Below are 46,732 nucleotides of genomic sequence, written 5' to 3' on the forward strand. Positions count from 1 at the left end.
GAACTAGATAGTGGGCTTGAATTCATGAATATTAATAAGCAACTTGCAGATGATTTACATGTATCGAAAGTTGATTTTGTTTCTCTTGCATTTATGAATCACATTATAAAGCACTATGCAAAAAAAGACTTTATATATGTATAGTGAGAAAAATTTAATTTATATTTTCACTATGCTTGAATGTATTGAAAAAACTTGGATTTATACCAAAGGCTTTAGTAATCCTAGTGACTTAATATGGTCAAATGAACAAATAGAATTCAATGCTACTATTTCACTTTTTATAGCTATTGGAGAAGAGTCAAAAAAAATTGAACAATTACTAAAAGACTCAATTGTATGTGATTTTTCATGGAATGATATAGCCGGAATACGAGATAAAATCTCACATGATTATAGAGGTGTTGACGCAGATATTTTATGGATAGTGATACATAAAGATTTAAAAAAGCTAAAACTGCTTTAGTAGAAATGGTAGATAAAATAAATCCATCGAAGGAACTTTTAAAAGAGTTCTTGTCAACTAAATATTATCAACACATACAGTACTTAAGTTAAGCGGACTTTTAGCGGACTTGGTGCTTTTTCAATGAAGATAAAAAACACTCAAAACAATGTAGTACACGACAGGAGAGCAAGTTCATGTTACCAATATACTCAAAATTTGTCATTCAGTAAATGATTGGAATAGACCTCATTAAAACTTCTCGAATGGATCACTTAATAGAGCGATTTGGAGAGAAGGCACTTCTGAAATTTTTATCTGAAAATGAAATTAAACTTGTTAAAAACAATAAAACTGCTGCTGGTTTTTGGGCTGTAAAAGAAGCTGTTTCTAAGGCTTTAGGTGTTGGGATAGGAAGTCAATGTAGTTTTCATGATATTCTTATATCTAAGACAGCTAAGGGTGCACCAAAAATTAAACTCTCTGAAAAAATCACTCAAGAGTTTAATGTAAAAAATGCAAGTATCTCTATTACCCATGATGGAGAATATGCTATCGCGGTTGCTGCGATAGAAGTAACTTAGCCACCACCTACAAAGTCTAACAACTCTAATTTATCACCATCGTTAAGAATATGTTTCTCCCAAGCATCCTGCTTTACTATCTCCATGTTTATAGCCGCCGCCATTACTTTACCTTCTAAGGAAAGTATCTTTAAAATATTCATTAAGCTTATATTATCATCAAAGTTTTTTTCTTTACCATTAATTATTATCTGCATATTTTCTCTTTTTTATAATTTATAGTGACATTGTATCTATTTTAATTTAAGTGTCACTAATATCTTGCTATACTGAGTAGATAAAATTTATTATAAAGTTAATACATGGCAGATGCAAACAATATAAAAAGCTATACAAGTAAATTATCGGTACTCTTTGCAGAAGACCATGAAGAACTACGTATCAATACTACAAATATTTTAAAAACTCTCTTTAAAAGTGTAGATAGTTATACAAATGGTGAAGATGCTTTAAAGCAATATATAAAGTACAAAAATGACAATGATTCTTACTATGATCTCGTACTTTCAGATATCCAAATGCCTAAAATGGATGGTATCGAATTAACAAAGAATATTTATGAAAGAAACCCTTCTCAATCAATTATAATTTTATCAGCTTATGATGAAACAGAGTATCTACTAAAATTAGTCAACCTTGGAATTGAACAGTTTATTAAAAAACCTGTTGATTACCAAGAACTCTTAAATGTATTTTTAAATGTAGCTAAAAAAATTGCTAAAACAGAGCATGTAGCTAATCTCAAAGAGACGATTTCTTTAAGTAATAATGTAATCTATGATTTAAATTCTAAAGCGATTCATGGTAATGGGAAAAATATTTATCTCACAAAATTTGAAATATTTTTTATGGAATTACTTTCATCTAAAATAGGAAAAATTTATTCCAATGATGAAATCACTTTACATTTTGCCGCCTTAGATGAAAATATAGATAGCTCAAATATTAGAAAACTGGTCTCAAAATTGAGGAAGAAACTGCCTGATAACTCTTTAGAAAGTATTTATGGCATCGGCTATAAACTTATAAAATATTACGAAGAGTAACCTTTAGGATATAGAAAGCTCAAGTACTATTTCTCGAACTTCATTCGCATCAAAAAATATATTACGAGAAAGTTCATCGCTATATTCTTTGATTAAGGCTGTCTTTTTAGAAATACGCAAAGCTTTATCATTTCCAAGACTTTCTAATGCACTTACTAACTTTCCTTTATATTCAGCGATAATTTCCACTTTTTTCTGTTTTTTTGTTTTTGCTTTAACTTTTGTATTACTCGAACGGAGAGTCAAAACTATAACAGCAACAAAACCAACAATTCCAACTATTGAATATAATATCTCTGCATCCATTTATTAAACCTTTGTATTTTTATAAGTCATTGTACTAATCTAAATATTTATTTGAACTTAATTTTAAGGAATTTTAGAAGAAGTCTATTAGCTTTTATAAGCCTTGTTTGATTATAATACTTTTATAACAAATAATATGGATGCAAAATGAATAGATCACGTTTACAACATCAATTGTCAGTTTTATCTCTTTCTATGTTTAGAAAAGACTTTTTTGGAATTTATCATGGATCTATCTCAGCTAAAACCGAGTCAAATCGTTTTATTATTAACACCAAAGAGGCTGTATTTGACGCTATAGATGATGCAAGTCTTATAGAACTATATTTTAAAAAAGACTACAGATGGAACCAAGCAAGTATCGATGCTCGAATACATTTCAATATCTATTCTCAAGTTTCAGATGCAAAGTTCATTTCCTTTTCAATGCCTCCCTTTACAACGGCTTACTCGCTTGAGCATAACATTATTGCACCAAAAGATTATTTTGGATATAAAGAGATAGGTTCTCTAGAGATAGTTGATCCAAAACAATTCGATGATTGGTATGATAGAGCTGAGAGTGAAATTACTTATTATTTTCAAACAAAAAAAACGAATATCATGGTCATTCGAGGCTATGGGGTTTACGCATTTAACAGAGATCTTCACGAGATGGCAAAACAACTTGCTATTTTAGAAAAAAGTTGTCGTATCTTAATGCTTGACAGTAGCAAAAGTGATTTTAATTTTGATTAAAAAAGGAAACATATGGCTTTTATAGAAGTAGACAAAGAAGATTTTCAAGAAGTATTGGATAAAGAATTTGCTAAAAATAACATTGTAATTTTGAAATTTACTTCAGAGTTTTGTGATGCATGTATGGCGCTCGGGTTTGAGCTAGAAGAGCTTGATGATAATAATAACAATATCTCTATCATAGAAATTGATTGTGCCCAATCAGAAGACTTGGCATATGCTTATGGAATAAACCAAGTTCCTACAATGCTCATCTATGAAAACAAAGACTCGAAACTGTGGCATAAAGAAGGTGTTATGTTAGCGCAAGATATGCAAGAAATTATAGCCCAAGTATAGCTTCATAAGCTGTATCCATCATAGTAGATAACTCTTCATCATTCATAATATACGGTGGCATAAAATAAATCACATGTCCAAGAGGACGAAGTAAAACTCCTTTAGAAAGCCCGTATTGATACACTTTTAAACCGATTCTATCTTCTGATTTATAGCCTTTAAGTTCTACTACCGCAACCATCCCTCTTTGCCTGATAGAGGCTACATTCCCTAAGTCTTTAAATTTTTGCAATCTATCATTCATTTTAGCAGCTAAGATTTTATTTTTTTCTACAATTTTATCATTTTCAAAAATATCTAAAGTAGCATTTGCAGCCGCACAAGCAAGAGCATTTCCGGTATAGGAGTGAGAATGTAAAAATGCTTTATGCTCATTGTAGTCACAATAAAATTTTGCATAAATCTCATTTGATGTTAAAACAACAGAAAGTGGAAGGTATCCACCAGTCAATCCTTTTGAAAGCACGATAAAGTCAGGAGTGATGTTTGCAATTTCACACGCGAAGAGTTCACCTGTTCGACCAAAACCCGTCATAACTTCATCTGCAATAAGATGTACATTGTACTTTGTACAAATATCACGAACTAAAACTAAGAACTCTTCATGATACATGTGCATATAACCAGCAGCTTGAATTAAAGGTTCTAAAATAATTGCACTTATATCATCTGCTCTTTGCTTACAAAGAGTTTCAAAGTCAGCTGCTGCAATTTGTGCTGCTTCAAGACTCATATCTTTTGGTACTGTCGTTTGTAAAGTTTCTAGTAAAAGTGGTTTATATGTATCTTTATAAAGTTCTACATCACCAACACTCAAAGCCCCTATCGTTTCACCATGATAAGAGTTTTTTAAAGAGACAAAGATCGTCTTATTTTTTTCTCCATCATTAAGGTGCGCATGATAACTCATCTTTAATGCCACTTCAACAGCACTTGAACCATTATCAGAATAAAAACATTTGTCTAAACCCCTTGGTGTTAACTTTACTAATCTCTCAGAGAGTCGAACAACTGGCTCATGAGTAAAACCTGCTAAAATAACATGTTCTAAAGTATCCAGCTGCTCTTTAATCTTTTCATTTATATATTTATTTGTATGACCAAACATATTTACCCACCAAGAACTGATACCGTCTATATAACTATTACCTTCAAAATCTTCTAAGTAAACACCATGTGCTTTCTTTATTGGGATAAGGGGTAAAGTTTCATGATCTTTCATTTGTGTACAAGGGTGCCAAAGTACGTCTAAATCTCTATTTTTTAATTCTAAATTATTCATTGATTATCCATATTTAATATATAATCAATTATACACTATAAAGGTAATACAATATGAAACTACGCTTAAGCATTCTCAGTATATTTTTTCTTTTAAGTTCTCTAAGTCAAGCAAGTACAATGTATACACTTTCAGATATAAAAAAAGTCTATCCAATTGTAAAAATTATGACTAAAGTAATTCCTCCAACTTATAAAAAAATGATTCATGAAGAAATAACTGAAACATTTAAAGAACTAAATATAGATTACACAGGATATGATCGAAGATCTTTTATGATTCTAGTCAAGGCTATGTCTGTAAAAAAAGATTTCGTAATTACAATTGAGTTACTTATTCGTGAAGAGGTTAGAAGAGTTAACCCTAATACAAGAACGGTTGGAGTTACATACATAAATAGATCTTCATTTATCCTCACACCCGAAGATGATTTAGAAGATATGTTTGACGACTCACTAAGTATTCTATTAAATGAATTTTCACATCAATACAAAGAAGAAAATAAGGCTATTGTAAAAGTAAATATTCACGGAGATAATTTTGCACAAGAAATGGGATATGAAACTTCTTATAAAGTAGCTGTAAAAAAAGCTAAAAAATCAAAAAAAGATATTCTACTTTTTGTAGTTACAAACCATTGTCCTTGGTGCCGAAAGTTCGAACAAAGAGTCTTAGTTAAGAAAACAGTAAATGATTTAGTCCAAAAAAATTATATTCCACTCATCCTAAATAAAGATAAAGATAGCTTTCCAAAAGAATTTCACAATCCTTTTTCACCTGTCATACATTTTGTTGATTTTAAAAGTTTAAAAAGCTATGAAACCGTTGTTGGCTACAACAATAGACAGGAATTTTTGCATCTTATCAAAAAAGGGAAATAAACACCCCTATTTTATGCATATTTAATAAGAATTTACCTAGAATAACAAAAATAATACAAACAAGGTTTTTTATATATGATTACATGGATGCAAAGACATAAAAAGTACCTCATTATCACAATCTGGATATCAACAATCGCTTTTGTTGGTGCTGGATTTGTTGGTTGGGGACAGTATAGTTATGGAGATAAAGCTGGAGCAGTTGCAAAGGTTGGGAATATTGAAATAACTATGGGCGAACTTCAAAAATCATACTCAAGACTATACTCACAATACAACAAAGTTTTTCAAGGTAACTTTGATGAAGAAAAAGCAAAAAGTTTTGGTCTACAAGATCAAGCTCTCAATCAACTTACAAATCAAGCACTTATTCTAAATCTTGCTGAATCTTATGACTTAACAGTATCTGATACAGAACTTTTAAAAGACCTAATGACTCAAGAAGCTTTCTTCAAAGATGGGAAGTTTAACAAAAGTATTTATAAAGAAACACTCTCAAGAAGTAATCTAAACACGAAAGAATACGAAGATGATGTTAAAAAACAACTTTTAATTCAAAAAGTTCTTGCACTTCTTCCAGTAAAACAAAGTGATGGCGAAGCTGCTATTATAAATACAGTAATGAATATTGCTGATAAAATTGAGTATAAAGTACTTGATGATTCAAACCTTAGTGTTGATACATCAGATTCTGCATTAAAACCTTTCTGGGAAATGAAACAGCAAGATTTTATGACTGAAGTATCGTATGAACTAAAATACATCAAACAAGAAAGAATAACAAAAGAACATACACAAGAAAAAATAGACTCACATTACGCTGAAAATAGAAATCATTTCAAAGATGTAGATGGTAAAATTCTAAGTAAAGATGTGGCACATTCAAAAATTCTTGATGAACTTAATGCTAAAGCAACAAAAGATATGGCTTTAAGAGGCTATATAGCATACAAAAAAAGAAAACTTTCAGATGGTGTGGAAGTAAAAACTGCTCTTATTTCAAAAAGCAACAATCCATTCAACCAGGAAACAATTGAGAAAATTGAAGGGTTATCTATTGTTTCACCATTTTTGAAACCTCTCAATGTTGATGGTGAATACTTCACATTTGAATTGATTAAAATAAACCAATCAGTAACAAAAAGTTTTGAAGAAGCAAAGGCATCTGTATTACCATTGTTTATAACAACTCAAAAAAGAGAAAAACTTTTTAAGCTAGCCAAAGATATGCAAGATTCTTTTACAGGTATAAAGACTGATTTTATTACAAATCAAGATACATCTAAAATCACTGCCCTTTCTCTTCAAGAAGGGAATGAATTTTTAGTACAACTTTTTAATAGTTCTTCAAAAAAAGGCTCTATAACTTTGCAAAATGAAAAAGTTATTTTATACAACATTTTGGAACAAAAATTGCTTGATAATTCAAATATAAGTGATGATTCTATAGTTAAGATAAAAAGCTCTATATTTAATGCAGGATTAATTAAAAATCTTAATTCTACATATAAAACTGAGATTTTCATCCAAGGACAATAAGTTGAGTAAAACTATTTTAGCCATTGATATAGGATCAACAAAAATTTGTGCAATCATCGCACAAATAAATGAAGATGATTCAATTCAAGTTATTGGTGCAGGAACTACAAAAGCACAAGGTTTAAAAAAAGGTAGTATTACCAATATAGAACTCGCTTCTAAATCTATAAAAACTGCTGTTGCTGATGCAAAACGCGTAGCAGGTAGTGACATTAAAAAAGCAACTGTAAGTATTTCTGGTGCGTACACAAAAAGTTTAAACTCAAATGGAATTGTAAATATTCCAAACAAAGAAATTAGCTTTAAAGAGATTGAACGTGTTATGCAGACATCTCTTTACAATGCAAATATTCCTAATGAGTATGAAGTACTTCATGCCCTGCCTTTTAACTTTAAAGTTGATGATCAAGACTTTATAGAAGATCCACTTGGAATGAATGCTTCTAGACTTGAAGTTGAAACACATATCATCACAACACAAAAATCAAATCTCAACAACCTAAAAAAAGCTGTTCGAGGAGCTGGTGTAGAAGTTGAAAATGTAATTCTTAATGGATATGCTTCATCAATAGCTACAATTAACTCAGATGAAAAAGAACTCGGTGTAGCAGTAATAGATATGGGTGGAAACACGAGCAATATTACAATCCACATTGGAAACTCCATTAAGTATAATGATTTTTTAGGTGTAGGTTCTAACCATGTAACAAGTGACTTATCAATGGCACTACATACTCCTTTAAATGTAGCTGACACAGTGAAGTTAAACTATGGCTCATTACTAACACCAACAAACGATTTAATTGAACTTCCTATCATTGGGGATGAAACAAATACACATGAAGTATCTTTAGAAGTTGTTCATAATGTTATTTTTGCTAGAGTTGAAGAAACACTTATGATTCTCGCACAGTTTATTGAAAACAGTGGACTTAAAGAGCAAATGGGTGCAGGTGTTATATTAACTGGTGGTTTTTCTAAAATGGAAGGTATACGTGATTTAGCAGTTGCAACCTTTGGTTCTATGCCAGTACGTATAGCAAAACCCCTTGAACTTGATGGACTCTTTGATAACCTTCGCGGGGCAGAATATTCTAGTGCCATTGGACTTGTTCTGTATAGCGCATCATCATATACGCCCTATGAAATCGATGTAAACAAAAAAGTACGTCATTCTAATGAAATTCCTTCATCAGATATGGAAGTTAACCTAAAGAATGATCCGGAAATACCGATTGTACCACCAGTACAAGAAGATAAAGTAAAAGCAGATACAATGGTTACTCTACCATCACAAAAAGAGAAGAAAAGTGATGAAGCTGGAGCTTTCAGTAAATTTTGGAACTGGGCTACCCAGTTATTTTAAAGGAGAGTAAGATTATGGAACCATTTTTAGTAGAAGAGGCAAGTAATATTAGTGGCGCTAGAATCATCGCAGTTGGTGTTGGCGGTGGTGGTGGAAACATGATTAGTCACATGCTCAAAGAGGGCGTGACTGGCATTGAAATGTTACTTATAAACACAGATGCACAAGTTCTTTCAGAGAATAATGCAGCGTCTAAGATTCAGATAGGTTCAAAGCTTACGAAGGGTCTTGGCGCAGGTATGAAGCCAAACATTGGTAAAGAATCTGCATTAGAAAACTATGAAGACATAAGAACTGCACTTGACGGTGCTGATATAGTATTTATATCTGCTGGTCTTGGTGGTGGAACTGGCACTGGTGCTGCACCTGTTGTAGCTCAGATTGCTAAAGAAGTTGGTGCACTAACAATTTCTGTAGTTACTAAACCTTTCAAATTTGAAGGAAAGAAAAGACTTAAGCTTGCAGAAGATGGTCTCGAAGAACTTAAAAAAGAAAGTGACTCTATTGTTGTTATTCCAAATGACAAACTTCTTTCAGTGATTGATAAAAAGCTTGGTCTCAAATCAGCTTTTAAAATTGTTGATGGGGTACTTGCTCAAGCGGTAAGTGGTACATCTGGCGTTATCCTTTCAAGTGGAGAACAAGATATCAATCTTGACTTCGCCGATTTACAAACCGTAATGAGTCACAGAGGTATGGCACTTATGGGTGTTGGTGAATATGAAGGTGATAATGCAGCATATGAAGCTATCAAAGCAGCTATTGAGTCTCCATTACTTGACAACATGTCAATTAATGGTGCAATGGGTGTTCTTGTTCACTTTAGCGTTAATCCTAACTTTCCTATCTTTGAGATGAGTGAAGCAATGGAAGTTGTAAATGAAAGTGCACATGAAGATGCTTCTGTTATCTTTGGTACTTCTACTGATGAATCACTTTCAGAAGAATATGTAAAAATCACTATCGTTGCAACAGGTTTTGAAAAAGAACTAACAAACGATACCGAGTATGTTGGCGATGCTAAACCTGTACCAAGAGCAGTTGTGCGTCCAAGACTTGTTGTTGGTGGAGACTATGATAGCGACTACCTGGATATTCCAGCATATATGAGACAACAACAAGACTAAAAACCATTGTACTCCTTTGAACAGCTCATAAAGGCCAAAACTCTTCTTGGCCTTCGTGAAACATCTACCCGAAAAGAAATCAAACTCAAATATAAAAATCTTATGAAAAAATGGCATCCTGATATGCATACGGATAATCCAGATAAAGCAACTAACATGAGTATGAAAATTAATGAAGCCTATGAAATAGTATTAGATTATTGTAATAACTATGAATATAGTTTTGATGAAGACAAAATAAAAAGGGCTTATTTTACACCAGAACAATGGTGGCATGACAAATTTGGAAATAGATAAACAGAAGTTAACGAATTCTTAAAAGTAATAACCTTCTTACAAAAAGTACAATCAAAGCAACTGCTAAAATTTTAAAATCTATCTCACTTGCTATATGAATATTATGGAAAGTATCACTTTGTGTAGCTTCTTCACCAAGTGCTTGCAATTCTAAAATTTTTGGGGCATAAACTCCAGAGAACATTAATGAAGAAAAGACCACTATCGCCGCACTAGCAAAGGCGATAGCATCTCTATTACCCATTTTATACTGAGCTGCTTCAAAGATAGCCACAAAAGTAGCTAATCCATATACCCAATAAGAGAACCTATGAAATATTTCACCCATGATCATTCCAGCATTATAATTATTTATTATTACTTCTGTAAGAATTCTATCTGTGTGAAAAATCACAGGAGCAACAAAAGCACCGAGAACTATAACACCACCAAAACTCGCTGCTAAAATGATTAAGTAACTAAAATCTATATATATTCTTTTGCTCAAGTTTTATAACCTTAGTGTAAAGCCTCTATCAAAGTCCGCTAAGTCTTTGTAAAAGTCTAAATGTTCAATTTTTGTATCTTTTAAATATGATGTAATTTTACCATTTTGGTCATAACCCATCTCACAAGAAAAAAACTTAATATCTCTTTTTAAGGCTTCATCAAGAAGCGCCTTAATTATTTCATCGCCCACTTTACCACCAAAAAGTGCATTTTGTGGTTCATAGTCTAAATTAGACTCTAGTGATACTCCATCTTCTATATAAGGAGGGTTTGAAACTAGATAATCTATCTTCTCATCCACTACATCTAGTAATGAGCCTAATCGTAATTCAATTCTTTTTTCAAATCCAAATTTTTCAATATTTATTTTTGCTATATTAAGAGCATCTTGAGATATATCAACTGCAATAAACTTAGCATTTGGAAATTTCTTTGCAAGCATAATAGAAATTATGCCACTTCCCACTCCAACTTCTACAAACTGCAGCCCATCTTGAGGATTTTCAACATATTTTATAACTTCATCTATTAAAATTTCTGTTTCAGGACGAGGGATTAAAGCACCCTCTGCTATATAAAATTCTTGGGAGTAAAAACTCACTTCATTTACAATATATTCAAAAGGTTCATTTTTAGCACGTCTGTCTACCCATTTGAACAAACGCTCTGTATTTGTAACGTCAGTGTTTTGATTTGTAATTAGCCATAACTCATCTACATTTAAATGAGCCATAAGAAGAAGTTGCGCTTCTCTTGAAGCTCTGGGTATCTTGTGTATTAAAGACTCTGTTATAGCCTTTAATACATTCTTAACTATATATCTTGATTCCATGATCCCTCTAATGAACTTTCTACTTCACCAACATCCATGCCTAGAGCCTTCAGTCTCTCAATAACAGGAGGATGTGTGTAATGGAAAAATATATATAATGGATGTGATAATGGAAAACTTTTGTTTTCGGTTACAAGCTTTTGAAGTGCATTTGCAAGTTCAATTGCTCCACCTTGTCCACCTAACTCACTTCCCATTTTATCTGCTTCATATTCATTATGTCGACTTACTATCCCCATAATAGGCATCATTAAAAATCCTAAAACAGGCATAAAAAGAAGTAATAAAATCATCACTAAAGCTGGAGATTCATTCATACCAAGTTCCAAGTAAAGAGACTCTGGTAAATTTCCAAAAATTGCAAACATTACTAAAAGCATGGATCCAACTAAAGCGATATTTTTATAAATGTCACCATGTGCAAAATGTCCTAGTTCATGTCCAAGTACTGCAAGTAATTCTCTTGTTGTAAGTTTTTCTATGAGAGTGTCAAATAAAACTACACGTTTCGCTTTTCCAAATCCACCAAAATAAGCATTTAATCTTGCATCACGCTTAGAAGCATCACTTATAAAAACACCCGAACTTACAAAACCCGTTTTATCCATAAGTGATTTAATTTCACCATCAAGTTCTTCATTTTCAAGTGGAGTCAGTTTATCAAAAAACATCGCACGAAAAGCTGGATATAGCATATTTATAAGAATAACAACTGCAAATATAAATACAAAACTCCACAACCACCAAAGATCAAAGTTTAATATAATTGTATAAATTCCCCAAACAACCAAAGAACCAAAGAACAATGTCATCGCAAATGAGATTACAGTATCTTTAATCCAAAGTCCAAGTGACGATTTATTAAAACCGAACGCTTCATCTAAAACAAATTTCTCATAATATCCAAATGGTAAAGATATAACAGAGCCGATTACAAGAAAACTCATAACTATCGCAATATTCTGCAACGCATCATTTTCTAAAAATATATTTTGCTGTAGTAAAGAAATACCAAAACCCATCCAAGCTACAAACACTATATATTCAAAAAATGTACTAACCATAGTTAATTTTTCTTTTGCGACAGCATAATTTCCAGCAGTAACAAATTTTTCAGCATCAAGTAAAATTGCTTTTTTTCTTTTGGCTGTATTTATATATCCAATTTGCATTACACTTGTATAGATAGAGATTAAGACGTAAAGAGTGTATACAGATACTATTGTCATCAACATGGTATTACCTTAAATTAATTTTCGTATTTTATCATGATTTATACAGTTTATTATCGTATAGGCATAGTTTTCACTGTTTCTTCGACTGGAATCGCATCATCTACCGTACCGTATATATTTGCAATGATTGCATATATAACACCCATAATTATTATTGAAAAAATAATCGCTATTATTGTTCTCTTCTTTTCACTATCTAAATTATTATAATCACTAATTGTTTCTAAACTTGGCTCACTCATACATACTCCTATATTTCAATTATTTATATTAACAAATTCTTAATACTAATATAGTACACTTTGCCAATTAACATGATGTTTTAAGTCTTTTTTTTGGATTCTTAATACGTCACAAAAGGATATCAATGAACAAACTGTTACTGAGTACTCTACTTTTTTCTGTAACTCTCTTTGCAAACGAGGGTTACAATGTATATAAAAAAAACTGCAAAACATGTCATGTAGAGATAATGAGTGTCAAAGATGTTATGGCAAACCTTTCAAAAATGAAAGCTCCTCCTATGGTAGAAGTCTCAAGTAGACTCAAAGAAAACATCAAAACTAAAGATGAAGAAGATGATGTAGACCGTCATTTATTTATTCTTTTTGTTAAGGATTACATCATGCATCCAAATCTAGATTTCAGTATGTGCCATGCCGGTGCCCTAGAAAAATTCGGGACAATGCCTTCAATGAAAGGTCAGATTAGCCCAAAGGAAGCACATGCAGTAGCGGTTTGGTTATATGATAGGTATGAAGATATAGAGTTTAAATAACTCTATATCTAAGAACATCTTTATATACTGTAATCAACTACTTTAGATTCCATTGTCACACTTTTAATCAAGGCAACAACTTCAAGGTGTGTTGGGTGGACTGCGTATGTTTTTAAATCTTCTTTAGAATTAAACGTACTATAAAGAGATAAATCAAATGCTCTCTCAGACTGATTGAAATCTACCCCAACTTCGATGGACTTAAGCTCATCAATTTTTTGAACTAAATTATTAAGTGCTTTTTCAACTTTTAGTATATTGTTGTTTTTATCTTCTTCTTTAAATTTAAACATAACGATATGTACAATCATCTTAATACCTTTTTTAGTGGAAGTGTAGCATAATTGCTAGATGAAAAGAGTATTGAAAGAACTATATGGAAGTGGGATTTTATTTTTTTATTTTATAAAATGGCCTTACTTTGTAGGCTACATTTTCCTTTATAATTACGGACTTAACAACAACTTTATACTCGATATATTGTGGTTCTTTTGTGGATTCTTAATTGTAAAGGACTTCTATAGAAAGTATAAAGAACTACAATCTAAGAAAGAAGAACCTAAAGAATAGTCTTCCAAAAAAACTCAGCTATTAAGACTATGAAAAAGATTCCAGCAAGATTTAGAATAACCCCATAACGAATCATATTTGTAACATGTACAGCTCCACTACTCATTGCGATAGCATTTGGGGCTGTTGCTATTGGAAGCATAAATGCATAGCTCGCACATACTGTTGCTACCATCATAAAAAGTGTCGTATTTATCCCTGCTTGCTCTGATACTGCATAAATTACAGGGAGCATTATAGATATCAAAGCTGTATTTGATGTAATCTCAGTTGTAAACGTAATAAGTGAAGCTACTGCTAAAAGTAAAAGTATTGGCGGTAAATCTGTCATAACCAAAAGGTATGCAGCAACTGCATCAGCTAGTCCTGTTGCACCAAATGCTTTTGCAATCGAAAATCCAGCTCCAAATAAGAACATAATCTGATAAGGAACCTTATGTGCATCTTCCTTCCACTCTAATATATTAAACGGAGGAGCAAACATCATCAAACCTACTCCTAAAAGTATCCCAGCCTCACTCAACCCTAATCCTGCCCAAAAAGGCTTCATAGGTGCATTTATAAGAAGTAATGCTATCAAACCACCCATAACCATCAAAACTTTCTTCTGATTAGTATCTAAAAGAATTTTCTTCTTTTCTCTATGAATAGCTACATTTGGAACCCCATAACTAAGTACTAAACTTACCACTATAAACATTACAATAACTAAAGGAAACACCATCCAAATCCATTGAAAGAATGGAATCATTTCCATACCTTTATCACTCATTATTCCAAATAAAATCAAGTTTGGAGGTGTACCAATTGGTGTCATAATCCCACCAACATTTGCACCATATGCAATAGCAAGTGCAAAACGCATTTTTAGTTTAATATCATCTGTAATAAACAATGCAATTGAGATAAGTAAAAGTGTAGTAGTAGTATTTGAAAGTATTGAACTCAATAATCCAGCTGAAAGAGTTAAAGAAAATATCATTCCCCTTGGAGTATTTGGGAAAAGTCCTAAAATTTTATCTGCTATATACCTATGAAGATTTGTTTTTTCAACCGCAATAGCCAGTAAAAATCCACCTAAAAATAGATATATAATAGGATGTGAATAATTTACTGTCGTAGCCTTAGTTGTTAAAATATCAAAAGATGGAAATAGTAAAATAGGAAGCAGTGAAACAACACCTAAAGGAAGTACTTCATTTGTCCAAAGAGTTACTAAAAAGGCTATAAGACCCAAAAGTATAGATTGTGGTGAAGTAAATATACTTAAGGCAACTGCAAATACTATCAAACCTATCAGTATCGCTAATGCTATCTGTTTAAATTTATCTTTATACTTATGCAAACTATTCTCTCTTCATTTTAAACTTATCATTTAGTCTATAGAAATATTTTTCATCTTACAATATTCTTCAATTTCAGAATCATTTCTAAAATAATCATCACAAAAATTTTCTAATTCATTTTCTGCAGATGTATAATATCGTTCACTTGCAGATAATGTTTTTTCAGTAAGCTCTATAAAACTCTCATATTTTTTATTAACTCTACAAAGTTTGTCTATAGTTTTAAAATCTAATTCTTTAAATTTTGATTGAAATAATATTTTACTTTCATATGGGTTGGATTTAAGTTCTATAATACCAATACCAAAAGATTGATTTAATCTTTCCATTTCATCTTTTAAGCTGTTACTTATTTCATGTGCAGCTAAATAACCATAATTAGCCCAACTAGAATTTGATACAGCTTGAAAATAATATTTTTTCAATTCATAATCTGTATTTATCTCTCTTTTAATTTCATATGATGTTATTTTAAATGTATCAGCCTTATTTAAAATTTTCATAAAAGCATTATTAACCTTGGATGTTAAATGTAAAAACTCAATCCCTATCATATCTGGATGTATCCATTTCTGATGTTCATCCTTAGTATTTTTAGACTCTTCATGTAATATAGTTTTTGAATATACATTTTTATTCTTTAAATAGCTGCTTAATAATTTATGTAAATCTCTTTCATAATACGTCTTTTTAACTTTTTTTTCTTCTTTAACTACTTCACTCGAAGTGTCGATTAAGTTACTAATACTTTGTTCATATTTTGATAAATAATACAAATAATAATTTCCAGTACCCTTCACTCTCCTAATCCTTGAATCATCATTTCTAATGAAACTTCCAAGCTGTGCAGAAATCGTAGCTTCTGGTGTTTTTCCTTTATCGAAACTGTAATACCTATTTTCAACTATATGGTTATATACATCATTATGTGTCGCTAAATTTTGTATATCATCTAAACTTGTTAATATTGCTTCTTTAATTGTCATATAGTACCTTTAGTTCAAGAAAACTCATTCTACATAAACTTTACTTTATAAAAACTCATTTTCACAACCACTTGACAAAATAATTGAAATTGCACTACAATTGTATATACAATTAAAAAGGCTATATTATGAAACAAGCAATAAATATAAGACTTGAAAAAGACGTTGTCCAATCTTTAGATGAATATGCTCAAGAATTAGATAAAACGAGAACTAGTCTCGTTGAAAAAGCTATTGATATGTATTTTGATACACTAGATGAGATGGTAGCAGACAAAAGAATAGATAACCTCAAAAGTGGAAAGTCTACACTTGTATCTATGGAAGATGTTTTTAAAAAAGCTGGTATAGATGTATAAAGTAGCATTTGATAAAGATGCACAAAAAGAGTTCCTAAAATTAAATAAAGAAATACAAGAACTACTTTCAACTAAAATATTAGATTTGCAAAAGGGGAATTTTACAAACGATAAACAGCTTAATGGAAAACATAAAGGGAAATTTAGAAAAAGAGCTGGTAATTACAGAATCATTTACCTCATAGAAAATAACTTACTAGTTATAGCAGTTATTAGAATTGCTCATAGAAAAGAAGTTTACTAAAGTCACTGAGAGAGTAAATCTCTCAAAGATTCTAGAGGGTCTTTCCCTTCTAAAGTGGCATACACTTCTCTTGCAATTGGCAGATACAAATCTTTTTGTTTTGAAATCTCATGAAGTGCATAAGTAGTACCGATTCCCTCAGCTACTTCACCGAGTTCTTCAAGAATCTCCTCTTGAGATTTACCTTTGGCAAGACCTAAACCTACGCGAAAATTTCTTGACATACTTGATGATGCAGTTAAAAATAAGTCCCCTGCACCACTCAATCCTATAAAGCTTTCTTCTTTAGCTCCATACTCTTTTCCAAAACGTAACATCTCAACCAAACCACGAGAGATAAGTGCTGCTGCTGCATTTTTTCCAAGACCTAAACCCTCACAAATTCCTGCAGCAATAGCAATAACATTTTTATATGCCCCAGCAACTTCAGCACCCATTACATCAGTAGAAGTATATGCTTTAATGAAAGATGGGAAAAAAGATGCAAATTTTTCACTTACTTCTTCATTGTACCCATTAACTACTAAAGCAGTTGGTAAAGATTTAATTACTTCTGCCGCAAATGATGGACCTGAAAGAAAGGAGATATTTTCATTTGGAACGTGTTTCTCATAAATCTCATTTAAAAATTTTCCGCTTGATGCTTCTATACCTTTTGATGCAACTAAGATCTTTTGATTTGTAAAAGTAAAATTATCTTCTAGCCAAAATGCGATTTGCTGCGCAGGAACAGTTATAACAAGGTATTCACACTTTAAAGCTTCTTGCATTGGAACAAAATTATCAAGATCTCTTGGGCGTCGTGAACTGATTACTACATCATTCTTTTCACTTAGAGCATATGCTAATGCCATTCCCCATTTACCAGCCCCAATTACACCTATTTTAGTTTTCACATTTACTTCCTATTAGTCTTTGAAACTCTTTTATATCTGTATCATATCCAACTACTACAAATATATCCCCACTTTGTACAATATGATGCTGTGCTTTGGATGAGTATATAAACTCACGTGAATTATCTTCGTGAACAACAGAGATAACGATAATCCCATGATCCCTACTCCACTCTATATCCGTTGGATATTTCCCATCAAAGAAACTATCATCTTCTATCTTAATCTGTGCAATTTTTAAATCACTTTTTTCATAAAGAATATTATGTAAGACTTCTGTAACTATGGGTTTTTCAAGCATTTCAACAATGACATTAGCCGTAGTCTCAATGGAGGGAAGAACCCTTGTTGCTCCAGCAAGCATGAGCTTATCTGTACTTTCAATATCGTTAGATAAAGCGATAATAGTCAAATCCTTAAATGTATCTCTTAATGAAATTGTTAAAAAAATATTTTCTGCGATATTTTCTAAAATACAAAATGCTGTACAATCGTGTATATCTACTTTTTTACGTAAATCATCCCAATTATCACTTAAATCAAAACTATCATCACCATCTTCAGCCAAAGTAAATGTATATATACTTTTATACTCACTAGCGATATTTTTTTCTATTTCAAATGTATACTCATTCCGTCCAAATATTAAAGCTGTATTTTCTTTCATTTGGAAACCTTTCTATGAAGATAAATATCAAACTCTTGTAAAAATATAGAATTACCAATGAGAACAAGATAATCTCCTAACTCAAGTAAGGTATCATCAATAGGGTTAAAGAAAAAGCGTTTTTTTGAATTTTTGTAAATCCCTAGAAGTATTATTCTATATTTAGTATTTTTCAACTCATTTACTTTAGCAAATGATTCTAATATCCTATTATCAATACATAGTTCTTGTACATTTATTCCATGATAATTTGATCTAAGTGCGTGAATCGCTTCAAAGGCAACAGGTTGACCGACAAACTCTTTAGCAATAACTCCAACAAGTTCTTTTTCATAAAAAATTTCATTAACACCTGCAAAATTCAACTTTGATCTATTTATTTTATTTTTAAGTATGGAAAGTAAAAAAACTTCCTTATTAAAAGAGCGTACTGTTAATGCTGTATACACATTTTCAACGTCACTATGACTCAAACAAAGGATTGCTTTAACTTGTGTTTGTAAATTTATTCGGAGTTTTTTATAACTTTCTATAGACCCAGGAGCATAGTTAAGAGCAATAAAACCATCTTTTTTTGCTCTTGCAACTTTGGATGGATCTTGTTCTAAAATTATAATTTTATTTTTGTTACTTAACTTCTTAGCCACTTCTTTAGATATATTTTCATATCCACAAATGAGATAAAATTCTTTTATTTTTGATATATCATCAATGAGTTTAACATCTTTAATCTCATCTAGTTTTTCTGTAAACGAAGTTACGATAAGCGATGTGGTAAAAGAATACACACCTATTCCAGCTACAATGACAAACATCGCAACAACACGTCCTTCATCTGAAACTGGACTAATATCTCCATATCCGACAGTTGATATTGTCACAATAGACCAATACACTGCATCAAAGAGAGTAACAATAGACGCTTCTGGATTATTGCCTTCCATTATATATATAACAACAGACGAAACAAAAACAATAATAGAAGAAAAGATTAATAGCGTAAGAAATTCAAATTTTTTTGCAGTTAGTACAGAAGTAAAGGTTTGAATACTTTTCGCATATCTAAAAAGTTTAAATACACGAAAGAGTATGAATATACGTAGTAATCTTAATTGATGAAAAAATGGCAATATTGCGAATAAATCAATCAATGCTGTAAAAGATAGCATATACCTAATTTTTTCTAGAAATACTTTTTTAAGTGCTTTAAAAATTCTGAACTTATTTCCTATCATTATGTCGTGTTCATGTTGTTCAATAATAGTTTTTCTTACACTACTAACCATCCAAAGTCTTAGCATGTATTCAACAAAAAAGATAAAAGAGATAATGAAATTATTAAAAAATAAGAGGGAATCATTCACATGAGATTTAACTTCACGAATAAGGATGGCAACACTTACAAAAATAAGTATTATCATAAAAATATCAAAGTATTTTTTATATTTATAGTCAGTATTTTCTAAGAGGTTATAGAAAAAATGTTTTGTTTTTTTATAAGAGCTTGATGTATCTAAATAATATGCAAAATCTACTATCAAACTCTTAATCATACTTATCTATCCAAGTTTTGCTTTTAAAATTTCATTCACTGCTTGAGGATTTGCACTACCTTTAGAAGCTTTCATAACTTGACCAACAAAAAAGCCAAATAATTTATCTTTCCCACCTTTGAGTTGTTCTACTTTTTCAGGATTGTTCGCAATAATTTCATCACATATAGCTTCAATTGCTCCAGTATCTGTTACTTGTTTTAAACCAAGTGTATCAATAGCACTATCAATATCAGTATCATTCTCCATCAAGTAGTCAAGAACATCTTTAGCAGCTTTACCACTAATAGTTTGATCGCCTATTCTTTTGACTAAAAAGCCAAGTTTCTTTGCGTCTACTGGTGAATTAGTAATGTTTAGTTCACCTTTGAGGCGACTTGGAAGTTCAACAGTTAACCATGTTAATGCAGTTTTTGCAGCTACACCATCTTCACTCATCATAGTTTCAAAAAAGTGTGCCATCTCAACTGAAGCTGTAACAACACCAGCATTATATTCGTTCATAGAGTATTCTTTTATAAATCTAGCTTTCTTCTCTTCTGGTAATTCAGGAATTTTACTATATTTTTCCATCATCTCATCTGTCACAACACACTTAAGTAAGTCAGGTTCTGGAAAATAACGATAATCCGCAGCTTCTTCTTTACCACGCATAGAACGAGTTTCATTTTTTTCTTGGTCATAAAGCCTAGTTTCTTGCGCTATTTCTTGCTCATACACACCATCTTCCCAAGCTTCACTTTGACGTGCAACTTCAACTTCTATTGCTTTTTGAATGAACTTAAATGAATTGATATTTTTCACTTCAACCCGAGTGTAGAGTTTTTTATCGCCTTTTGGACGAATCGAAACATTTACATCAACACGAAATGACCCTTCTTGCATATTTGCATCACCAATATCTAAGTAACGGATGATCGAGTGAAGTTTTTTAAGATAAGCAACAACTTCATCCCCATTACTTAAATCTGGTTCAGAAACAATCTCTAAAAGTGGAGTTCCTGCACGATTTAAATCCACTTTAGAGATATCTCCATCGTGAATATTTTTACCTGCATCTGCTTCAATATGTGCACGATTTACACGAATAGTTTTTTTACTACCATCTTCTAAATCTATCTCTAACGTGCCATTTTCCACAATAGGTGTATAAAGCTGTGTAATTTGGTATGCCGATGGAGAATCTGGATAGAAGTAAGACTTTCTATCAAATATAGAAGTTCTATTTATAGTCGCGTCTATTGCCGTTCCAAGCATAATAGACTTATGTACTACTTCTTTATTAAGAACAGGAAGAGCGCCAGGGAGTGCTAAACAAGTTGGACAAGTATTTGTATTTTGTTTGTGATTAAAACTCGTTGGACACGAGCAAAAAAGTTTTGTTGTTGTGTTTAGTTGAACGTGAACTTCAAGACCGATAACTACTTCGAACATAGATTTCCTTGTGAAAAATGTATTATATTGCTCTTATTTTATCTAATTTTGCTTTAAATCATACAAGATGAATCTATAAAGTTAGTCTTCTACAATAGAAACAGATAAATATAAATCCGCTATTCTAAATATAAATAATATAACTCCTACCGAGCCTACAACAATTGCTATCTCACTCCATGGTGGCATAAAAAATATGATTTCTTTGGCTTCTTCGTATTCATAATATTTTTCAAAACCTATACCAAATCTATTGTTCATAGGATATGCATTCCCGCCATATATAAAAATAATTTTTCCTAAAAATGTCCCTAAAATGATAGATATAGCCGCAACTAGCTTCAAGCTTTTATTGAGATAATTTTTAAATAGTAATCCAAAAGGGATAATAACAGCAAGTATAATATAGAGATAAAAATAATATTTAAAAGCTCCAAAAAGAATAATTTCTGCCCACTTTTTATCTATAAAAAGATACGCAACTGCCTCATATACTCCAAGTGCCATCACAAAATATAATGCAGCTCTTTCTAAAACATACCCTAATGTCGAACTCTTACAAATCAGATGAGTATATATACCCATAATTGCTAGAGACGCCGCAAAAGATGAAACCATAAAATACAAAGGAAGTATGGGATATGTAGTCCATAAATGTCTTGCTGAATTCATCTCAAATAATTTTGCTTGTACATAAAACTCAACGAACTCAACTAATACACCCACCACTACAATCATAAATGCCACTTTTTTAATCCACTGGGCTTGATGATTTAGAATTAAATAAATCTCTAACATAACCAAGGGTATATACACCGTATACAGTGGCATCATTAACCACATACCAGAATGAAACTGTGGTGAAAGTAGCATCCAATACACATTGAGAATATTTAAGTCCATCATGATTGTAAAAAGCCCTGCGATAACCATAGCTAAACCAAGTGTTAAAAACCCAGCAGCAGGTTTTTTAATAATTTCTAGCTCAAAAAGTTCAGCCATTGCTACTAAAAATATAATCCCAGATCCAACATAAATCATATACATATAATTTACAATATATAAAGACCAAGGGGCTTCTCTCTTAACTTCACCTCCATGACCAAAAACAGCTTCCTTCATAGCAGCAGCAACTTCTCTACTTCCTGGATTTAAACCTGCATCAAAAGCATTCGCAGATAAAAGAAAGTAACGCTCGTAGACCATATCTACAATCCCGATACCAGCAAGAATTAAAAATGCATACGCAATCAACATCACTTTGTCACTTAAGAGTGTCCAAAGTTTCACTTTGTTTACATGGAGACCTAAGACTTTGGTTTTTGCCACTGTGGTTTCCTTTTTGCTTTTGCTGCTTCTATCTTGGGTTTAAATGTTTCCCAAGTATATATATTTGTATTTGGATCCACTGAATTCATTGCAAAGTAATCATCATGTTCAGGTAGGAGATAAAACAATTTAGGAACAGTATTATCTTCTTCTTTTAAAACATAAAACTTCCTCTCATTAAGCATCCGAACGAGTTCACCTTCTTCATCATCTAAATCTCCTAACAGTCTTACTTTTGTAGGGCATGTTGCTTGACATGCAGTAGTCATCTCACCATTGGAGAGTCTTGTGTCATAACAAAAATTACATTTATCTACCGCAACATGAGTATCATCCACAAAACGTGCGTCATAAGGACAGGCTTCCATACAACCTTTACAAAGAATACAAGAATCTTTATCTGTCATAACTATCCCACCATCAGCGAAATAGCTCGCCCCTGTAGGACAAACGTCAACACAAGGAGCATCTAAACAATGGTTACACTGTGCTGGATGTAGGGCTATATAAGGTTGTCCAAAAATACTTTTTTCAATCTGAGTAACCCAGATTCTTTGTTTATCTGCACCGAGTTGAACACCGTTTTCTTCTTTACATGCTACTTCACATGCTTTACAATCTATACAACTTTGATAATCTAATGCCATTGCATAATTCATAACTAAACCTTTCTCACTTCTACAATAGTTTCATGCATCGCTGCACTACCAAATACAGTTTCAACCGTATCTTCTATAATTAAGTTATCACTCGCACCATTACGATGACCAAAAGTTAAACCTGTTGACTCTGAACCAAATCCATGTACATAAAATACTACATCTGGAATTATCTTGATAGTTGGATATGCTTTTATTTTCACAGCACCAATAGAGCTCTTAACTTCTACCCAATCTCCATGATTTATACCTCTTGAAGTAGCTTGATCTTTATTGATCCACAAGTAATTTTCTCGCATAACATCTAAAAGCATAATGTTATTCGTAGTAGAGTTTTGTGTATGTTTTGCATCTCTACCAGTAATGAATTTAAATTTACCCTCTGGTGCTTCACCATAAAGCTCAGGTCGCCACATAGGCATAGGATCAACTCCTCTTCTTTGCATCGATTCTAAAAAACAATTTACCTTTCCAGATGCAGTACCAAGATTCTTTTTCAGTGCAGCCATCGCTTTTTCATCTATACATGTATCTTGTGAATCAAGTTTTTCACCACCTGGAGTTGTATAGTATTTTTTATCTTCTGGATAATATTGGTATTCGTTTTCAGATATCTTTTTGAAATACTTGTCCATATTAGGATAAAAAACACCTTTTTCTTTCAATATTTTATAAGCTTCTTCACCATATTGATCTTCTATGATCTCTTTATTTATTTCTTCTTGTGTATGTTCATACACTATATTGAAATCATATGCATCATCTTCATACACATCTTCTATATCACTATCTTCTATCTTTTCTTGTATATATTTATCGTGCTTTACAGCTAATTCAAACATTGGACGCGAAAGTTTTTTAGCTAAACCTTTCATAATATCAAATACAGGTTTTGTGTCATACATAGGTTCGATTACTTTGTTTCTTAAAACAATAGCTGGTTGCGTTCCTCCAAAAGATTTAACAGGATCTTCTCTCTCAAAATAAGTACACTCTGGTAAAATAACATCAGACATCATTACGGTATCACTTGGCATCGTATCTATTGTAACAACAAGATCCATCATCTCAAGCATTTTTTTAGTCTTGTTCGTATTTGGAACACTTTGCATAGGGTTTTGCTTATACGAGAAAAAAGCTCGCACAGCATTTTCTGCTCTGCCTTCAATAATGGTATTTCTAAAACCTATCCAAGTTCCATTTACACTTACAAAGCTCGCTTCTTTGGTATCAACTCTTCCCTTATTCGTAGAATAAACTGGTTTTTCAATATAATGAGAACCTAATGAGAGTTTTTTTCCAAAAACTATACCACCCTTTACATCTATCCCACCACCAAGTGCCGTAAATATAGCTTGCGCACGACGAAGTTGAAAGTCTTGCTTACTCCATGCAGTACGTCGTCCTTGATAATATATAGCCCTAGGCGCGTGAGCCATAAAATCTCTAGCAATTTTAGTAATAGCATGAGCATCAATCCCTGTAATTTTTTCTGCCCACTCTGGAGTGTAATTATTACTTAAAATATGTTCTTTATATTGTTCAAAATCATTAACATTTTTACTAACAAATTCTTTATTGTAAAGTACTTCTTTGAGTACTACATAAGTAAGCGCTAAAACAAAGGCTAAATCTGTTCCTACTTTTATCCCTAACCATTTATCTGCATGAATTGCTGTATTTGTATAACGAGGGTCAAGAACTATCAGCTGTAAGCCTCTTCCACGTGTTCGCTTAAACATATCCATAGTATCGGGAGTAAGTATAGCTTCCGCTCTGTTTGCACCTGCCATGATTACATAGTTTGCATTCTCTAAGTCAGCTTTTCCATATGCTCCTAAAGTAAGTGTATAACCTGCAATAGTCGTTTGTAAACAAATAGAAGAGTGGTTAACAAAATTCTTAGAACCCAAAAGACCACCCACAAAATTTTTATATGTGTGTTCACCCATTCCTTCACCGGCACAAAAACCTATAGTAGAACGATTATTTTTTTCTTCATCAATTATTTGTTGTAAACCTTGGAACTTATCCGTTCCATGCAAAATAGCCTCATATGCTTCATCCCATGTTACTCGCTTAAACTCTCCAGAGCCTTTTTTACCGATTCTTATCATTGGGTACTTTAGTCTATCTGGATCATATAAGGCATGAATACCTGCATCACCTCTTGCACACAACATATTTTTTGATTTTGGAAATAAAGGATTTGGACTGAGTCTTTTTACAATACCATTTTCAACTTCTGCAAATGCGGCACATTTATTAACACACATTTCACAGAGTGTGGCTATAGTTTTCTTTGAAAGAGGAGCTTTTTTTTCTTTTGCAAAAAGAGTAGGTACAGTTGCTAAACTTCCACCTAAAACACTTAAAGCGACAGACCCTTGAAGAAATTTTCTCCGTGATACTTCAACTTTCATTTCTCTTTTACCTTTTCATTAGTATAAGAACATATTAGTTAAAGTTATCTTATAGAGATATTAAAACTTCGTTTTTACAAGGATATTAGCCTGCTCTTTTTCAACTATCTAGTAGCATCATCATTTGTGATTGTACTGCTGTAATATTTGCTCTAATTGAGCCTTTTTCATCATCTTTTGCCGTCGATAGTTCAGACTGTAATGCTGAAAGTCTTGCTTGTAATCTTTGCAACATACTTTCACCCTTATTCTCACCAGAACTTGCATATGTATCTTTCAGATTTAGTGCAGATATTTTTTTGCTTGCACTTTCTAATTCTTCTAAATTTTCACTTGTTTTTTTATCTACAGCAAAATCAATATGGGAAATAGCACCAGCTCTTCCATCTTCAAATAAGACTACACTACTACTTCTCATTTGACCCAAAGTAGCATTCGATTCTGACTTTAAACTAAATGGTGTTTTCGTATCGCCTAAATAAATAGCTCCAATACCAACCTCACCTAAAGCTATTAGTTTATCATTTACCCCATCTTTTTGCCAAACTCTTAGCTTGTTAAATATTGCATCATTTTCATCAATCCAACCATTTTTATCATCATCATATGCTCTTAAATCTGCGAAGCCATTACCACTTTTAGTACCAAAAAGCTCATTACCATTATCAACAGTACCATTATTATTTTTATCTAATGCTAAAAAAGCACTATTACGATTAAGTTGTGATATCTGATCTGGTTTCCCATCACTATCTATATCAAAAGAAAAAGTCTTTGAACTTATGCTTGGCATAGTTCCATCTAACGATATAACCAATGGATCCATTAATAATTCTTCTTCAATTGCAGTAAGATTAATAGATGTTTTTTGAACAAAACTTCTTGACAATGAAATATCTAAAGAAAATTCTATCTCTCTACCTTCTGTTTGTACCATAGCTTTCGCTTGAAAATTAAGACCTTGCGCTTCAACAGAAGTAGTTAATAATTCTATAGCATCATGTTTAATTTTTAAGGTTGTATTATTTATATTTGATAAAAGAGCTTTTGATAATTCTTTTGAAAGTTCATCATGACTTTCATTTACATCTTTTTTATCTAGCTGAATTTTTGATAATTCATTAGCAGTGTCATTAGATGTAGTACTCGTGTTTGAGGATATAGTGGCGTCTGTTTGATTAAAGCCAAGATTAAAATAGTTTGTACTCATCGACATTTGATAGTTTTCAATTTTCATAAAACCTTCCTAAAAGATAATATCTAATGAAAATATCGGTTTTTTTTAAAAATTATGTAGTGTGTTTAGCGTAGATTTTTTCCAGAAGTTTTGTTTGTTTTTTTGCTTCTAATAATTTTTCTCTATTAACAGCAAATGCGTCAAGTCCTAAAATTAAAAAGAGACCTATAAAAATAAAGAAGATTGTTACGATGATTGCAAGACCTAAGCCTAATGGAAGAAAGGATTTGAAAATTATAAGAGCACCAAAGAAGACTACTGCCCATGATGCTCCAAGCAAAAAGCTTAGGATTCTATCGAATCTATCTTTTTGCATTTAGAAGTGTTTAGTGATCTTCTACTGCAATTGCAGAACCGATATACACTGTTGTAAGCATCATGAAAATGAACGCTTGAAGTAGTGCCATAAAAGTAAGTAATGCAAATGGAACCATTGGTAGTAACCAAGGAGCTAGCATAAGAATTACCATTAAGAACATATCGTCACCTTTTACATTTCCAAATAAACGGAAAGATAAAGAAACAAGGCGAGAAAAATGAGATACGATTTCAATTGGAAACATTAACCAATATAACCACCAAACTGGACCTAAAAAGTGTTTGAAATACTTCACAACACCTTGACGACGAATACCTTCGAAGTTATAGTATACAAATACAGTAAGTGCTAAAGTTAAAGCAAATTCTAAAAATGCAGTTGGAGCTTCAAATCCTGGAATAACACCAATTAAGTTAGCGATTGCAACAAAAAGACCGATTGTAGCTATTAGTGGAACATAACGACGTGCAGCTTCTTTACCCATAACATCCGTACCCATTTGAAGTACACCAGAGATGTAAGCTTCCATAAGGTTTTGAGTTCCTTTTGGAACTAGTTGAAGATTGCTCATAGCAGATCTTACAAGAATTAACGCTAATCCAGCTGATAACAACATATGTGTCATATATATAAATGTCTTATCGTGTGAAATAAGACCGAAAAAAGTAAACAATTCACCCATTGGCGTGCTCCCTCGTTTAAAAATTTACGCAATTATACTAGGAGTAGCATTAAAATACTATTACATGAGAACAATATTTTGCTATTTACATTTGAATATCTTCTTATTTTTGTATATTTCTAATCTAACAGCTATCTATATCAGTGAATCCAGCATTTTCTATCTTATAATAGTCTGCAAGTTCAGTTTGGGTAACTAGAAGTGAAGCATATTTAATCTGCATCTCTTTGTTTAGTTCAAATATGTCTCCGACAAATATATCAATATCTTTTGCACTATAAAGATTTTTTATTGTAAATTGACACCTTATTTTTTCCACTATTTTTAGCTTCATATAAGGCTGTGTCAGCATCATATATTATTGCATTACATGTATCTTCAGTAGTACATTCAGCAATACCAAAACTACAACTTACATTTTTGATATCTCCAAAGTCATGTGTGTATATTTTTTCTCTTATTTTTTCAGTTAGTGTAACTCCATTATTCAAAGAAGTGTCAGTTAAAACAATGATAAACTCTTCTCCACCCCATCTTCCACAATGATCAGTCTCCCTAAGATGTGATGATACAAGTTTAGCTAAGCCACTTAACACCTTATCTCCAACATTATGTCCTAAGGTGTCATTAATAGATTTGAAGTTATCTACGTCAAGTATTATTACACAAAGAGGCTGCATATGCCTTTTGGATCTTTTAATTTCATTATTCAAAATATTTTCAATTGATTTTCTATTATGTATCTGTGTTAAATGATCAGTATTACTTAATTTTACAAGAGAATGATTTTTAATCTCTAGTTTTTCCTTATAACTATTAATTATTTTCAAATAGTTATCAAATATTCTTTTAGTTAGATAAAAAGCTAAAAGCACAAATAATACCGCTACAGTAACTGCTATATTAACTATTTTTTCAATATCTTCTGTATAAACATTTAAATTTTTTATTAATAAAATTTCACCTATATTCTGTTTTGCATTGTCTTGTATTGAATTAACTTTAAAAGTAGTGTTCTTTGCATTATCGTCTACTGTCATTGAATTGTTATTTTCTAATTTTATCGAATAACAATCTTCTGAATATGGTAAATAAGCTATATCATTATAATTTTTAAATACAATATCAAAAATGTCTTTTTTAAAAAGTAATAAAGTTTCAAAATTATATTTATTTTCAAAAATGTCTAATATATAATTTATATTTATTCCAAATTCAAAAACACCTAGAAAATCTTTGTTGGAATTAAATACTGGTAATGCAAGTCTATAATGTATACCATACCTTCCTACTTCGATTCCTATCTGTTTCACTTTAAGTTTGTTGACTTTATTAATCATATGTCTAATAGAGATTAAATCATCCCCATACTTTTGTGGTTTGTGAAGCCTCAAAAAACTTCTAGTATCTGACGTATGAAAGTGCATAACTTGAAGATAGGGATTTTCTTTATGCAGCTTTTCATAAACTGGTAAAGTTAAACCTAGTAATTTACTTCTATCTTTCTTTTGGAATGAATTTATAATTTCTTTATTCAGAAGTAAGTTTGATGCTATTGATTCATATCGACTGATAAAATCATCAAATGTTTGTTGATATATTTTAATTGCAACTTTTTTTTCTTCCTTTATAATCGTTTCTAAAATATGTTTTTGCAGTAGATTGCCTATGTAGATAAAAAGGATAGTTATAAGAGTTATAATAGCTAGAAGAGCTATTAACATTATTTTAGATTTACCCGTAACAATATTACTTTCCATGCTTGTTTTCAAATATAACTCTCATAAATATAATTTTATAACTCAAAAGAAGTACTACGTTATGAAGTAATCTATAATGTTATAATTTGAATAATAATAGTCTTAAGTTATTTAAATAATACTGAAATATATATAATTAAAGATAATATTTACTATTTAAAAAAAGTTGTTAACTTTGGTATCACTTTTTTTAGATAATCTAATATTTAGTGTATGTTTTTTATCTATTGTCTAAAGATCATTAGGAAATTACTTAGTCCTTCTTTGAAGTCTTTCGTATCTTTTAATCCAACTTAGAATGGTAGTGATTTTGCACCCCAATATTTGAAATCACTTTTGTATGTGTCAATTTGAATTCTTTAGAATTAGTCAATTCCCCAAATAAAGATTTCCCTCCACTCAATACAATAGGTAAAGTCATAATTATCATGTCATCAATTAAATCTTCTTTTAAAAAGTTTTGAATTGTCTTGCCACCATCAATATAAAGATTTTTATACCCTTTGCTACCAAAGTAATCAACCATTCAATACTATTGTTTTTATCAGCAAGATAAACTTTATTTGACATACTATCTCCTAAAACATCTTCTGATGATGAAATCTAATCCTTTTTTATAGGATAAATAACATTCTTAATAGTTAGCATTTAGTTCTTCTTTTTTTCCTGAATTTTCTTTTCTTTAATTTTTTTAGCTTTAAAGTTTCTGTTTCCAATGTTTTCTAAAAACACTGTCGCATACGAACCTTTTGGAAGTGTGAATGCGATACTATAGATATTGAAATCTTTATTGTACTTCGACTCTACATCTTTAGGAAAAATAATAGCTGGACGACGTAGCCCTTTTTCATATAAAAATTCATCATCATATTTTTCTTCAATCTTTCTTGCTTCACCACGTGCACGGTAAACATCTCGTCCACATAGTAAACCAGTTGGCATTACTTTAGCATCTCCAAAATCTTTCGTAGGTATTTTAGCTGGAGTAAAAAGCTTACCTTCGTTTGATAAATAGATATCACCTTCTAGAAGCATAAATTTTCCACCATTTTCTTTACGACTTGTAAGAACTCTTTCTTTGAGCCAATCGTTAAAAAATACACTTTGATAAATTGAAATCAAAAATTTCTTTAATTTAGAGTCTTCTACAAAATCTTCACCAGCTATCATAGCTTTTGCTTGTTCTATAGAATCTCCATCACGTCCAAATCTTTGGTAACCGAAGTAATTAGGAAGTCCTTCTGTAGCACTTTTACGAGCAAGTTTTTCTATGCGACCAGCTTCTATATTATCTACACCATAAAGCTTAATATGAAAACGGTTTCCAGCTAAATCTCCCATACGAATAGAAAAGTTATGTCTGTAACTTCCGATAATTTTAATCTGTTTATTTCTAAACTTTTTGACAGCTTTTTCATACTTAGCTTCAACAGAAATATACTGCGTAGTTGTTGCGTGTTTATCTTTTAAACCTGCATAACCAATTTTCTCTGCTGGAATGTTTAACGCCTTTGCAAAAGCAGCTATCATATCCCAAGTCGTCATTTCGACTTTTTTCACATGAATGATAAGAAAGTTTCCGCTTCCTTTGTACTTCATATGTGGAATTTCATCTACGATAAAATCTTTTTCATTTTGTTCAAAGTCAAATTCCATAACTTCACCATTGGCAAGGTATTCTCTTGGAAGGGGGTAATCTCTAATCATTGTTTCTCTCTTTTTATAGTTGTAAGAGTTTCAACTCTTTACTTGCGACAGCTATATCTTTTTTTATAGCTACTTTTAGTGCTTCCAAATTGTCGAATTTTTCATTATTTCTAATAAAAGATACAAAACCAATCGCTGCCTTTTTATCACAAAATACTTCACCATCAAGTATATGTGATTCTATCGCAAAACTTCCATCCGTTGTAACTCTATGCCCAACAAAAGAAACAGAAGGATGATAATGTTCTTCATCATCTATACGAGTTAAAGTCGCATATACACCTTCTTTTGGAACAAGGTATCCGTTTGTAGTGATGTTAATAGTAGCTACTAACTCTTTTTTTCCTATACCTTGTCCAGTAATATGCTCACCTTTTATCGTATAGTTATGTGCTAAAAATTTGTTAGCACCTTTAATATCACCAATCTGAAGTTTTGCTCTAATCTTATGAGAATGAATAGACTCTCCATCTTGACTGACCTCTTCTACAACAACTACTTCACCATTAAAAAGAGTTCTTAAATCATCAAAAGAGTATTTTCTATTTTTACCAAAGTGAAAATCGTAACCAACAACTATCTTTGCTAGTTTAGGAAACTTTTCTCTAAGAAGCTTTATAAAACCTTCACCATCAAGATGTCTAATCTCATCAAGTTCCAAATACTCAAGTGGATGATGCGAAAAGCTTTCTCTTTCTTCTCTTGGAGTAAGGTTTGCATAGCCTGTTTCTATAACTACAATACAGCCATTTTCACCGAGCTCTGAAAAAAGATGTTGATGTCCAACATGCATTCCATCAAAACCACCTATAGCTATGGCGGTTGTATTTTCTAAATCATTCAATCTATTGTGCCTTTATTTCATACTATGCAGTAATGTTTATGTAAACATTTAATTTTACTGGAAGTATATCCAAAGCTTAATAAAATATTATAGTTTATTCATTTGAATGTCATCAAGTAATTTCTGCCATTTATCATCTACTTTTTTTCTATTTTTAACCTTAGGTCCATTCCGTCCCTCATTCTTAACCCGATACAAAGATTCCCCATTATAATTATAAATTGGTATCAAATCTTTTCTTTTATTTGCAGGGAAAATTTTATAGTTTATGCTGTCAAGAACCAAAGGAATAGAATGAGGCGTTTCAAAATAACTTAGCACCATATGCGGTCTTGTGTAGTGTGTTGACTTTACATAGGAAAAATAAAGCTTTTCATACGCAACACCAAGATTTCTAAGTGAAAAATATTTTGCAATAACATAATCTTCACAATCCCCTTTGGCCTTCGCTAAAAACTCCAAAGGTGTAGCCCAATAATCTTTTTTACCCCATACTTTCATATCTGTAAAATATGGTATTTTATTAAAAAAATTATTGATCTCTTCAAGTTTCACCTCAGTTGTACTGTTTTGAAGTTTACGGATTTTCGCATTGTACATTTCATATCTTGTACGTGCATTTTTACCATACTTTCTTTGGGCCTTTTGTATGACGGCTTCTGAGATTATGCCTTTGATTGGTTTCTCAACTACAACTGGTTTCGCAACCTTTTCAATTTCAACCTTGTGCTGAGAACAACCTGTAAATAGTAATACTACTAATAAAAATAATGATAAATATTGCAACTGTTCTACCTTATTATATAAAAGATTTTAAATTTCAATCATTTTAGCAAGTTTGGATTTAAAGTTTCATTATTTGAAGTTCCCATCCAATAGCTTTTTTCTTATCCATCTTCAATTCTCTGCTTATGCAACACATACACTCAAACTTTAAGAATTTTTATGCATTTTTTATCTAAAATATTACAAATTTACATTAACTTAAGAAAATATAGTTTTACTTATTTATGTGATTTAAGGTTATTTTACATATAATGTGTTTGAATGAAGAGTTAATTAGCATCACAATTTAGGCAACGTAAAAAGTTTATTATTACAAGCCACTAATAAAAAATTGGACAAATTCATGATTGAATGGAATAAGGAATATAAATCGAAAACTTAAATATTAATGCAGAGATAGCAAAGGTGTATTCCTTTGCATTTCAACAAAACCAATATCCACTTATCACATCACTTGAATTGAATTCTTCTAAAGTAATTATTCATGAGGAAGCTCACAAAACTTATACAGATTTCAAACTTGTTTTAACTTCTGATCCAGAAGTGTTTTCTCCTGAAGAATGGTATATTGATTCACTTGAGCTAGGTCATACACTTTTATTACAAAAACGTCTTCTTAAAATATCAAATGAATATTTAGATGCACTAACTGAACAAATTGAAATTAATTTAAATTTTACTCTTTATAGCTCTGATGAAGTACTAGCAACACAGTCATATCAAACAAATTTACTGCCTAAAAATTTTTGGGGTGGAGAGGAACGAATGGCTGAATTACTTGCAGCGTTTTCTACCCCAAATGCAAATTATATATCAGAGTTAGTAAAAAAGGCATCTGATGTAATGAAAGTTGCTGGACATGAATCAAAGTTGGATGGGTACCAATCAAAAACGAGGGAAAGACCATATTTAATGGCCGCAGCATTGTGGAGTGTTATTTCTAATGAAACGATTGCGTATGTTAATCCACCAACTAGTTTTGCTTATTCTGGACAAAGAATTCGATTACCGAGTGATATTAAAAATCATAAAACAGGTGCATGTTTAGATTTGTCCTTATTATTCTCAGCTTGTTTAGAAAATATTGGCCTTAACTCAATAATAGCCATAACTGATTCTCATGCATGTTGTGGTGTTTGGCTAATAAATGAGTGCTTCCCTTTACTAACCAACGATGATCCGATGGATATTAGGAAACGCGTTGCTTTAAAAGACTTAATACTATTTGAAACAACATTAGCAACTTCTGATTCACCAATTACTTTCGGTCAAGCTATTGAATATGCAGATCAAATAATCGCTGAGGACTCAGAAGATAAATTTGTTTACGCAATAGATTTAACGCAAGCAAGGAAAAGACAAATTAAGCCTATTCCTACTATTGGAGAAAAAGCCTTAGAAGTCGAGACTAGCGACACCACTACTACAATCCAAATTTTACCAGTTGCACCACCATTACCTCCTGTTAGAAAAGAAGATCTTCCTGTTGCAGATACACCAGATGGACGTGTCGAGCAGTGGCAAAGGAAACTACTTGATCTTACTAAAAGAAATAGACTTTTAAATTTATCTAAAACCGCAGTTGCTATCAAATTATTTTGTCCTGACATAGGATTATTAGAAGATGAATTAGCCTCAAGTCAAAGTTTCAACTTTATTAGCGCTGGGGAAACTCCTTATGTAAATGAAGCACGAGATAAAGAGCTTTTCAAATTTAAAGTAGGTAATGATTTACAAACAGAGTTTGCCAAAGAACTATTAAAAAATAATACATTAATAGCAAATGATTCTTCCAAAAAATTAGAAAAAAACTTACTTTCTTTATATAGAAAAGCCAAGACAGATATTGAAGAAGGTGGTTCCAATACACTTTTTCTTGCTGTTGGAATGCTCAAATGGAAGGAAACACCAGAAAGTGATAAAATTTATCAAGCACCGCTAATCCTTTTACCTGCGGAGCTAAAAAGAAGCAGTGCTCGGTCAAAAATAAAAATTCTGCAAAGAGACGGGGAAGATCCTATTTTTAATGCTACTTTAATTGAATTTTTACAAAATGATTATGAAGTTGATTTATCTATATTTAACGAAACACTACCGACAGATGAAAGTGGTATTGATGTAGATTTCATTTGGTCAGTTGTTAGAGATAAAATTAAAGATATCAAAGGATTCGAGGTCGTAGAAGAGCTTGTTTTAAGCACTTTTTCATTTGCAAAGTATTTAATGTGGAAAGATTTAAAAGATAGAGTTGAGGATTTAAAATCTAATGCTTTTGTTGCGCACTTAGTGGAAAACCCTCAAAAAACATATGAGCAAAATGTTCAGTTCCAAGATCAGAAAAACATAGACAATACGCTAAAACCTTCAGGTATTTTTGCCCCATTAAACGCTGATAGTTCTCAGTTAGTCGCTATAGATGCGTCAACCAAAAACCAAGATTTTGTTTTAGAAGGACCTCCCGGTACTGGTAAGTCAGAAACAATAGCAAATATCATCTGTCATAATTTAGCTAAAGGTAAAAAAGTTCTATTTGTAGCAGAAAAAATGGCTGCATTGAACGTTGTGTACAGCCGCCTTCATAAAATTGGTTTAGATCACTTATGTTTAGAACTTCATAGCAATAAAGCAAATAAACGAGCCATACTAGAGCAACTGAAAAAATCATGGACTACGCGAGAAACAGCTTCATGTGCTGAATGGAATAACAATGCTGATAAATTGTTTAGCATACGAAAAAGTTTAAATGCATATGTTAATGAACTTCATCAAGAATCCACTCTAGGCATAACACCAAGACAAGCTATATCAAGATATGTTAGATATAAAGATATCACAAAAGTAGATCTAGCTTGGGGACACTCTTATGAGAATTCTCCAGTTAGTTCTAAGGAAGACTTGAATAATTTATATAAAACAGCTAAAAAGCTAAGTTTAGCATTCTCAGATATAGAACAGTTAAACCTTTCTGCCATATCCATTGTTCAAAATCCTGATTGGTCAAATTCTTGGCAATCTGAGTTGATTGCAGCTATTAAAAAAGTTAGAAATTCATCTAAAATATTAAAAACACACTTTGGTAAATTAGTTAACTTATTGCAGTTACAAGATATAAATGAATATAATGAAAACTATTTAGAATTATACGAACTAGTATCTTCTTTAATTGAACAAAAAACATCTCCATTAAGCTTTATTTATAAGCCAAGTGCTAGAGATGAATTAGATAAGCTAAATTCATTAGCAAAATATAAGGTGCAAATTGACAAGCTAGTTAGTACTTCTAAATTAACATTCGCGCTAGATCAAATATCTAGTCATCCTACCTCTGATTGGCTAGCATCATTTCAAATAGCACAACAAAAAATTTGGCCCTTGAACTGGTTTGCAAAAAGAAACATCACAAAAGCATTAAGCATAGTTGGCGTACATGGTAAGATATCATTTGAAGAATTATCATTATTAAATCAGATAAATAATACCGCTATACAAATTTCAGAGAACATTAGCAACTTCGAACAAGATAAAATATGGCAAGGTTGGGACACCTCTAGTGAACACTTAAGCTCTAAATACCAGGAATCAAAGGAACTGTTTGATATCACTAGAAAAATAGCTGGAAGACTCTCTAGTCCATCTTCCCTAATTAGTAATTTAAAAGAAAAGGTGGTAGATAATTTTGAATTCTATCAATCATCTGATTTAGCTATAGCCTGCGATAACTACTCAAAGTATCACACTGAATATAAAAAAGATGTTAATGCTTTTATTACTCTGGGAGGGGATGTTCCAGCAGAAAAAACAATGGTTGATTTCATTCATTCTTGTGATGAAGTCATTGCATTAGAGCCTAAAATAAATGCTTGGTGTAATTGGCTTGAAGCTAAAAAAGTAGCAAACGATAAAGGTCTTCATTCTGTTATCACCTGTTTAGAAAGTGGGACAATAAAAGCGGAAGACACAGTACATCAGACGACAAATGCGGTAAGTGCTTGGTTAGCACCTATACTTATTGACCGTTCAGATGCTTTAAGAACATTTAGTACATCACAACATGAAAATTTGATTGAAGAATTTAGAGAGCTTGATGCATTAGTTGCAAAAACGACAGCTGAGTATATTTCCTCCGTAGTTGCATCAGGTACACCCGATCCAAATTCGCCTCAATCTCCTGCTGAGTATGGTGTTCTGTCCAGAGAGTTTAATAAAAAAAGTAATCATAAACCTATTAGGCAACTGATTAATGAAATGGGGGAAAAGCTACTTCATCTTACCCCATGCTTTATGATGTCACCTCTTTCTGTGTCCCAATTCTTACCTGCTCACTTTAATGCTTTTGATTTGGTGGTCTTTGATGAAGCCTCTCAGATAACAGTTTGGGATGCTGTGGGAACTATTGCCAGAGGTAAAAATGTTATTATTGTTGGTGATCCTAAACAAATGCCACCATCAAATTTTTTCTCAAAAAGTAGTTCTGATGATTTAACTGATGAAGCAGATCTTGAAAGTATTTTAGATCAAGCATTATCAGCTCGATTACCACACCATCGTTTAACTGGTCATTATAGAAGCCGACATGAAAGCTTAATTGCTTTTTCAAATAGTCATTATTATGAAAATTCTTTAGTAACCTTTCCTTCTGCCGAAACTAAAGCAAGTGCGGTTAGTCTTCATAAAATAGATGGGCTGTATTCTAAGGGAAAAGAAAGGAATAATCTTAAAGAAGCCAATGCAGTTGCTGATTATATTGTTGAAAGGTTATCAGATAAGCGAAAGAAGTATACTATTGGTGTGGTTACATTAAATTCAGAGCAGCAACGGTGCATAGAAGATTGTTTAGACGATCGTCGCCGCAAGCATCCTCATTTAGAGCCATTTTTCCAAGGTAATAAAAACTATGATCCTATTTTTGTTAAAAATCTTGAATCCGTTCAAGGTGATGAACGAGATATTATTATTTTAAGTCTAGGCTATGGACCAGTAGAACCTTTAGCCAAGACAATGAGTATGAATTTTGGGCCACTTAATAAACAAGGTGGCGAACGACGGCTAAATGTTGCGATTACTAGGGCGACTACTGAAATTCATGTGTTTTCAAGTTTTGACTATACAATGATTGATTTAAGCCGTACGAGTGCTCTAGCAGTGAAGCACCTTAAATACTTTTTGGAGTATGCGGAAAAAGGGCCTGTTGCATTACCTGAGACAGCAGAAGCAAATTATGGAGTTGATCAATTTGACAGTTACTTTGAAGAAAGCGTAGCCTTTGCCTTAATAGAAAAAGGTTGGATAGTACAAACTCAAGTAGGTGTTAGTAAATTTAGAATTGATCTAGGTGTTATCCATCCTGATAAACCCGGTCAATTTTTGGCTGGAATAGAGTGTGATGGCGCAACATATCATGGTTCTCCGGCAGCAAGGGATAGAGATCGTGTAAGACATTTAATATTAGAAAACCTTGGTTGGAAATTATTGCGAATATGGTCTACCGATTATTTTATAGATGAAAATTCAATTATAGATAAGATTCATAACCAACTAAGTGAACTATTAGTTTTAGATTTAAATCAAAAAGAAGAGGAATATGAGTTAGAAAATACTACTCTATTTGAACCTGAAGAAGTCGAAAAACAAAGTAGTGTGCTAAATATCAATCCTGATAAGTATTTTCATGATAGTTACCAAATAATGTTAGAGAATATGGCTAAAGAAATTTTACATGAAAAAAGTGCCATTTCTTTACATGAATTGGTATCTGATATTGGTTGGAAGCACAATTTAGCAAGAACAACTAAAAAGCAACTTGATCATATTGAATCTATTATTATCCCTTGGGCAGGAATTGTTCAGCATAAATCAGGAGAAAAAACCGTATGGAAATCTTCAGATGATATTGAAGATTTAGTACAGTGGCGTGGTATAAATGCTTTTGGTATTCCTAGAGAGTGGAATACAATTGCTTATCCTGAAAGACTTGGTTTAGTTCAAAAGGCTTTAGAAAAATTACCAAATAATCCAGTTGATTATATTTTTAACGAATTTAGTTTAAATAGACGAACTAAAAGCACCACTAGTAAATTTGAATTATGGGTGAATGATTATCATTCTAGAAAACTAACTTCGTAATATGGGAAAATACTCAAATAACTTAGTCTCTATCATTAAATAAGTGATAAATATAGGTTGAAATGTATAACATATTGTATTTATATTACAAAGGCAAACTCTGAATAAAAAAAATGCATAAATTAAGATACTTGCACAAGCAGTATATGAATTGAAAATTTTACTTGCCACTATATGTGAAATATTATTATCAATCATTGAATGTTGAAAAGAAGATTTCAACATAAATAAGTCCATTTCTTTAATTACAATAGTTGATAAAATGTTAGTAACGTATAAGAAAACATAGCAAATTCGAGGAACGAATATTTTCCCTTCGAGAAAAAGATCACTCACGATGAACACTAGAATAAATAAGAAGAATTAATAAATGAAAAAAACTATAAAACTATTATTAACCACACCTTTAATTGCTTATCTACTTGTAGGTATCTTTCTTTTTATTGCTCAGGACAACTTTATCTATTTTCCCACACCAAAATCTAAAGGTACATATAAAGAAAAAATATTTATCAATGAAAATGAATCTATACATGTCACTGTCCTCAACGATGGAAATGAAAAAGCGGTAATTTACTTTGGAGGAAATGCAGAAAATGTGGACTACAATGCCGATACATTTTCTGATATTTTTATAAGCCACACTATATATCTTGTTAAGTATAGAGGATATGGAAACTCTACTGGTGAACCCTCAGAAAAGAACTTTTACTCTGATTCACTTTTCATCTACGATACTATAAAAACACAACATCCAAATATATCAGTAATTGGTCGTAGCATAGGCTCAGGAGTAGCTACTTTTCTTGCATCCAAAAGAGAAATACTTAAACTGGTACTTATCACTCCTTTTGACAGCGTATTAAGTGTGGCCCAAGAAAAAATACCATTTTATCCTATGTCATTAATTCTAAGTGATAAATATGACTCTATTGCTAGAGTTGATTCTATTGATGCTCAAACTTTAGTCTTAACAGCAGAAAATGATAAAATTATAGGAAAGAAACATTCTGATAAGTTAGTAAATAAATTTCCAACTTCACAAGTCACTATAAAAGTTATTAAAAATGAAAATCATAATTCAATCTCAAGTGATAAAAACTACTATCTCTATCTCAAAGAGTTTTTACATTAATACCCAAGGACATATATGCTTCAAAAACAAATTCTAAATGAAAACTTCAGTCTAGTTCTATCAGGTGGTGGTGCGCTTGGTATTGCACAACTTGGTGTTATACATGACTTAGAAGAGCTAGATATATCTCCATCTGAGATTATAGGTACGAGTATTGGTTCTATTATAGGGGCATGTATGAGTATTGGGATGAAAGAGAGTGAGACATATGCTTTATTTGAAAAGTTTTCAAGCATATTTAACTGGGTGAAGTTATCTTTTAGTGGAAACTCTATCATTAGTAGTAAAAAAATAGAAGTAATTCTCAATGATATTTTTCATGACTTAAAAATGAAAGATACAAAAATTCCACTTAAAATCATTGCTACAAATACACTCAACGGAAATATTAAAGTTTTTGATTCTACTGATGATGTTAAAATTAAAGATGCTCTTTTAGCTAGTATGGCTATTCCCGGTATATTTGAAGAAAAAACCATAAATGACACCATATATAGTGATGGTTTTTTATGTGCAAACCTAGGCATAAACCAAGCTACATATGATGATGTTTTAGCCATAGATGTAATGGGAGATAATTCTTTTTATAAAGACATGCCAAATCATCTTTTCAAGACAAAAAATGTTGTAGACATGTTTGAAAAATCTATGCGAATTCTCATTCGTAATCAAACAAAAGCCTCTCTACTAGTTTCTACTAAAAACATATACATCATAGAACCAGTAACAAAAGATTTCAAGACATTTCATTTTCATAAGTATGAAGAGATAAGGAAACTTGGTTTGGGTCTACTCTAAAGGAGCAGATACAGTATATCTCCACTTATATAAAGTTAGCTATACTTCATTAAATAAAGGAAACTACGAATGCTCCCGATTGAGACCACTATACTATTTTTCACAACTTCCATAATTCTTGCTCTTATGCCTGGACCAGATAACCTTTTTGTACTTACACATTCTGCATTACATGGATTCAAATCTGGGATGATAGTTATACTTGGCTTATGCACAGGTGTTTTCATACATACAATAGCAGTTACATTAGGTGTTTCTGTTATATTTCAAACATCTCAAGTTGCTTTTGATATTTTAAAGGTTATTGGTGCGGTGTATTTGTTGTACTTAGCATGGCAAGCTTTCAAGGCAGCCTCAACTTCACTAGATAATAAAGTAAAAACAATTTCATCTGCAAAAAAGCTTTACTTTCGTGGAATCTTAATGAGTAGTACAAATCCTAAAGTAGCCATTTTCTTCTTAGCTTTTCTTCCTCAGTTTGCTGATCCTTTAAATGGCTCTATAACAATTCAAATGCTCATTTTAGGAACGATGTTTAACGTAGCTGGATTTTTAGTTTTTAGCATCGTATCATTTTTTGCAGGACATCTAGGAGAGTGGTTAAAAAACTCACAAAGAGCGCAAACTATTTTAAACCGTATCGCTGGAACTATTTTTATGGGGTTTGCGATTAAATTGGCTGTTAGTGAGAGGTAAACAGCTTTGTTTAACTCTAGGCGACCTAATGTTCAATATTTTAAATGCAGTAGAGTTCAATAATCCTATAAAAAATGTTGATGATGATTTTTTTACTGATTTTTCAGGTTTAAGAAAAGGATTCAATGAAAGAAAAATATTTAGAATGCTTAATATTAATCCAAATAACAGAGAGTGTAACAGTCTAACATCTATACAAAGAGTATTTTTATCTGGCCATAGAGGTACTGGAAAAACAACAGAACTTTTGAAACTACGTAATGAAATAAATGAAACAAAATGCTTCTTAACTGTTTTTTGTGATGTCGGCAATGAAGAGTTAGATATTAACAATATAGACTTTGTAGATATTGTTATTTTTATGCTTGAACAATTAGTAAAAAAGTTAAATGACTCAGATATTAAAATAAATCAAAACGACATTGAATCTTTTTATAGTTGGTACTCACAAAGAATAGAAAAAATCAATGTAAAAACAGATGCTTCAGCTTCTATAGAAATAGAAGCTGAAGCTGGTATCAGTATTCCATCACTATTTAAACTAATTACAAAAACAAAAAATAAACTCTCAGCATCGCAAGATACAAAAGATACAATAAGACGCGTATTTACAAACAAATTTTCTGATTTTAGTCTAAAATTTAATGAATTTATACTCAAAATTAAAGAGACTATAAAAAAAGAAAATGTAGCACAAGATTTACTCTTTATTATAGATGGTTTTGAAAAAATTGGAACGCTCGAAGATAGAAAAAAGATACTTATAGATAATTCAAATAAATTCGTAGAAATACAATCAAATATGATAATAGCATTACCAATTGAGCTTTTTAGTCAGATCGCTACATTAAGTAACTTTGCTACTCCAATATCTTTTCCTTTGATTACTTTAGATGATAAAGGAATGGTAAAATTTAAAGAGTTCATCGATAAACGAATTAATGTAAAGCTTTTTGATAGTGAGACAACTATTCAACAAATCATTAAATATGGTGCAGGCTCTCCAAGAGAAACATTAAAAATAATTAGAGAAGCTTATATGGCAGCAGAGGGTGAAGTAATTGACTCTCAAAGTGTTATTGACGCTAAAGATAAAATTTCAAATGAAGTTGTAAACTTTTTAAATGCTCAAGAACTAGAAGTACTTAAAGAAATAGATATAAAAGAAAATATTCCATATAGCGATACTGTAGCTAGTCTATATGTAAAAAAAGTACTTTTAGAATATGGGGATGGAACTACACAACAAATCAATCCAATTATTTTAGAAAATGATAATTATAAAAAACTGATAGAACAACAGTAGATAATTTTGAATTTTGAATTGACTTTTGAACAACTACAAGGTAAACTAAAAAAAGTTTTAGATCCTTCTAGATTTAGATTTATACTTATTCTATATCCAAATACAAATATGATAGATGAAATAAAAAGTTATATATCAAATACTTACCCAGAAAGTTTAGTTACAAACTTAGATTTACAAAACAAATCATATCAAGATATATCTACTGAGTTATATAAGAATAACGAGGGTTTTGTATATATTAATGATTTTGAAGAGTTATTGGACAATCCAGAGCTATACAATGGTTTCAACCAAAGAAGAGATAAAATAGCTTCTCACAATATCAATCTTATCTGTTTTATATCTCTTTACCAAAAAGAAGAACTTTTCACAAAATCTTTAAATGTGATACCCGACTTATGGGAGTTTAAAGATACAGTTTTAGAATTACAAAAGGATGAAAAAACTAATCAGCTTATAGATATAAATGTTACAGATAGTATGTCTTACAGTTCTATTGGTGGAACAAATACAAAAGATAAAAAAGTTAAATTGGAAAACTTGCTAAAAGAACTTGATGAAGTCAATAATGATGAATTAAGATTAAACATTTTAAAGCAAGTTGCTATGATTTATGACGATTTAGGAGAAAGTAAACTTTCTTTGGAATACTATTTAAAAGAATTGGAACTAAAGGAAAAGTTAAATGCATCCGAAGATCAACTTGCTGTTAGTTACAATAATATTGCTCTAGCCTATAAAGATCTTGGATATATAGATGAAGCATTAAAGTATCAATTTAAAACATTACATATAAGAGAAAATAGTTTAACTAAAAATGATATAGATTTAGCTTTAAGTTATAGTAACCTTTCTATCATTTATGAAGGGAATAATGATTTAGAAAAAGCATTAAACTATCAAATAAAATCTTTGGAAATAAGAGAAAAAAATCTAGAAGAAAACCACCCTGACTTAGCTAACTCCTACGGTATTCTAGCTATGATTTATCAAGGAATGGGAAAATTAGAACAAGCCATTCAATATCAAAAAAAAGATTTGAAAATTTTAGAAAAGGTACTAGGTAATAAACACCCAAGCTTAGCTCGTTCATACAGTAATATAAGTGCAATTTATCATGATATTGGAGAATTAGAAAAAGCATTAGTGTATCAGCTTAAAGCATTACACATAAGAGAAGAAATATTAGGCGAAGTACATCCAGATGTAGCAAATAGTTATAATAATATTTCTCTACTATACCGAGATAAGAAAGAATGTACAAAAGCTAAAGAATTTTTATATAAAGGTATAAATATTTTAAAACAACTAAATTTCAATCATCCTCATTTAATTACTTGTACTGATAATTTAAAGCAAATTGAGTCACAAATAAAAAAACAAAAAAATGCTGGCTATAAAAAGAAAGGTAAGTACTGTAAAGATATGTGATTTTTCGGAGTCAAGGTACAGCTGATGATATTGAAAGTAATAATTTAACCTCTAGTAATCAAAAACATTATCTTTTTATAAAAGAATTTTTTATAAAGAAGCACGCACAACATAACGCCATTTATAATGACTTACCTCAACACTAAAGCCATAACCCTCAAGCATATTTTTTAAGTCATATGGTTCATAAAAATGAGCTGGTTCACCTAGCAGTTTTTCCATCTTATAAATTGCATTACCTCTAAATGTACTTACATCAAAATCATAAATAAAGAGTTTTCCATTCTTCTTTAAAACTCGAATAATTTCTTTGAGAGCAAGTTCAGGGTCACGAAGATGGTGAAGTGATTCACCCATCAGCACAGCATCAAAACTCTTATCTTCAAATGGTAATGCTTCTGCTGTAGCAATATGTGTTTCTAAATACTCTGGAGCAAATTTGAGCATACCCTCCGCAGGATCTATTGCTACATATTTCAACTCACTGTTACATCTATGAGCAAACTCACTCATCATTCCAGTACCAGCTCCAACATCTAAAACTGATGCTTGATTAGACAGTGGTTTTAAAAACTGGCACAACTCTTCTAAAACTTTTTTAGGGTAAATCAATGAGCCAAAATTTTTAAAGAAAAATCCTAAGTGATTAAAAGGAATCATGACCTCATCCCAAGCTTTTCAAGAAGAAAAATAACACTGTAGTAAGCAAGTATGGTCATAGCAATTGAGATGCCCATACTCAAGTAAAACCCAAGCCCTTTTTTAATTAAGATAGGAAAAGTTATAAAAAGTGTCATAGAAGGAACTATCAACCAAACAATGTTGTTTGAAAACTCAACAGCTTTTGTACTGCTGTTTGTATCTATATACATCCATGTCATAGCTAGTATGGAGACAAGCGGTATAGCCGCTAACATCGCACCTAAAAGACTGCTACGTTTAGCTATTTCAGAGATTAAAACTATTAACAGTGCCGTAATAATTAACTTAGTAATATAGTATGCCAATTTTTTTCCTTTAGGCTGGATTATATCTTAATTTACTTGCCACAAAAATAGTAATCGGATATGAAAAATGTACTTCACCATATTCCAAGTGAGTATTCATGCCTAAGCTATTTGTCTCAACATCACTTTTAAAGATTTTTCTTATTTTATCTTCATCCCCTTTATTTGGAAAGGATGCTTTTAGTTGACTTTCTAATTCTAAGTCAACTTTATATGAACTTTTCTTATGATTAGATAAAGCTTTATTAGAAAAAAGTGCATGGAACTCTTTAAATGTTAACGCCTTAGTGTGAGAAGGATCTCTTAATCTTTCCATTTCATTGTATGCATTGGCATACTTATCTTCAAGAGCTACATCAACAACTATGATTTTTCCATTAGGTTTACAAACTCGTATCATTTCATTAAGTACTGTTTGAGTATCTAAAAAATGGTGAAAGCTATATCTTGTAACAACTATGTCAAAGCTATTGTCTTTATATGCTAACTTTTCAACACTCTCGATATGAAACTGTATATTTGCTAAACCATTTTCTTCTTGCATCTTTATAGCTTGTTCAATCATAGCACTTGTTATATCTAAACCTACAACACTTTTAGCATGTTTTGCAAACTCACAACTAAGGATTCCAGTTCCACAAGCTAAATCTAAAACCTCATCATTCTTTGATACCCTACTCAGCATCATGATTGTATCTACTGAATCGTAATGTCCCTTAATCTTTGTAAATGGAAGTGCCTGTTTTGAGAACTGTTCAATGATTTTTTCATTATGATTTGTTTTTGGATTATCTTTCATATCATACTCCTAAGTAAAATTTAGCTCAAGTATATGAAGTATCTCGCATTAAGTCTTGTATAAAATTAACATTTTCTATTTATGAAGTATGTTCTTTTTGTACTCATTAGGTGTGAGTTGAAAAACTCTTTTAAATGATTTGTTAAGATGGCTTTGATCAAAAAATCCACTTGTTTGTGCAACTTCAGAAATAGGCATATTTTTAGAAAGTAGCTCTTTGGCTAAATGTACTTTTTTATTTAGTAGGTATGAATGGATAGGTAACCCAAACTCTTTTTTAAATATTCTTAAAACATGGACAATTGATAAACCCATATAACGAGATATATCATCTAATGAAATTTTATTT

Annotated in this window: 49 protein-coding genes; 19 read left to right on the top strand and 30 right to left on the bottom strand. The window is 31.4% G+C overall.

Translation table 11 applies throughout. The features are described 5' to 3' along the window. Positions 1 to 136: 136 nt before the first annotated feature. Together ACI9TV_RS06400 and acpS are read left to right on the top strand one after the other, a co-directional pair. The gene (locus ACI9TV_RS06400; RefSeq protein ID WP_415249940.1) at positions 137 to 466 is read left to right on the top strand and encodes a DUF86 domain-containing protein; all 330 of its coding nucleotides are present in this window, start codon (positions 137 to 139) and stop codon (positions 464 to 466) included. 212 nt (positions 467 to 678) lie between these two features. Further along, complete coding sequence (gene acpS, locus ACI9TV_RS06405; RefSeq protein WP_415249941.1) at positions 679 to 1,029, top strand: holo-ACP synthase; 351 nt, start codon at positions 679 to 681, stop codon at positions 1,027 to 1,029. Here the strand turns inward: acpS and thiS are convergent. Then, positions 1,026 to 1,226 carry a sulfur carrier protein ThiS gene (gene thiS / locus ACI9TV_RS06410; protein ID WP_415249942.1) on the bottom strand — a complete coding sequence of 67 codons (201 nt, stop codon included), beginning with the start codon at positions 1,224 to 1,226 and terminating at the stop codon, positions 1,026 to 1,028. The two genes, acpS and thiS, sit on opposite strands and share 4 nt — an antisense overlap. A 105-nt stretch (positions 1,227 to 1,331) precedes the next feature. Here thiS and ACI9TV_RS06415 point away from each other — a divergent pair, with 105 nt between their 5' ends. Then, on the top strand, positions 1,332 to 2,075 hold the full coding sequence (locus tag ACI9TV_RS06415) for a response regulator transcription factor (protein ID WP_415249943.1): 744 nt from the start codon (positions 1,332 to 1,334) through the stop codon (positions 2,073 to 2,075). A 3-nt stretch (positions 2,076 to 2,078) separates the two neighbouring features. Here ACI9TV_RS06415 and ACI9TV_RS06420 read toward each other — a convergent pair whose 3' ends face one another. Then, the gene (locus tag ACI9TV_RS06420; protein WP_415249944.1) at positions 2,079 to 2,381 is read right to left on the bottom strand and encodes a hypothetical protein; all 303 of its coding nucleotides are present in this window, start codon (positions 2,379 to 2,381) and stop codon (positions 2,079 to 2,081) included. 147 nt (positions 2,382 to 2,528) lie between these two features. Between ACI9TV_RS06420 and ACI9TV_RS06425 the strand changes: the two genes are divergently transcribed. Both ACI9TV_RS06425 and ACI9TV_RS06430 read left to right on the top strand, forming a co-directional pair. Beyond that, positions 2,529 to 3,119: a class II aldolase and adducin N-terminal domain-containing protein gene (locus ACI9TV_RS06425; RefSeq protein ID WP_415249945.1), complete on the top strand. Its 591-nt coding sequence runs from the start codon at positions 2,529 to 2,531 to the stop codon at positions 3,117 to 3,119. A 12-nt stretch (positions 3,120 to 3,131) separates the two neighbouring features. Beyond that, positions 3,132 to 3,458 (top strand): thioredoxin domain-containing protein, encoded by a 327-nt coding sequence (locus tag ACI9TV_RS06430; RefSeq protein WP_415249946.1) that lies wholly within the window; start codon positions 3,132 to 3,134, stop codon positions 3,456 to 3,458. On the opposite strand, the gene ACI9TV_RS06435 is transcribed toward ACI9TV_RS06430, so the two are convergent. After that, the gene (locus ACI9TV_RS06435; protein WP_415249947.1) at positions 3,442 to 4,740 is read right to left on the bottom strand and encodes an adenosylmethionine--8-amino-7-oxononanoate transaminase; all 1,299 of its coding nucleotides are present in this window, start codon (positions 4,738 to 4,740) and stop codon (positions 3,442 to 3,444) included. The genes ACI9TV_RS06430 and ACI9TV_RS06435 overlap by 17 nt on opposite strands. 53 nt (positions 4,741 to 4,793) lie before the next feature. On the opposite strand from ACI9TV_RS06435, the gene ACI9TV_RS06440 reads away from it, so the two are divergent. The 5 genes from ACI9TV_RS06440 (at position 4,794) to ACI9TV_RS06460 (ending at position 9,950) form a co-directional block, all read left to right on the top strand. After that, positions 4,794 to 5,621 (top strand): thioredoxin family protein, encoded by an 828-nt coding sequence (locus ACI9TV_RS06440; protein ID WP_415249948.1) that lies wholly within the window; start codon positions 4,794 to 4,796, stop codon positions 5,619 to 5,621. A 75-nt stretch (positions 5,622 to 5,696) separates the two neighbouring features. Further along, complete coding sequence (locus ACI9TV_RS06445) at positions 5,697 to 7,160, top strand: peptidylprolyl isomerase (RefSeq protein ID WP_415249949.1); 1,464 nt, start codon at positions 5,697 to 5,699, stop codon at positions 7,158 to 7,160. A 1-nt stretch (position 7,161) separates the two neighbouring features. Further along, positions 7,162 to 8,526, top strand: a complete 1,365-nt coding sequence (ftsA, locus tag ACI9TV_RS06450) for a cell division protein FtsA (protein ID WP_415249950.1) — start codon at positions 7,162 to 7,164, stop codon at positions 8,524 to 8,526. Positions 8,527 to 8,540: 14 nt separating this feature from the next. Continuing rightward, positions 8,541 to 9,653: a cell division protein FtsZ gene (gene ftsZ / locus ACI9TV_RS06455; RefSeq protein ID WP_415249951.1), complete on the top strand. Its 1,113-nt coding sequence runs from the start codon at positions 8,541 to 8,543 to the stop codon at positions 9,651 to 9,653. A 6-nt stretch (positions 9,654 to 9,659) separates the two neighbouring features. Continuing rightward, positions 9,660 to 9,950, top strand: coding sequence for a J domain-containing protein (locus ACI9TV_RS06460; RefSeq protein ID WP_415249952.1), 291 nt, complete (start codon positions 9,660 to 9,662; stop codon positions 9,948 to 9,950). A 7-nt stretch (positions 9,951 to 9,957) separates the two neighbouring features. Here the strand turns inward: ACI9TV_RS06460 and ACI9TV_RS06465 are convergent, their stop codons facing one another. Genes ACI9TV_RS06465 through ACI9TV_RS06480 form a run of 4 tightly spaced genes read right to left on the bottom strand, consistent with a single transcriptional unit; the run spans position 9,958 to position 12,748 of the window. Next, positions 9,958 to 10,437, bottom strand: a complete 480-nt coding sequence (locus tag ACI9TV_RS06465) for a DUF4149 domain-containing protein (RefSeq protein WP_415249953.1) — start codon at positions 10,435 to 10,437, stop codon at positions 9,958 to 9,960. Between the two features lie 3 nt (positions 10,438 to 10,440). Then, positions 10,441 to 11,271 carry a peptide chain release factor N(5)-glutamine methyltransferase gene (gene prmC, locus ACI9TV_RS06470; RefSeq protein ID WP_415249954.1) on the bottom strand — a complete coding sequence of 277 codons (831 nt, stop codon included), beginning with the start codon at positions 11,269 to 11,271 and terminating at the stop codon, positions 10,441 to 10,443. Next, entirely contained in the window at positions 11,253 to 12,506 is a 1,254-nt protein-coding gene (locus ACI9TV_RS06475; protein ID WP_415249955.1) for a M48 family metallopeptidase, read from the bottom strand. The genes prmC and ACI9TV_RS06475 overlap by 19 nt, the downstream gene beginning before the upstream one ends. 50 nt (positions 12,507 to 12,556) lie before the next feature. Beyond that, on the bottom strand, positions 12,557 to 12,748 hold the full coding sequence (locus ACI9TV_RS06480) for a hypothetical protein (protein ID WP_415249956.1): 192 nt from the start codon (positions 12,746 to 12,748) through the stop codon (positions 12,557 to 12,559). Positions 12,749 to 12,873: 125 nt separating this feature from the next. Between ACI9TV_RS06480 and ACI9TV_RS06485 the strand changes: the two genes are divergently transcribed. Further along, positions 12,874 to 13,284 carry a hypothetical protein gene (locus ACI9TV_RS06485; RefSeq protein ID WP_415249957.1) on the top strand — a complete coding sequence of 137 codons (411 nt, stop codon included), beginning with the start codon at positions 12,874 to 12,876 and terminating at the stop codon, positions 13,282 to 13,284. A 20-nt stretch (positions 13,285 to 13,304) separates the two neighbouring features. On the opposite strand, the gene ACI9TV_RS06490 is transcribed toward ACI9TV_RS06485, so the two are convergent. From ACI9TV_RS06490 to ACI9TV_RS06500, 3 genes are all read right to left on the bottom strand, one after another. Continuing rightward, the gene (locus ACI9TV_RS06490; protein ID WP_415249958.1) at positions 13,305 to 13,595 is read right to left on the bottom strand and encodes a Dabb family protein; all 291 of its coding nucleotides are present in this window, start codon (positions 13,593 to 13,595) and stop codon (positions 13,305 to 13,307) included. Positions 13,596 to 13,843: 248 nt separating this feature from the next. Then, entirely contained in the window at positions 13,844 to 15,199 is a 1,356-nt protein-coding gene (locus ACI9TV_RS06495; RefSeq protein ID WP_415249959.1) for an SLC13 family permease, read from the bottom strand. A gap of 30 nt (positions 15,200 to 15,229) precedes the next feature. After that, the gene (locus ACI9TV_RS06500; RefSeq protein WP_415249960.1) at positions 15,230 to 16,186 is read right to left on the bottom strand and encodes a hypothetical protein; all 957 of its coding nucleotides are present in this window, start codon (positions 16,184 to 16,186) and stop codon (positions 15,230 to 15,232) included. A gap of 128 nt (positions 16,187 to 16,314) precedes the next feature. Between ACI9TV_RS06500 and ACI9TV_RS06505 the strand changes: the two genes are divergently transcribed. Both ACI9TV_RS06505 and ACI9TV_RS06510 read left to right on the top strand, forming a co-directional pair. After that, on the top strand, positions 16,315 to 16,545 hold the full coding sequence (locus ACI9TV_RS06505; protein WP_415249961.1) for a CopG family transcriptional regulator: 231 nt from the start codon (positions 16,315 to 16,317) through the stop codon (positions 16,543 to 16,545). Beyond that, positions 16,538 to 16,789, top strand: coding sequence for a type II toxin-antitoxin system RelE family toxin (locus ACI9TV_RS06510; protein ID WP_415249962.1), 252 nt, complete (start codon positions 16,538 to 16,540; stop codon positions 16,787 to 16,789). The genes ACI9TV_RS06505 and ACI9TV_RS06510 overlap by 8 nt, the downstream gene beginning before the upstream one ends. A gap of 2 nt (positions 16,790 to 16,791) precedes the next feature. Here the strand turns inward: ACI9TV_RS06510 and ACI9TV_RS06515 are convergent, their stop codons facing one another. The 16 genes from ACI9TV_RS06515 to ACI9TV_RS06590 form a co-directional block, all read right to left on the bottom strand. Next, positions 16,792 to 17,685: an NAD(P)H-dependent glycerol-3-phosphate dehydrogenase gene (locus tag ACI9TV_RS06515; protein ID WP_415249963.1), complete on the bottom strand. Its 894-nt coding sequence runs from the start codon at positions 17,683 to 17,685 to the stop codon at positions 16,792 to 16,794. Continuing rightward, complete coding sequence (locus ACI9TV_RS06520; RefSeq protein WP_415249964.1) at positions 17,675 to 18,352, bottom strand: potassium transporter TrkA; 678 nt, start codon at positions 18,350 to 18,352, stop codon at positions 17,675 to 17,677. The genes ACI9TV_RS06515 and ACI9TV_RS06520 overlap by 11 nt, the downstream gene beginning before the upstream one ends. Continuing rightward, positions 18,349 to 19,905 carry an ion transporter gene (locus tag ACI9TV_RS06525; RefSeq protein ID WP_415249965.1) on the bottom strand — a complete coding sequence of 519 codons (1,557 nt, stop codon included), beginning with the start codon at positions 19,903 to 19,905 and terminating at the stop codon, positions 18,349 to 18,351. Before ACI9TV_RS06525 ends, ACI9TV_RS06520 begins: the two co-directional genes overlap by 4 nt. Before the next feature lie 6 nt (positions 19,906 to 19,911). Continuing rightward, the gene (gene gatB, locus ACI9TV_RS06530; RefSeq protein WP_415249966.1) at positions 19,912 to 21,339 is read right to left on the bottom strand and encodes an Asp-tRNA(Asn)/Glu-tRNA(Gln) amidotransferase subunit GatB; all 1,428 of its coding nucleotides are present in this window, start codon (positions 21,337 to 21,339) and stop codon (positions 19,912 to 19,914) included. A gap of 81 nt (positions 21,340 to 21,420) precedes the next feature. Beyond that, positions 21,421 to 22,668, bottom strand: a complete 1,248-nt coding sequence (gene nrfD, locus ACI9TV_RS06535; protein WP_415249967.1) for an NrfD/PsrC family molybdoenzyme membrane anchor subunit — start codon at positions 22,666 to 22,668, stop codon at positions 21,421 to 21,423. Continuing rightward, on the bottom strand, positions 22,647 to 23,327 hold the full coding sequence (locus ACI9TV_RS06540) for a 4Fe-4S dicluster domain-containing protein (protein WP_415249968.1): 681 nt from the start codon (positions 23,325 to 23,327) through the stop codon (positions 22,647 to 22,649). Before ACI9TV_RS06540 ends, nrfD begins: the two co-directional genes overlap by 22 nt. Positions 23,328 to 23,329: 2 nt before the next feature. Then, a complete protein-coding gene (locus ACI9TV_RS06545; RefSeq protein ID WP_415249969.1) occupies positions 23,330 to 25,750 on the bottom strand; it encodes a molybdopterin-dependent oxidoreductase in 2,421 nt (806 codons plus the stop codon). 100 nt (positions 25,751 to 25,850) lie between these two features. Next, positions 25,851 to 26,987, bottom strand: a complete 1,137-nt coding sequence (locus ACI9TV_RS06550) for a hypothetical protein (RefSeq protein WP_415249970.1) — start codon at positions 26,985 to 26,987, stop codon at positions 25,851 to 25,853. Between the two features lie 52 nt (positions 26,988 to 27,039). Next, positions 27,040 to 27,303 carry a hypothetical protein gene (locus tag ACI9TV_RS06555; protein ID WP_415249971.1) on the bottom strand — a complete coding sequence of 88 codons (264 nt, stop codon included), beginning with the start codon at positions 27,301 to 27,303 and terminating at the stop codon, positions 27,040 to 27,042. 10 nt (positions 27,304 to 27,313) lie between these two features. Next, complete coding sequence (locus ACI9TV_RS06560; RefSeq protein ID WP_415249972.1) at positions 27,314 to 27,988, bottom strand: F0F1 ATP synthase subunit A; 675 nt, start codon at positions 27,986 to 27,988, stop codon at positions 27,314 to 27,316. A gap of 124 nt (positions 27,989 to 28,112) precedes the next feature. Beyond that, positions 28,113 to 28,307 (bottom strand): hypothetical protein, encoded by a 195-nt coding sequence (locus ACI9TV_RS06565; protein WP_415249973.1) that lies wholly within the window; start codon positions 28,305 to 28,307, stop codon positions 28,113 to 28,115. Further along, a complete protein-coding gene (locus tag ACI9TV_RS06570) occupies positions 28,264 to 29,748 on the bottom strand; it encodes a diguanylate cyclase (RefSeq protein ID WP_415249974.1) in 1,485 nt (494 codons plus the stop codon). The genes ACI9TV_RS06565 and ACI9TV_RS06570 overlap by 44 nt, the downstream gene beginning before the upstream one ends. Before the next feature lie 283 nt (positions 29,749 to 30,031). Beyond that, positions 30,032 to 30,274, bottom strand: coding sequence for a dihydrofolate reductase family protein (locus ACI9TV_RS06575; protein ID WP_415249975.1), 243 nt, complete (start codon positions 30,272 to 30,274; stop codon positions 30,032 to 30,034). A 122-nt stretch (positions 30,275 to 30,396) separates the two neighbouring features. Beyond that, positions 30,397 to 31,455 carry a tRNA pseudouridine(13) synthase TruD gene (locus tag ACI9TV_RS06580; RefSeq protein ID WP_415249976.1) on the bottom strand — a complete coding sequence of 353 codons (1,059 nt, stop codon included), beginning with the start codon at positions 31,453 to 31,455 and terminating at the stop codon, positions 30,397 to 30,399. Between the two features lie 13 nt (positions 31,456 to 31,468). Then, the gene (locus tag ACI9TV_RS06585) at positions 31,469 to 32,299 is read right to left on the bottom strand and encodes a bifunctional riboflavin kinase/FAD synthetase (protein WP_415249977.1); all 831 of its coding nucleotides are present in this window, start codon (positions 32,297 to 32,299) and stop codon (positions 31,469 to 31,471) included. Between the two features lie 87 nt (positions 32,300 to 32,386). Further along, a complete protein-coding gene (locus ACI9TV_RS06590; protein ID WP_415249978.1) occupies positions 32,387 to 33,085 on the bottom strand; it encodes a transglutaminase-like cysteine peptidase in 699 nt (232 codons plus the stop codon). Between the two features lie 405 nt (positions 33,086 to 33,490). On the opposite strand from ACI9TV_RS06590, the gene ACI9TV_RS06595 reads away from it, so the two are divergent. From ACI9TV_RS06595 to ACI9TV_RS06620, 6 genes are all read left to right on the top strand, one after another. Next, complete coding sequence (locus tag ACI9TV_RS06595) at positions 33,491 to 39,208, top strand: DUF4011 domain-containing protein (RefSeq protein ID WP_415249979.1); 5,718 nt, start codon at positions 33,491 to 33,493, stop codon at positions 39,206 to 39,208. A 370-nt stretch (positions 39,209 to 39,578) separates the two neighbouring features. Then, complete coding sequence (locus tag ACI9TV_RS06600; protein WP_415249980.1) at positions 39,579 to 40,343, top strand: alpha/beta hydrolase; 765 nt, start codon at positions 39,579 to 39,581, stop codon at positions 40,341 to 40,343. 15 nt (positions 40,344 to 40,358) lie between these two features. Then, complete coding sequence (locus ACI9TV_RS06605; protein WP_415249981.1) at positions 40,359 to 41,141, top strand: patatin-like phospholipase family protein; 783 nt, start codon at positions 40,359 to 40,361, stop codon at positions 41,139 to 41,141. Between the two features lie 69 nt (positions 41,142 to 41,210). Next, positions 41,211 to 41,837: a LysE family translocator gene (locus ACI9TV_RS06610; RefSeq protein ID WP_415249982.1), complete on the top strand. Its 627-nt coding sequence runs from the start codon at positions 41,211 to 41,213 to the stop codon at positions 41,835 to 41,837. Positions 41,838 to 41,865: 28 nt separating this feature from the next. Then, positions 41,866 to 43,143 carry a hypothetical protein gene (locus tag ACI9TV_RS06615; protein ID WP_415249983.1) on the top strand — a complete coding sequence of 426 codons (1,278 nt, stop codon included), beginning with the start codon at positions 41,866 to 41,868 and terminating at the stop codon, positions 43,141 to 43,143. 6 nt (positions 43,144 to 43,149) lie between these two features. Further along, positions 43,150 to 44,577, top strand: coding sequence for a tetratricopeptide repeat protein (locus tag ACI9TV_RS06620; RefSeq protein WP_415249984.1), 1,428 nt, complete (start codon positions 43,150 to 43,152; stop codon positions 44,575 to 44,577). A 90-nt stretch (positions 44,578 to 44,667) separates the two neighbouring features. On the opposite strand, the gene ACI9TV_RS06625 is transcribed toward ACI9TV_RS06620, so the two are convergent. The 4 genes from ACI9TV_RS06625 to ACI9TV_RS06640 all read right to left on the bottom strand — a co-directional run. Continuing rightward, positions 44,668 to 45,237 (bottom strand): class I SAM-dependent methyltransferase, encoded by a 570-nt coding sequence (locus ACI9TV_RS06625; protein ID WP_415249985.1) that lies wholly within the window; start codon positions 45,235 to 45,237, stop codon positions 44,668 to 44,670. Beyond that, positions 45,234 to 45,584 carry a DUF3147 family protein gene (locus tag ACI9TV_RS06630; protein ID WP_415249986.1) on the bottom strand — a complete coding sequence of 117 codons (351 nt, stop codon included), beginning with the start codon at positions 45,582 to 45,584 and terminating at the stop codon, positions 45,234 to 45,236. The genes ACI9TV_RS06625 and ACI9TV_RS06630 overlap by 4 nt, the downstream gene beginning before the upstream one ends. A gap of 10 nt (positions 45,585 to 45,594) precedes the next feature. Next, on the bottom strand, positions 45,595 to 46,383 hold the full coding sequence (locus ACI9TV_RS06635) for a class I SAM-dependent methyltransferase (protein ID WP_415249987.1): 789 nt from the start codon (positions 46,381 to 46,383) through the stop codon (positions 45,595 to 45,597). Between the two features lie 75 nt (positions 46,384 to 46,458). Then, positions 46,459 to 46,732: helix-turn-helix domain-containing protein (locus ACI9TV_RS06640; RefSeq protein ID WP_415249988.1), on the bottom strand; the 274-nt coding region annotated here is incomplete at its 5' end.

This window comes from Sulfurimonas sp. (assembly GCF_047622445.1).
In the GTDB taxonomy this organism is placed as follows: Bacteria; Campylobacterota; Campylobacteria; order Campylobacterales; family Sulfurimonadaceae; genus Sulfurimonas.

Coding starts and splice junctions, on each gene's coding strand:
- ACI9TV_RS06570 (WP_415249974.1), bottom strand. CDS start 29,748: ATGGAAAGTAATATTGTTACGGGTAAATCTAAAATAATGTTAATAGCT.
- ACI9TV_RS06445 (WP_415249949.1), top strand. CDS start 5,697: ATGATTACATGGATGCAAAGACATAAAAAGTACCTCATTATCACAATC.
- ACI9TV_RS06520 (WP_415249964.1), bottom strand. CDS start 18,352: ATGAAAGAAAATACAGCTTTAATATTTGGACGGAATGAGTATACATTT.
- ACI9TV_RS06600 (WP_415249980.1), top strand. CDS start 39,579: ATGAAAAAAACTATAAAACTATTATTAACCACACCTTTAATTGCTTAT.
- ACI9TV_RS06420 (WP_415249944.1), bottom strand. CDS start 2,381: ATGGATGCAGAGATATTATATTCAATAGTTGGAATTGTTGGTTTTGTT.
- ACI9TV_RS06425 (WP_415249945.1), top strand. CDS start 2,529: ATGAATAGATCACGTTTACAACATCAATTGTCAGTTTTATCTCTTTCT.
- ACI9TV_RS06480 (WP_415249956.1), bottom strand. CDS start 12,748: ATGAGTGAGCCAAGTTTAGAAACAATTAGTGATTATAATAATTTAGAT.
- ACI9TV_RS06500 (WP_415249960.1), bottom strand. CDS start 16,186: ATGACAATTAAAGAAGCAATATTAACAAGTTTAGATGATATACAAAAT.
- ACI9TV_RS06545 (WP_415249969.1), bottom strand. CDS start 25,750: ATGAAAGTTGAAGTATCACGGAGAAAATTTCTTCAAGGGTCTGTCGCT.
- ACI9TV_RS06580 (WP_415249976.1), bottom strand. CDS start 31,455: ATGATTAGAGATTACCCCCTTCCAAGAGAATACCTTGCCAATGGTGAA.
- ACI9TV_RS06435 (WP_415249947.1), bottom strand. CDS start 4,740: ATGAATAATTTAGAATTAAAAAATAGAGATTTAGACGTACTTTGGCAC.
- ACI9TV_RS06430 (WP_415249946.1), top strand. CDS start 3,132: ATGGCTTTTATAGAAGTAGACAAAGAAGATTTTCAAGAAGTATTGGAT.
- ACI9TV_RS06485 (WP_415249957.1), top strand. CDS start 12,874: ATGAACAAACTGTTACTGAGTACTCTACTTTTTTCTGTAACTCTCTTT.
- ACI9TV_RS06560 (WP_415249972.1), bottom strand. CDS start 27,988: ATGGGTGAATTGTTTACTTTTTTCGGTCTTATTTCACACGATAAGACA.
- ACI9TV_RS06525 (WP_415249965.1), bottom strand. CDS start 19,905: ATGATTAAGAGTTTGATAGTAGATTTTGCATATTATTTAGATACATCA.
- ACI9TV_RS06610 (WP_415249982.1), top strand. CDS start 41,211: ATGCTCCCGATTGAGACCACTATACTATTTTTCACAACTTCCATAATT.
- thiS (WP_415249942.1), bottom strand. CDS start 1,226: ATGCAGATAATAATTAATGGTAAAGAAAAAAACTTTGATGATAATATA.
- ACI9TV_RS06625 (WP_415249985.1), bottom strand. CDS start 45,237: ATGATTCCTTTTAATCACTTAGGATTTTTCTTTAAAAATTTTGGCTCA.
- ACI9TV_RS06490 (WP_415249958.1), bottom strand. CDS start 13,595: ATGATTGTACATATCGTTATGTTTAAATTTAAAGAAGAAGATAAAAAC.
- ACI9TV_RS06635 (WP_415249987.1), bottom strand. CDS start 46,383: ATGAAAGATAATCCAAAAACAAATCATAATGAAAAAATCATTGAACAG.
- ACI9TV_RS06510 (WP_415249962.1), top strand. CDS start 16,538: ATGTATAAAGTAGCATTTGATAAAGATGCACAAAAAGAGTTCCTAAAA.
- ACI9TV_RS06605 (WP_415249981.1), top strand. CDS start 40,359: ATGCTTCAAAAACAAATTCTAAATGAAAACTTCAGTCTAGTTCTATCA.
- ACI9TV_RS06400 (WP_415249940.1), top strand. CDS start 137: ATGTATAGTGAGAAAAATTTAATTTATATTTTCACTATGCTTGAATGT.
- ACI9TV_RS06550 (WP_415249970.1), bottom strand. CDS start 26,987: ATGAAAATTGAAAACTATCAAATGTCGATGAGTACAAACTATTTTAAT.
- prmC (WP_415249954.1), bottom strand. CDS start 11,271: ATGGAATCAAGATATATAGTTAAGAATGTATTAAAGGCTATAACAGAG.
- ACI9TV_RS06505 (WP_415249961.1), top strand. CDS start 16,315: ATGAAACAAGCAATAAATATAAGACTTGAAAAAGACGTTGTCCAATCT.
- ACI9TV_RS06475 (WP_415249955.1), bottom strand. CDS start 12,506: ATGTTGATGACAATAGTATCTGTATACACTCTTTACGTCTTAATCTCT.
- ACI9TV_RS06615 (WP_415249983.1), top strand. CDS start 41,866: ATGTTCAATATTTTAAATGCAGTAGAGTTCAATAATCCTATAAAAAAT.
- ACI9TV_RS06540 (WP_415249968.1), bottom strand. CDS start 23,327: ATGAATTATGCAATGGCATTAGATTATCAAAGTTGTATAGATTGTAAA.
- ACI9TV_RS06575 (WP_415249975.1), bottom strand. CDS start 30,274: ATGGTTGATTACTTTGGTAGCAAAGGGTATAAAAATCTTTATATTGAT.
- gatB (WP_415249966.1), bottom strand. CDS start 21,339: ATGTTCGAAGTAGTTATCGGTCTTGAAGTTCACGTTCAACTAAACACA.
- acpS (WP_415249941.1), top strand. CDS start 679: ATGATTGGAATAGACCTCATTAAAACTTCTCGAATGGATCACTTAATA.
- ACI9TV_RS06555 (WP_415249971.1), bottom strand. CDS start 27,303: ATGCAAAAAGATAGATTCGATAGAATCCTAAGCTTTTTGCTTGGAGCA.
- ACI9TV_RS06440 (WP_415249948.1), top strand. CDS start 4,794: ATGAAACTACGCTTAAGCATTCTCAGTATATTTTTTCTTTTAAGTTCT.
- ACI9TV_RS06415 (WP_415249943.1), top strand. CDS start 1,332: ATGGCAGATGCAAACAATATAAAAAGCTATACAAGTAAATTATCGGTA.
- ftsZ (WP_415249951.1), top strand. CDS start 8,541: ATGGAACCATTTTTAGTAGAAGAGGCAAGTAATATTAGTGGCGCTAGA.